This is a genomic window from Sagittula salina (genome assembly GCF_017813235.1).
Classification (GTDB): Bacteria; Pseudomonadota; Alphaproteobacteria; order Rhodobacterales; family Rhodobacteraceae; genus Sagittula; species Sagittula salina.
Genome location: NZ_JAGISH010000020.1, coordinates 1 through 55,098, shown reverse-complemented (window position 1 = coordinate 55,098; position 55,098 = coordinate 1). Strand labels below are relative to the sequence as shown.

The 55,098-nt window shown below is 65.4% G+C and carries 36 protein-coding genes and 1 pseudogene; 21 read left to right on the top strand and 16 right to left on the bottom strand.

Features of this window, described 5'->3' with window-relative positions:
- Window positions 1-7,489: pseudogene (locus J5474_RS21245) on the bottom strand (S-layer family protein); the annotation flags it as partial.
- Between the two features lie 628 nt (window positions 7,490-8,117).
- On the opposite strand from J5474_RS21245, the gene repA reads away from it, so the two are divergent.
- From repA to repC, 3 genes are all read left to right on the top strand, one after another.
- Window positions 8,118-9,323, top strand: a complete 1,206-nt coding sequence (gene repA, locus J5474_RS21240) for a plasmid partitioning protein RepA (protein ID WP_209363861.1) — start codon at window positions 8,118-8,120, stop codon at window positions 9,321-9,323.
- 11 nt (window positions 9,324-9,334) lie between these two features.
- Window positions 9,335-10,309: a plasmid partitioning protein RepB gene (gene repB / locus J5474_RS21235; protein WP_209363860.1), complete on the top strand. Its 975-nt coding sequence runs from the start codon at window positions 9,335-9,337 to the stop codon at window positions 10,307-10,309.
- A 217-nt stretch (window positions 10,310-10,526) separates the two neighbouring features.
- Window positions 10,527-11,747, top strand: coding sequence for a plasmid replication protein RepC (gene repC / locus J5474_RS21230; RefSeq protein ID WP_209363859.1), 1,221 nt, complete (start codon window positions 10,527-10,529; stop codon window positions 11,745-11,747).
- A 38-nt stretch (window positions 11,748-11,785) separates the two neighbouring features.
- Here the strand turns inward: repC and J5474_RS21225 are convergent, their stop codons facing one another.
- From J5474_RS21225 to J5474_RS21210, 4 genes are all read right to left on the bottom strand, one after another.
- Window positions 11,786-12,307 (bottom strand): invasion associated locus B family protein, encoded by a 522-nt coding sequence (locus tag J5474_RS21225; RefSeq protein WP_280842543.1) that lies wholly within the window; start codon window positions 12,305-12,307, stop codon window positions 11,786-11,788.
- Window positions 12,308-12,412: 105 nt separating this feature from the next.
- Window positions 12,413-12,757, bottom strand: coding sequence for a PAAR domain-containing protein (locus tag J5474_RS21220; protein ID WP_209363857.1), 345 nt, complete (start codon window positions 12,755-12,757; stop codon window positions 12,413-12,415).
- A 15-nt stretch (window positions 12,758-12,772) separates the two neighbouring features.
- Complete coding sequence (locus tag J5474_RS21215) at window positions 12,773-13,360, bottom strand: DUF4123 domain-containing protein (protein ID WP_209363855.1); 588 nt, start codon at window positions 13,358-13,360, stop codon at window positions 12,773-12,775.
- Entirely contained in the window at window positions 13,357-15,585 is a 2,229-nt protein-coding gene (locus J5474_RS21210) for a type VI secretion system Vgr family protein (RefSeq protein ID WP_209363852.1), read from the bottom strand. The genes J5474_RS21215 and J5474_RS21210 overlap by 4 nt, the downstream gene beginning before the upstream one ends.
- A 630-nt stretch (window positions 15,586-16,215) precedes the next feature.
- On the opposite strand from J5474_RS21210, the gene J5474_RS21205 reads away from it, so the two are divergent.
- The 12 genes from J5474_RS21205 (at window position 16,216) to J5474_RS21150 (ending at window position 31,559) form a co-directional block, all read left to right on the top strand.
- Window positions 16,216-16,809, top strand: coding sequence for a DUF6931 family protein (locus J5474_RS21205; RefSeq protein ID WP_209363850.1), 594 nt, complete (start codon window positions 16,216-16,218; stop codon window positions 16,807-16,809).
- Window positions 16,810-16,864: 55 nt separating this feature from the next.
- Window positions 16,865-18,583, top strand: coding sequence for a type VI secretion system-associated FHA domain protein TagH (gene tagH / locus J5474_RS21200; RefSeq protein ID WP_245216635.1), 1,719 nt, complete (start codon window positions 16,865-16,867; stop codon window positions 18,581-18,583).
- A gap of 55 nt (window positions 18,584-18,638) precedes the next feature.
- Window positions 18,639-19,979, top strand: a complete 1,341-nt coding sequence (locus J5474_RS21195; RefSeq protein ID WP_209363846.1) for a type VI secretion system protein TssA — start codon at window positions 18,639-18,641, stop codon at window positions 19,977-19,979.
- A 133-nt stretch (window positions 19,980-20,112) separates the two neighbouring features.
- A complete protein-coding gene (gene tssB / locus J5474_RS21190; RefSeq protein WP_209363843.1) occupies window positions 20,113-20,622 on the top strand; it encodes a type VI secretion system contractile sheath small subunit in 510 nt (169 codons plus the stop codon).
- Between the two features lie 23 nt (window positions 20,623-20,645).
- Window positions 20,646-22,148, top strand: a complete 1,503-nt coding sequence (tssC, locus tag J5474_RS21185) for a type VI secretion system contractile sheath large subunit (protein WP_209363841.1) — start codon at window positions 20,646-20,648, stop codon at window positions 22,146-22,148.
- 63 nt (window positions 22,149-22,211) lie between these two features.
- On the top strand, window positions 22,212-22,709 hold the full coding sequence (locus tag J5474_RS21180; protein ID WP_209363839.1) for an Hcp family type VI secretion system effector: 498 nt from the start codon (window positions 22,212-22,214) through the stop codon (window positions 22,707-22,709).
- A gap of 158 nt (window positions 22,710-22,867) precedes the next feature.
- Window positions 22,868-23,473 carry a type VI secretion system baseplate subunit TssE gene (gene tssE / locus J5474_RS21175; RefSeq protein WP_245216632.1) on the top strand — a complete coding sequence of 202 codons (606 nt, stop codon included), beginning with the start codon at window positions 22,868-22,870 and terminating at the stop codon, window positions 23,471-23,473.
- Window positions 23,470-25,398 (top strand): type VI secretion system baseplate subunit TssF, encoded by a 1,929-nt coding sequence (gene tssF / locus J5474_RS21170; protein ID WP_209363837.1) that lies wholly within the window; start codon window positions 23,470-23,472, stop codon window positions 25,396-25,398. Before tssE ends, tssF begins: the two co-directional genes overlap by 4 nt.
- A complete protein-coding gene (gene tssG / locus J5474_RS23200; protein WP_209363834.1) occupies window positions 25,395-27,518 on the top strand; it encodes a type VI secretion system baseplate subunit TssG in 2,124 nt (707 codons plus the stop codon). Before tssF ends, tssG begins: the two co-directional genes overlap by 4 nt.
- Before the next feature lie 73 nt (window positions 27,519-27,591).
- Complete coding sequence (gene tssH / locus J5474_RS21160) at window positions 27,592-30,315, top strand: type VI secretion system ATPase TssH (RefSeq protein WP_209363832.1); 2,724 nt, start codon at window positions 27,592-27,594, stop codon at window positions 30,313-30,315.
- A gap of 99 nt (window positions 30,316-30,414) precedes the next feature.
- The gene (locus J5474_RS21155; RefSeq protein ID WP_209363830.1) at window positions 30,415-31,179 is read left to right on the top strand and encodes a hypothetical protein; all 765 of its coding nucleotides are present in this window, start codon (window positions 30,415-30,417) and stop codon (window positions 31,177-31,179) included.
- Complete coding sequence (locus J5474_RS21150; protein ID WP_209363828.1) at window positions 31,176-31,559, top strand: hypothetical protein; 384 nt, start codon at window positions 31,176-31,178, stop codon at window positions 31,557-31,559. The genes J5474_RS21155 and J5474_RS21150 overlap by 4 nt, the downstream gene beginning before the upstream one ends.
- 52 nt (window positions 31,560-31,611) lie before the next feature.
- Here J5474_RS21150 and J5474_RS21145 read toward each other — a convergent pair whose 3' ends face one another.
- The 3 genes from J5474_RS21145 to J5474_RS21135 all read right to left on the bottom strand — a co-directional run bounded on the left by J5474_RS21145 (window position 31,612) and on the right by J5474_RS21135 (window position 36,325).
- On the bottom strand, window positions 31,612-34,137 hold the full coding sequence (locus tag J5474_RS21145) for a peptidoglycan DD-metalloendopeptidase family protein (RefSeq protein WP_209363825.1): 2,526 nt from the start codon (window positions 34,135-34,137) through the stop codon (window positions 31,612-31,614).
- A 93-nt stretch (window positions 34,138-34,230) separates the two neighbouring features.
- Window positions 34,231-35,745, bottom strand: a complete 1,515-nt coding sequence (locus J5474_RS21140; RefSeq protein WP_209363823.1) for a hypothetical protein — start codon at window positions 35,743-35,745, stop codon at window positions 34,231-34,233.
- A gap of 112 nt (window positions 35,746-35,857) precedes the next feature.
- A complete protein-coding gene (locus J5474_RS21135) occupies window positions 35,858-36,325 on the bottom strand; it encodes a DUF1036 domain-containing protein (RefSeq protein WP_245216631.1) in 468 nt (155 codons plus the stop codon).
- Between the two features lie 121 nt (window positions 36,326-36,446).
- On the opposite strand from J5474_RS21135, the gene J5474_RS21130 reads away from it, so the two are divergent.
- The 6 genes from J5474_RS21130 to J5474_RS21105 all read left to right on the top strand — a co-directional run bounded on the left by J5474_RS21130 (window position 36,447) and on the right by J5474_RS21105 (window position 41,372).
- Window positions 36,447-36,977 carry a hypothetical protein gene (locus J5474_RS21130; protein ID WP_209363821.1) on the top strand — a complete coding sequence of 177 codons (531 nt, stop codon included), beginning with the start codon at window positions 36,447-36,449 and terminating at the stop codon, window positions 36,975-36,977.
- A gap of 190 nt (window positions 36,978-37,167) precedes the next feature.
- Window positions 37,168-37,623: a hypothetical protein gene (locus J5474_RS21125; RefSeq protein ID WP_245216630.1), complete on the top strand. Its 456-nt coding sequence runs from the start codon at window positions 37,168-37,170 to the stop codon at window positions 37,621-37,623.
- A gap of 62 nt (window positions 37,624-37,685) precedes the next feature.
- A complete protein-coding gene (locus tag J5474_RS21120) occupies window positions 37,686-38,327 on the top strand; it encodes a MotA/TolQ/ExbB proton channel family protein (protein ID WP_209363819.1) in 642 nt (213 codons plus the stop codon).
- Between the two features lie 27 nt (window positions 38,328-38,354).
- Window positions 38,355-38,804, top strand: a complete 450-nt coding sequence (locus tag J5474_RS21115; RefSeq protein WP_209363816.1) for an ExbD/TolR family protein — start codon at window positions 38,355-38,357, stop codon at window positions 38,802-38,804.
- 1 nt (window position 38,805) lies between these two features.
- Entirely contained in the window at window positions 38,806-39,213 is a 408-nt protein-coding gene (locus J5474_RS21110) for an ExbD/TolR family protein (RefSeq protein WP_209363814.1), read from the top strand.
- Window positions 39,210-41,372: a hypothetical protein gene (locus J5474_RS21105; protein ID WP_209363812.1), complete on the top strand. Its 2,163-nt coding sequence runs from the start codon at window positions 39,210-39,212 to the stop codon at window positions 41,370-41,372. Before J5474_RS21110 ends, J5474_RS21105 begins: the two co-directional genes overlap by 4 nt.
- 156 nt (window positions 41,373-41,528) lie before the next feature.
- Here the strand turns inward: J5474_RS21105 and J5474_RS21100 are convergent, their stop codons facing one another.
- The 8 genes from J5474_RS21100 to J5474_RS21065 all read right to left on the bottom strand — a co-directional run.
- Entirely contained in the window at window positions 41,529-42,071 is a 543-nt protein-coding gene (locus J5474_RS21100; protein ID WP_209363810.1) for a GNAT family N-acetyltransferase, read from the bottom strand.
- Window positions 42,072-42,126: 55 nt separating this feature from the next.
- Window positions 42,127-44,442: a serine/threonine-protein kinase gene (locus tag J5474_RS21095; RefSeq protein WP_209363808.1), complete on the bottom strand. Its 2,316-nt coding sequence runs from the start codon at window positions 44,440-44,442 to the stop codon at window positions 42,127-42,129.
- Window positions 44,439-45,248 (bottom strand): PP2C family protein-serine/threonine phosphatase, encoded by an 810-nt coding sequence (locus J5474_RS21090; protein WP_209363806.1) that lies wholly within the window; start codon window positions 45,246-45,248, stop codon window positions 44,439-44,441. Before J5474_RS21090 ends, J5474_RS21095 begins: the two co-directional genes overlap by 4 nt.
- A 13-nt stretch (window positions 45,249-45,261) precedes the next feature.
- Complete coding sequence (gene tagF / locus J5474_RS21085) at window positions 45,262-45,948, bottom strand: type VI secretion system-associated protein TagF (protein ID WP_342454077.1); 687 nt, start codon at window positions 45,946-45,948, stop codon at window positions 45,262-45,264.
- Between the two features lie 4 nt (window positions 45,949-45,952).
- A complete protein-coding gene (gene tssM / locus J5474_RS21080; RefSeq protein ID WP_209363804.1) occupies window positions 45,953-49,597 on the bottom strand; it encodes a type VI secretion system membrane subunit TssM in 3,645 nt (1,214 codons plus the stop codon).
- A gap of 4 nt (window positions 49,598-49,601) precedes the next feature.
- The gene (icmH, locus tag J5474_RS21075; protein ID WP_209363802.1) at window positions 49,602-51,449 is read right to left on the bottom strand and encodes a type IVB secretion system protein IcmH/DotU; all 1,848 of its coding nucleotides are present in this window, start codon (window positions 51,447-51,449) and stop codon (window positions 49,602-49,604) included.
- On the bottom strand, window positions 51,449-52,783 hold the full coding sequence (gene tssK / locus J5474_RS21070; protein ID WP_209363799.1) for a type VI secretion system baseplate subunit TssK: 1,335 nt from the start codon (window positions 52,781-52,783) through the stop codon (window positions 51,449-51,451). Before tssK ends, icmH begins: the two co-directional genes overlap by 1 nt.
- Window positions 52,784-52,947: 164 nt before the next feature.
- Window positions 52,948-55,098, bottom strand: a 2,151-nt coding sequence (locus J5474_RS21065) for a beta strand repeat-containing protein (protein WP_425342908.1), incomplete at its 5' end; no start/stop codon positions are given.

The window sequence follows — 55,098 nt, the reverse complement described above, 5'->3', positions numbered from 1 at the left end:
CCGACGTTGCGCCGTTCTGCGTCACGGTGCCGGTGATGTTGGCGCCGATGTCCGCGTTGGTCGAGGCCGTCACGAGGTTGCCGGTCAGCGCCGCGTTCTGGTCATAGACCCCAGCCGCCGCCACGGTCACATCCGACGACAGCGCCGCATTGATGGTCAGCGTACCCGCGTCGATGGTCGTGCCACCGGAAACGGAGGACGCGCCGTCCACCGTCAGCGTCGCGCCGGCGTTGGTGTTCTGCACGAGGCTGCCGGTCACCGCTCCGGCCAGCGTCGCCGTGCCGGTGTTGGTGATCGTCTGCCCGCCCAGCACGGCGGCGTTGATATCCAGCGTGCCCGCGTTGCTCGAAGCCGCGCCCAGTGTCGTGGCCGCGTTGATCTCAAGCTCGCCGCCCGCGACGGCAAAGCCCGACGTCATCGTCGTCGCCGCCCCGGTCCGGAAGATCCCGTCGTTGATCGTCACCAGCCCCGAAATGGTGGAGGCGCCATCGACATCCGTCACCGACGTTGCGCCGTTCTGCGTCACGGTGCCGGTGATGTTGGCGCCGATATCCGCGTTGGTCGAGGCCGTCACGAGGTTGCCGGTCAGCGCCGCGTTCTGGTCATAGACCCCAGCCGCCGCCACGGTCACATCCGACGACAGCGCCGCATTGATGGTCAGCGTACCCACGTCGATGGTCGTGCCACCGGAAACGGAGGACGCGCCGTCCACGGTGATCGTGCCCGCCGCAGTCTGGCCCAACGTACCGCCGATGTCGCCCGCCAGCGTGTTCAGGGCGCTGGTGCCGCCCTGGGTCACGTTGCCGGTGACTTCGGCCGTGCCGCCGAGACCGCCGTTGATGTCGAAGAAATCCGTGCCGGCGATCGTGACATTGCCCGCCACCTGCCCGTCGATCTCAAGCTCTCCGCCCGCGCCGGTCATCGCCACCGTCGCCGCCGTCAGCACCGCGCCGGACGCGATATCCACCGCCGGGGTCGCGCCATTCGCGGTGGAGGTCGAGGTCAGCGTACCGCCGTTCAGACTCAGCGAGCCAGCGTTGACGATCACCTGCCCCGCGCCGGTGTTGCTCAGGTCGTCGTTGCCCACGGCCGCGACTGTCCCCGCCGTCACGGTGATGGTGCCGGAGTTGGTGATCTGCGGGCTCGCCCCGCCGCCGTCCAGCGTGCCGCCATCGGCAAAGGTCACGCTGCCGGTGTTGTCCAGCGTTCCCGCCGCCTGCAGCGTACCTCCGGTGCCGAAGCTGACCGTTCCGCTGTTCGCCAGTCCCGCCGCGGAGGACAGCGTGCCCCCGGTGCCGAAGGCCAGCGTCGTGGCGTTCGACAACGCGCCCGTGTCGGAGGAGATCGTCACCCCGTTGCCCAGCACCGCCGTGGCGCCCGCGTCGATCTGCATCGTGCCCGCGTTGAAGGTCGTGCCATCCGCCATGTCAAGCGTCGCCGCGGCAAATACCTGCGCCCCGTTCGTCACGTCGAGACCCGCGTTCAGGTCCAGCGTGCCGTCCGCGACGCTCGCCGTGTTGCCGATCACACTGGTGCCGTCCACGGTCAGTGTCGCGCTGGTACCTGCCGCCATCGACAGCGTCCCGCCGACGTCGCCCGCCAGCGTCGAGGTCCCGGTAGCGGAGGCATCCAGCGTCAGGTTGCCGGTGATCTCCACCGAGGCATCGCCGGAGGTGCCGTTGATATCCATCGTGCCGTCGTTCGACAGCAGCACGTCTCCGACGACGCTGCCGCTGTCGGCAACCGTCAGCGTACCGCCGGTGCCTGCGTTGCCCACGGTCACGGCCCCGCCCGTCGCGGTGTAGCTCGCGCCCGCCAGGACGTTCAGCGCGCCGCCCGCGTCGACAAAGGTCGTCCCCGTCGATTGCGCCGCGCCGTCGACGTTCACCGCACCTGCACCGGTCATTGCCAGACCGCCGACGGTGCCCGCCAGCGTCGAGGTGCCCGTCCCGGCAGCCGTCACGGCCCCCGTGGCGCCGCCCGCGTTGATATCGAAGCTCGCCGTGCCATTCGTGGTCAGCCCGCCGGTCAGCGTGCCGTCAACCACGACCGCGCCGCCGCCGGTGCTGCCGGCCTCCACGTCGCTGGTCAGGTTCCCCGCCGCCGCGATGGTCAGCGTGCCGCCGTCCACGGTCGCGGGACCTCCGCCCACCGTCACCGCGCCATCCACGGTCACGCCACCGGCGTTGATGTCGAGCGCGCCGACATTGCCCGCGAGCGTCGAGGTCGTGGCGGTCGAGTCGTGGGTCAGCGTGCCGGTGATCGCCCCGCCTGCGTTCAGGTCGATCACGCCATTTCCCGCGCCGGTGGAGACCATGTTGACGTTACCGTCAAGCGTACCCGAAGACACGATCGTGCCGGCGGAGGAGTTCAGTGTCACGAAGTCGAGCGTCGATCCCGCGCCGACACTGATCGCCGTGGCCGAAGCGCTTTCGTTTGTCAGCGTGGCGATGCCGTTGACCGTGGTGGCGTTCACCAACAGAAGCTGGCCGTCGTCGAAACCGCTGGTCGTCGCGCTGAGGTTGTCGAAATCGTCGTCGCCGCCGGGCGTGCCGTCGCCCATGGTCACGGTGCCGCCGCCATCGGCGGTGATCGCGCCCGCGTTGAGGATTGTGCCGACGCCGTTTTCATCGTCATCGGCGTCGAACTCGATCGCGCCGCCGCCGGTGTTGAACGTCACAGTCGCGCCAGAGGCACCCAGGCCGACTTCGATGTTGCCGTTGTCGTTCAGCGTGTCGCCGTTGTTGTAGATCGCTGCGCCATTGATGACCGTGGTGTTGGTCGTTCCGACGATGGCATGACCGGTCACGCCGTCGGTCTGGAACACGCCGCCCGACTGCACGGTCAGGCTGTTGTAGCTCAGGTCCCCGGTCACCGTTACCGTCTGACCGGCATCGACGGTCAGGGTCCCGGATACCGTACCCTGCACGCTGCCGCCCGATCCGCCGAAGGCCACGTTGCTGTTCAGCTGCTGCCCCGAGGCGACGTTCAGCCCGCCGTCGTTGATCGTGGTCGTGCCCGAAATCGTCGAGGTCGTATTGACGTTCAGCGTGCCACCCGTGTTCTGGGTAAAGTTGGCGCTGACCGTCGCCCCCGACAGGTTCACCGTGCCCGCGCTGACGATCGTACCCATCGTCGGCGTGCCGGTGGTGTCCTGCTGCACGGTCAGCGTGGTACCGGTGACGTTCAGCGTCCCACCCGCAACCGACACGACGCCCGCGCCGCCGGTGTTCAACGCCACCGCGCTGCCACTCACGTCCAGCGTGCCGCCGGTGTTGATGGTGATGCCCTCGTCGCCGGAACCGTCGGAATCCGCCGTCAGCGTACCACCGGCCGAAAAGGTCAGCGATCCGCCGTTGTTGACGTTGATCGCGCCCGCATCTGTGATCGAGAAGCCCCCCGGTGCGTTCAGGGCGAACCCGAGGTTGAAGGTATTGCCCGTGCCGACAAACCCCGACCCTGTTCCCAGCGTGAAGGAGCCGCCATTCAGGTTGAAGGTCCCGGCCTGCAAGGTCGCGCCCGCGCCCAGCGTCAGCGCCCCTGCGTTGATCTCGAAGGTGTCCGTCACAATACCGGTGGTGCCCGCCCCGACCGTGACCCCGACCGCGCCCGCGTTTTGGGTAAAGCTTCCGTCCACCGTCGCGGCGGAGATATCGGCGCTTCCGGTGTTGGTGACATTGCCCGCGATGGTGCCATTCAGATCCAGCGTGCCACTGTTCGCCAGCCCGCCCGAGGCCGTCAGCGTCGTGCCGCTGGCAACCGTCAGCGTGCCTGCGCTGCTGGATGCATTGGTCAGTACGTGGCTGCCATCACCGGTATAGGCGATGGTCCCCGCCGTGTTGGTCAGCGTGCCGATCTGCGTGCCGAAGGTGCCGCTGGTGGCGGTGATCGTCGTCACCGCGGCGCCGTTGTTCTGGGACAGGGTACCGCTCACCCCATCGGTGCCGGTGCCGCCGCCGATGGTGTTGCCCGTGGCCGAGCTGGTGATGGCAACATCGCCCGTCACCATCCCGTTCAGGGCCAATTGCCCGGTGCCCGAGATCGTGGCACCGCTGGTCGCCGTCAGGGTCGCGCCGTCATCAACCTGCAGGCTGCCGCCGGAAACCGCGATCGCATGGTCCACCGTCGAAGCAGACTGCACCTGCGTCAGGCCCGCCGTCTGGTCGATCCCTGCCAAGAGCCGCCCGTTCAGGTTCACCGTGCCGCTGTTGTTGATGTCGTATGCTGTGACAGAGTTGCCGAAATCGGCCCCCACGTTCAATGTGCCGCTGTTCGTCACGTCCGCCCCGATGGAGGTGACCCCGTTGACGTTCACGGTGCCGCCGCTCGCGTTGGTCAGCGTGCCCAGGCTGGCGAAGTTCGCCGTCCCCGCCCCGGTGACGGTCACCGTGCCGCCCTGGTTGTTCATGCCATTGACGAAACCGCCGCGGTTCAACTCGACCGTGGCATTGACGTTGGTAACCGTCATGTTGTCGACATAGGCCGCGTTCGTGCCGTCGCCGACGCTGTGGGTGACCGTGTTCGTCCCGCCCAGCGAAACCCCGCCCAAAAGCTGTCCGTCCACGCCAAGCACCGCGCCGCCCGAAACGCTCAGGCCGCCGGTCGCGGTCAGGCTGCCGCCTGTCGCAACATCAAGGGTGCCAGCCGTCACGCTGGCCGCGTTGGTCACGCCGACGCTGCCGCCCACGGTCGTCGCGCCGCCGCTCTGGCCAAAGGTCGTGACGGTACCGCCGTTCAGCGCCGCCTCGCCCGCGGTCACACTCAGCGAGGACATGGTTCCGCCGCTCATCGTCACGTCGGTGCCGCCGCCGGTCACCCCGTTCAGTGCGACGGTCGCCATCTCGCCGCTGGTCAGCACCAGCGCGCCGCCACCCGAAACTGTTGTCGTGCCGCCGATCTCCGTGCCGCCGCCGTTGGCCCCGGCCACTTGCAGCGTACCACCGGTCACTGTCGTGCCGCCGGTGTATCCCATGACCGAGGTGACGGTGGTCGTACCTGTCCCCGACCGCGTCAATCCGCCGGTCCCGGTCACGGCCCCCGCGATTGTCCCGGAGGCGCTGCCACCGATGGTCACCCCGTTCGCACCCAGCGACACGGCTCCAAGGCCGCCGAGCGACAGGCTGCCCACCGTCTCGTTCGCTCCGAGGTTCAGACGCCCGTTGCCAACCGACACGCTGGCCGTATCGGAAATGGCGCTGCCTCCGTTCGCATTCACGACGCCGTCCATGTTCAGCGTCAGATCTCCCGCGGTCGATCCGTTGATGGTCAACGTGGCGGTGGACGTCGTGATACCGTCCCCGACGGTGAATCCGCCAGTGGTGGCGGTCAGTGTCTGCCCGGCGTTCACCGTCATCGTGCCGGCATCCAGCTGGACCGTTCCGGCGTTGGTCGACCCGCTGACCGTGGTGGTGCCCATGGACTGGCGGTATGTCCCGGTCACCGACCCACTCAGGTCCGTGGACCCGCTGGAAATAACCGCTCCGTCGACGGTCCCGTTGATCGTCGCCGTGCCGCTGGAGTTCACATCGCCGGTGACCGTGCCGTCCACCGTCAGCGTGCCGGTGTTGATCAGGTCCTGCCCGCCCGCCGTATTCAGCGCGGAGACATCCAGCGTATAGCCCGATGCCACTGTCACCGTGCCGTTCGTTGTGTTGCGCAAAGCGTTCGCGGTGCCACCGGTCGTTACCGTCACGGTGCCGCCCGCGCCGCCCGACAGGTTGAAACCGCCGTCGTTCGTCAGATCGTCGCCCGATCCGTCGCTGTCGACGGTCAGCGTGGCACTACCGGCAAAGCCCATGCTGCCACCGGTTTCGGTCTCGATGGCGTCGATGGCCGAAAGCGTGGCGCCGTCACCGAAGCTTACCGTGCCGGAGTTCAGGAAACTGTTGTGGTCGGCAAAGGTCCCGTCGGTGCCCGGCACGTTCAGCGCCAGCGTGGCGCCGTCAGCCAGATTCAGCGCGGCGTTGTTGTCAAAGGAGGACGCATTCAGCGTCTGGCCCGCGGCAATGTTGACGGTGCCGTTGTTCTCTACGTCGAAGACAGCGTTCGACGGATCGCCCGCCGTCGATGTGGTGCCGACCGCCATGATTCCCGAGGCTTCGACCAGCACATCAAGCGACGTCGTGGCCGAGGTGAAGTTCGTGGTACCGCCGGTGATGGTGAACCGCGTGGACGGCAGGCCGGTGACCGTCCCCGTCACGGTGCCGCCGCTCGACACGTAGTTGTCCAGGGCCAGATTCAGTACCCGCGTGCCCGCGCCGCCGTTCAGATCGCCGGAATGGGTGAAGGTACCCGTGGTGTTTGTCAGCGTCACGGTGGTGCCGTCCACGCTGGCGGTATTGGTGATGGCCCCGGACTGCGCCACGTTGCCATCGACAGAGATATCGCCCGTCAGGTTCAGTTCGCCGGTCAGCGTCATGTTGCCGCTCACGGCCGCCCCGCCGCCCATGGTCAGCGTTCCGCCGGCATTCACCGTAACGTCGCCGGTCACCGTGCCGCCGAGGATCTGGCTCGTGGTGCCGGAGATATCGAGGTTGGCGTTGACGGCACCCGCGCTCAGCAACGAGGCGGTCGAAGCAACAGTCAGTGTCCCCGCCGGGGTCGGCAGGATCGGCAGTCCGGTGGACACAGTCAGCGTGCCGCCGGACTTCACGTCCAGAACGGAACTCCCGGACACACCCATCGTTGCGGCGTTCCACCCCAGCGTGCCACCGTTCGACACCTCCAGCGTTCCGGTGGTGTGCGCGATGGATGTGGTGATCAGCGTCTGCCCCACGGCTGTGGTGCCGCCCTGCACGTTGATCGTGCCGCTGTAGCTGCCGCCAGCAAGTTCGGTCCGCCCGGCGGTGGTGGTTACATCACCAAAGGTTCCCCCGGCCAGCCGCAGGAGGCCAAGTCCCGCGTTGGTGGTGCTGCCAGTGTTGCCACTGTTCAGGATGATCGTGCCACCGTTATCGGAGGCCGGCGCACCGGCTGTGCGCGTCCCTCCCATGGTCCCCACGGTCAGGTTTGCGCTGATGCTGCTGTTTATGGTTGCCGTGGCTCCGGTGTCCGCCGTCATGCCGTTGGCCACCTGGAAGGCATCGCCGAGGACGGTGAAATCGTTACTGAACAGCACCGTGTTGGCGTTGGGTGTGCCGTTGACATTGTCGACCGTCACCGTACCTGTCGCGCCCTCGAAAGTAACGTCGTCCAGATTCGCGAAAATATCGTCGGCAAGGGGAATTGTCACATTCAGGAAATTGAACGGTGCTTGATTAACGGCCCAGACCCCGCTGCCCCCGTTGCCCGCGGTGTCGGTCGTGTTGTTGATCGTGCCGGGATCCCAACGCAGGTCGAAGCTCTGCGCCCCCGCCCCGCTGCCAATTACCAGTGCCGTACCGCAGGCCAGTACAAAGATCAGTTCCGTGGCGCGCCCCAGCCGGCAATGACCGGTGAGCGACCGCTGGCGAATTCCAACCTGGTGGCGAGAGGTGACGGTATCAAACATGGCGTCAGACTTTCCTTGTTCGGCGAGGAGTTGCGGACCCGCTCGGTGTAATGCATGCGACAGGGGCGTTCGGCGAAACAGGCACTCGGGCAACACCGACCCAAAGGTCGTATTGCTGCGAGGACTGCTTCCGGCTGCAGGCGCGTTCCGGCAAAATTGGACACCCGTTGCATTGGTAAATATATCTTTTGAAGGTATGCGGGTCCGGACCTGCTGCTGTCAAAAACTTTCGAAAGAGTTAATGGAATAAACGCAGGTTGGGTGTGGCCCTTTGGCCGATCCTGCACGGTGCCTGCCCTGGCGGCCTGCCGGATCCGCAGATGTCGCGGTCGGGGGCGTCCAGATGACGACATGTGGAGGACACCTGGACCACATCTGAACGGCATTGGGAAAAAATGCTTGTGCGAATCCGGGGTTGCGGGCATTTACTTACGAAATTGAGCGAAAAATACGCCGCGCGGCGTAACTAACGCTTCGGAACCGGCGCAACAGACCGCCGGACGGGGCGCTGGGTTCTGGAGCTGAATGCGCAGGTGGCTATCATGGCGGTTATCATGGCAGCCTCGGAGCTTCCGGCAACAAAGCATCCAGCCAGATGGCGGCGCGGCACGAATGAGGGCAGAGGGCGGTGGCACACGTCAAGCAGAGGATCGACCTTCTGGTCGGCGATCACGCACAGAAGCTGTCGGAACGGCTTCAGGCGCATCGGGAACAGCTGTTCCCGCCGCACGCGCGCAAGTCGCTGCGCAAGTTCACCTCCGGTGAGGTCGCCAAGCTGCTGGGCGTAAAGGACGCCTACCTCCGTAAACTCAGCCTCGACGGCAAGGGCCCGCAGCCCGAGACCGGCCCGGGCGGGCGCAGGCTGTATTCCCCGCAGGAAATCCTCGATCTGCGGCACCTGCTGGAAAAAGGCGCCAAGGCACCGGGAACCTATCTGCCGGGGCGCAGGGTCTCCGCCACCGGAAGCCGGGAAGGGTCCCCCGACCACCTTCAGGTAATCTCTGTCATCAATTTCAAGGGCGGCTCGGGCAAGACCACCACCGCCGCACACCTGGCGCAGAAACTGGCGCTGGACGGCTACCGCACGCTGGTGGTGGACCTTGACCCGCAGGCATCGCTGTCGGCGTTACACGGTTACCAGCCGGAGTTCGACCTGCTCGATGGTGGCACGCTGTATGACGCAATCCGCTACGACGACCCGGTGCCGTTGAGCGCGGTGATCCAGAAGACGTATTTCCCCAACCTCGATATCGTGCCGGGCAACCTCGACCTCATGGAGTTCGAGCACGAAACCCCGCGCGCACTGGTCGGTGGCGGCGGCGAGATGTTCTTTACCCGTGTCGGCAACAAGCTGGCGGAAGTGGCGGACGATTACGACGTCGTGGTCTTTGACTGCCCGCCGCAGCTGGGCTTCCTAACCATGTCGGCGCTGTCTGCGGCAACGGCGGTTCTGGTGACGGTGCATCCGCAGATGCTCGATGTCATGTCCATGTGCCAGTTCCTGCTGATGACCTCGAACCTGCTGGGCGTGGTGGCCGAGGCGGGCGGCGACATGTCCTACGACTGGCTGCGCTACGTGGTGACCCGCTACGAACCCGGCGACGGGCCGCAGAACCAGATGGTCAGCTTCATGCGCGCCATGTTCGGGGAGCACGTTCTGAACCACCCGGTGCTGAAATCCACCGCAATTTCCGACGCGGGGCTGACGAAACAGACGCTGTACGAGGTCGAGCGCAGCCAGTTCACGCGGGCGACCTACGACCGGGCAATGGAAAGCCTGAACCTGGTCAACGAGGAGATCGAAGGGCTGATTCAGGCGGCCTGGGGTCGCTGAAGGAGGGGACGATGGCACGCAAGAACCTTTTGGCCGGGCTGATGGACGAAGCCAAGGCAGCGTCTTCGGAGGAAAAGCCCCGCGCGGAGCCGCGCTATTCCAAGGGCGCCATCGGTGCGGTCAGCCAGCAGATCGCGGAATTGAAGGCGCGCTCTGTCATGGAACTGGCCGCCGATGCGATCCGGGCAGGCGGCCTGGAAGACCGGCTGGAACAGGACGAGGCCTCGCACCGTGCGCTGATGGCCTCGCTCAGCGAATACGGTCAACAGGTGCCGGTTCTGGTACGCCCCGACCCGGAAGAGGAAGGCACCTACCAGATCGTCTACGGGCGGCGGCGCGTGGCCGCGCTGCGCGACCTCGGCCTGCCGGTAAAGGCGCTGATCCGCGATCTCGACGACGCGGCGGCGATCATGGCGCAGGGGCAGGAGAACTCTGCCCGGCGCGATCTTTCCTTTATCGAGCGGGTGAATTTCGCGCGCCAGATGGTCGCGGCGGGCTACGAACGGAAGGCAATCGCGGATGCTCTGTCTACCGACAAGACATTGATTTCCCGGATGCTTTCTGTGGCGGATACGGTCCCCGTCTCGGTCATCGAACGCATCGGAGCGGCACCGGGCATCGGGCGCGACCGCTGGCTGGCCTTCGCCAGGGCCTGGGAGGCGACTGGCTGGGACGAGGTGACCGGCGTGCGCATGGTGGAATCGATGGACGCGCCCACCTCTGACGCGCGGTTCGACGCCCTGATGGCCTGGATGGAAAAGCACCATACCGGCCGCGTCACCGCCGCGCCGAAGGCCGTGAAGCCGCTGCAGACATTCCATCAGGCTGCGCCGGGGAAGCTTCTGGCAAAGGTGACCCGCGGCAAGGAGCGCATGAAGATCGAGGTTCAGGTGAAGAACGCGGAGGGGTTCGACCTCTGGCTTGAGCAGAACCTCGAAGAAATTTTTCGCGACTACAAGTCCCGCAAGGACGATAGCGCGGAGTGAGCGAGGCCCCTGCCCCAGCGGTGGAGGTCTGACAGGAAGAGCAGTGGAAAAGGAGGCACGCGAAGGCAGACAGTAAAAGAAAAGCCCCCCAAGACGCAGTCCCGGAAGGCTTCCCTCTGATGTAGCAATCTCAGGATAGCCGGGCAAGTTGACAGCTGTCAACAGCTGCCGATTCGGCGGGCGGGAAATCTTTTGCGATTTGTCCCGTGACAGGATCATGGAAAGATTGACAGTGACGCCCTTTGGGCGGCAGGCGATGACGGCTGGGCTGCTGGCATCGCAAGCGGCGGCCTGTGCGCCCGCCGAGTGGAAAAGCGTAGGTAAGTGGGAAATCTTCCGCGCACTCCGTACCGGACGGCTGGCCTGGGGCGTGAGCGACCGCGATTTGACCGTGCTGAACGCGCTACTCACGTTTCTGCCGGCGGATCGGCTGGAGGATGACGCCGCGCTCGTGGTCTACCCATCGAACCGCGTGCTTGCCGAAAGGGCGCATGGCATGGCAGAAAGCACGCTACGCCGACATCTGGCTGCGCTGGTGAAGACCGGGCTGATCTGCCGCCATGACAGCCCGAACGGCAAGCGCTACGCGCGGCGGAACCGGGCAGGCGAGGTCATTTCCGCCTTTGGCTTTGACCTCCGGCCGCTACTGGTCCGCGCGCCTGAAATCGTTACCGCAGCGGAAAGCGCGCAAGCGGAGGCCGAGACATTACGCCTTTTGCGGGAGCGTGTGGTTCTCGCCTGCCGCGATGCGGTGAAGCTTCTCCTCCATGGGCGCGACGCGGGGCTGCCGGGAACATGGGACGCTTGGGACGATGCCCTGCGACTGATCCAGCGTGCCCTCCGGCGCAAGCTCGACAGGAATAACCTCGCGGCACTGGAAACCGCGACCCGCGACGTTCTGGAAGCGGTCACAAGCGCCCTTACGTCAGCAGACGAAACGGTGGAAAACGCAGTGAGACCACAGATTGACACGGTGAAAGTGAGCGGCAGGGACGCCGAAAATGAGCGGCACCTACAGAATTCAGATAAAGATAACCTTGAATCTGAACCCGGCTGTGAACACCACGTGCAAGAGCACGTGATTGACAAGCCCAGAGCCAAGATACCACCGGTCCCCCTGCCTCTCATCCTGACAGCCTGCCCCGATATAGCGTCTTTCAGTCCGGGCTCCATCAAGGACTGGCCCGACCTGATTGCCGCCGGAGAACGGCTGCACCGAATGCTCGGCATCGACGGGACGGTGTGGCGCAGCGCTCTCCGGGTGATGGGAGCCTGTGACGCAGCCGTTACGTTGGCCTGCATGGTACAGCGGGCCGGGCAGATCCAATCCCCCGGCGCCTATCTCCGTAGCCTGACGCTCAAGGCCGCGAACGGGGCGTTTTCCACTGGCCCGATGGTGATGGCGTTGTTGAATACAAAGGCGGGGCAGGCGGCTTGATCCTGCCCGCTGTCACCTGCGGGACACGCCATAGGAGATCACTCAGACGGGTGCAGGGCCGCAAGCCCTTCACGCAAGCCCTCCATGGAGAAACGGAACACGATCGGATCCATTCCCAGCCGGGGGCGGAAGCTGCCGAGAACCGCACCGTTGTCGAGTTCAAGTTCGTCCAGCATCTCGCTGTCGACCTCACGCATGGCCTCGCAGATCTTGCCCTGACAGGACTGCCATACGAAGGGCACGGCCTCGTCCTTTGCCTCGGCACGAATGGCGAAACCGGAGGGGAGGTAGGCGCCCATGGGCACCCGCGCGGCGAGGTACATCTTTTGCCCGTCCGCTGACCAGAAAGCCATCATCTGCGCAATGAATGCCTGATCGGTGTCACGGCTCAGGGTCTGGTTCAACACGCACGCGGTGCGGTTCATGCCAAGCGCCTCACAAGCCACGGTCCAGGCGCCGAAGCTCTGTCGGTTGCTCACATCCTGCGCAAGGGCAGGGGAGCCGGCAACAGCAAGCCAGGCGGGCAGGGCGGTGACTAGGGCAAGCGCTCGATGAAACATGATCCGGACCTCAATGCATTGAAACGCCGCCCAAAGCAGGCGGCGATGACAGGGTGACCCGCGAGGTTGACAGCTGTCAACTCTGAGGCTGGTTTCAATGTCCGGCTACAAGGCGATCTTCACGAGGGGGTTGCCGGTCTGCATCTGTCCACCATGAGAACACAGGTCGGTAATCCGCATGACGGGCAGACCATTGATCCGCACGATCATCGAGCCCTTCACCATCGGGTCCGGCATCGGCACTGGCGGGGCGGCAGGCGGCAGGACCTGAACCATGCAGGTAGTCAGGCCAGAAACCACCGCGACAGGGCGCCCCATGATGCGCACATGGAACTGGCCGGGCACGACCACTGGGCCGCCAAAATGCTTCATCCCCGGACTCACCGGCGTCGGTGGCACGGTCATGTTGCACAGGTGCATGTCGCCAAGGCAGCAGACGGGTTGTCCCATGTTATCGCCCTCCGTTCAGACGTCTTCGACCAGTTTCAGCGTCAGGTCCGCGCGCCGAAGGGACGACCCGCGAACGGCGTAGCGATGGATCAGGGCAGGGTCCTTTTCATCCTCCGTCCAGACCTGCGCGAGATTCTGCATGACTTGCGTCACCTGCAGCGGATCCATCGCCGGCATGTACAGATTGAACACGCTCGGGCGGTAAAACTTGAAGAACAGTTCACGCCCGTCTTCGGTGTTCACGCGGAGCGACCGCCGGAGGGAGGCTTTCACCCGCACTGGGTCCGCGTCCGAAATCAGGAACAGGCCCCAATCCTTGCCCCACCCCTTTTTCATGAACCATTTGAACACGTCGGAGCCCGCCCCCGACAGGGGCACCAGCCAGGGGGCGTAGGCGGACAACTCCTCGAAGACCTCCCCGTCGAACAGGCACAGCGCGTCGTCGGTAAGTCCCTCGATCATGTACTGTATTTCATGCGATTTGCTGGCGTCGATCAGGAGGTAGCATTCCTGACCCGTCGCGCAGGCCTTTGCCAGCGCCCCCATCAGGGCGTCGTTTACGCTCCGGGCCGGATCCGATTCATGTGTCACGATCTCGTTCATACTTGCGGCCCCAGTAGTGCGCTGGCACCGGCAACAAAGGCCGAAGTGCCTTTCAATTGCGCCGCCTGGCCACCCGCGCCCATGTTGAAATCCACCGAGGCGCTCTGAACCTTCACCGTCATCGCGGAGATCGTCAGCCCCGTCGGTCCCAGCTCGAGCTTTGCGCCCGGGGTCGCGATGGTGAACTTCGTCGCGGATACCATCGTGTGTGACATGGCATTGCTGATGAAATTACCCATCGCGTTGATATCGACCTTGCGGTTGGTGACCAGTTCGACGTCGCCACCGACCTCGTGCACCATATCACCGCCGATTGCGGCCAGCTTGTCCCTGCCGACGACCTCGTGGGAATCCATGCCGGTGACGTCCTGCCGATAATTGACCGCCAGAAGTTCAAGCATCCCCGCCTCCGACAGGTCTTGTGCCGCGTCGCCGTATTCCTTGCCCGCGTTGCGCATGGCGTGGTTCGCATCCGCGCCGGTCTCGTCCGCTTTCAAAAGGCCGGTCCGCCCGAAACCACCATGCACCGCAAGGGGGTGCGTCCCGGCGATCCCGCGCAACCCGCTGGTTCGCGCCATCGCCGAACTGACGTCCGGCCCGACCTGTCCCGCGGTGATGGTGACGGATTTGCCCGCGTCCAGCGCAAAGGAATTGCGCACCTCGAAAAGCTTGTTGCGGCCAACGTTCTCGATATCGTCGTTCTTTACTCGGCTGATGGAGTTGTTGAGCACCAGCCGCGACATATCCTTCTGCGCCTTGAAGGCGATGTGTTCATCGGGGGACTCGTCTTCGAAGACCAATTCGTTGAAACCCTTTGCCTTGTGGCTGTCGGTGCGGAACACGGACTTGGTCTTGTTGGCGGGCAGGGGGTAGGCTGGCATGTTCTTGCCGTTGTAGACGCAGCCGGTGACCAGCGGTTTGTCCGGATCGCCGTCGAGGAATTCAACCAGCACTTCCATGCCGATGCGCGGGATGATCATGCCGCCCCATGTGCCGCCGCTCCAGTTCTGTGCCACGCGGCACCGCATGGAACGCGCGTCGGAAAGGTCCCAGTGGAACTGCACGAGGATGCGGCCGTATTCGTCGCAGTCGATCTCCTCGCGGTCGGCCCCCACGACCTTCGCCGTCATCGGTCCGCGCACGTCGGCCCGGGGGGTTTTCTTCTCCGGGATCATGGGCGCCTCGACGGGCAGGAACGTATAGCGCCCGGTATAGGCGAAATCGTCCCCCGAGGACCCGCCCGACCCGTAGTTGTCCGATGTATAGCTGTGCTGCGACACAAGGCAGAGGTATTCTGCGCCTTTGCCCGGCACCGGGTCGCTGTCGCCCGAGACGGTCATCTTCTTGCCGGACACGAGGTTGGAGATGTCGCCCATCCCCTGATACCGCTTGTCGCGGCCGCCCTCGCGCTTCAGCCCAAGCTGAACCATTTCGATCCCGCGTCCGGGGTCGAGGTAGTCGCCCGGCCAGTCAAAGCTCTCGACCTGGCCGTGTTCGTAGCTGGCGGTGCCGGTCTGATCCTTCTCCATGACCACGGTGGGCGTCTTGAAGTTGTAATCCGTCATGCGGATCGCGCCCGTCGCCATGCGCCGGCCCGGCCGCCATTCCCACAGGTGTTCCGTGTCCTCCTGATGATGGCCGACGTAGGGCTTCACCGGGAAACTGCCGACGTTCTCATGCGCCTCGACACCATCGGTCAGCACCATGTCGTGGCCGCCCTCGCTGAAGGCGAAGTGATAGCTGATCCCGTGCCGCTCCATCATCCGGCAGCAGAAGTTGAAATCGCTCTCATTGTACTGAACGGTATATTCCAGCGTCGGGTATTGGCCGCTGGTGTCGACCTGCAGCGTACCCGCCGCGGCGTAGGCGGCCAACACCTCGTTGAGGATGTCGATCACGTTTTTTTCGTGAAAAATCCGCTGGTTGCGCCGCATAGTTGCCAGCCAGAACCAAGGTTGAAGCCGCAGTTCGAAACGCTGCCCGTTGTCGCCTGATCCCAGCCAGCGACCCTCGGTCACCAGCCCGTCGAAATGCCGGTCGGAGCCGTCCTGCCCCTTCAGCGTAACCGTGGCGTGCGTGCCCATCAGCTGATCGAAATCGACATCCGAGTCCTGCGCCGCAAGGCAGGACACCCGGTAGTCGAACAGCCCGTTCATGCGGTCGGTGCCTTCGAACCGCTGCAGGACAAGGACATCCTTGCCCAGCACGGTCGACAACTTCCCCATGCGGAGATCTTGTTTCAAAGCCATCGTTCGAACCTGATCAAATCCAAAGTGAAACTACCGCAGTCCGCCCTTAACGCAACGTCAAACCCGCAGCGTTCAGACGACCCGATGCAAAATAGCGTCGATATGGGGCAGCATAGGACCAGGCGCCGCCGCATAGGAAGTCATTATTTCCGTGCCTTTCCCCCTGCGGGCGGCGTCGCCGCGCGCGGGCCGAGGCGCAGACGATCCCGCGCGATGGGGCAGGGGGCACCGCCCCCCGGCCCTGCGGGCCTCCCCCCGGAGTATTTGAGACACGGAGAAACGAAGGGGCGGATTGCCTCTCCCGGCGTGTCGGGGAGCCGTCCGACCGGGCAGGCGGAATAGCTGCCTTCGCCACGGCACGGGGGTACGTCCTTTTGCAATTGCCGATGGACCCTGACGCCTGATGAAGGAATCCGGCAGAAAACGGTCGGGGAATTCGCGGGCGTTTTCGGTCGTTTTATGGCGGCCGAGGCGGCATGGCCGCCGAGTCTTACCATAAATCGCATTACGCGTGTCATGTGTCCTGCACGATGCGGGTTGCCCCTGCGGCAGCAATGGCGCATCTCCCCACTTGACCGCACGTCGCCCAAGGGGAAAAGTCGAATCATGGCAAACGACGTGCAGGATATCACCGAGGACAAGACGCAGCCGCCGATGTCGGCGCTGCGCTACGAAACACCCTTCGAATTGTACTCGGAGATGCCGCAGGTCAAGCAGATGACCCAGCATCGCCCCCGCGACGACGAGGACAACATCGAATATCTCGACCGGCTGGCAGGATCGACCACGCCGGAGGAGGCCGTGACCTTCACCGCCTTTGCCGCCGTCCCGGCCATGGCGATCTGGTGGGCCTACGAATGCCTGCGGGTGGCATCGGATGACATGACGGCCTCTGACCGGGAACTGATGGAGATGGTGGCGAACTGGTGCAGCTACTCCGACAACGAGAACCGCTATCGGGTGATGAACCGCGCACTCTATGCGCCGGTGCGCACGCCGGCGGTGTTCCTCGGGTTGGCGGTGGGCTGGTCCGGCGGGCCGATCGCACCCAACGACAGCGCCGCCGTGCCGGTACACCGGGCACCGCGGGCGATCAACTCGGCGGTGCTCTCCAGCCTCGCCCGCGCCGAGCTGAGCCAGCGGCCGGTGCGGCTGGCGCGGTTCATCGACCAGGCCGCCGCGCTGTTCCGCCCTTTCTGAAATTTTACCGAAACCCCGCTGGTTCGGGGCAGGCAAGACTGGTTTATTGAGCGCGATGACACTTCTATTGCGAATCGAGAACTTCGATCAGCTGGAAAATGGCGGTCCCACTTCGCTGCAGCTGGACGGCCGTAGCGCAAGCGTCGGTCGCCGGGCGTCGATGGACTGGTCGCTGCCCGATCCGTCCAAGATGATCTCGGGGCATCACTTCGACATCACCTTTGAAGACGGTGAATATTATCTGACCGACGTTTCGATGAATGGCACCTTTGTCGATGGCCAGCGCCACCGGCTTGAGGGGCGGCTGCATCTGAAGGGCGGCGAGCGGCTGATCGTCGGGCATTACATTGTCGGTGTCACGCTGCAGCGCGTCGGGGCTGCGTCGCAGCCGCCGGTGGCCCAGGATGACCCCTGGGGGGCCTTTGATCCGACGGGGATGCAGCCGGTGTCCGGTGGGCGCGGGGGCGCCGGGCTGGACGCGCTGAACGACGGTTTCGTGCAGGTGCAGCGCCCCGCTGGCGGCATGAAGACGGAGACCTCGCTGCAATTGCCGATGGCTGGCGCAGGGAGTGGGACAGGCGGTATCCAGACGCCCACCGGTTGGGGCCAGCCCCTGCCGCCGCAACCGCAGCAGCAGGTGCCGGGGCCGAGCGAAGAACCTTTTGTTGCCTACGTGCCTACGCTGGGGCAGGAGCCGGATGAGACGCCGCCCGCCACGCCCTTGCCGGAGGCGTCGCGCCCCGCGCCGCAGCCGCGCCCGTCCGCGCCGCCGTCGGCGGAGGTGCCCTATACCCCGACGCTGGGGCAGGACGAAGCCGAGGCCCCGGTGTCCTACGCACCCGACCCTGTCGCGCCCGAAGCGGTGCCTGCGCCATCGTCTGGGCCGCCTGCCGGGGCGGGTTCAGGCGTGGGCACCGGAGTCGTCCCCGGCATGGGGCACGATCCGGGCGCGATGCCGGGGACGGGCGGTTCGGGGCCTGATCCGCAGGGTTTCGCGCCCGCTTTCGGCGCGCCGGAGAACCCCGAGGGTCGGGTGGCCCCGCCCCCCGCGCCGCAGCCCAATGCGATTCCGATGCCGCGCCCGGTTCCGCCGGGGCCGCCGCCCGCCCCGCCCCAGCCGCCACAGCTGCCACAGTATCAGCCCGAGGCGGCGCCGCAGGCTCCGGTGGGTGCCCCGGCGGATGGGCCGCGCGGCGGTGACGTGGGTCCGGCCCTGCGCGCCTTTTGCGAGGGTGCCGGGCTCGACCCGAAATCGGTGAAGCCGGAGCAGGCGGTGCAGCTGATGCACATGCTGGGCCGTTGCGTGCGCGTTGCCACCGAAGAATCCATGCATATGCTGAAGGCCCGCGCCGATGTGAAGAATTTCACCCGTGGCGGCGTGCGCACCATGCTGTCGGCCAACGCCAACAACCCGATGAAGTTCATGCCCGACAGCCAGCAGGCGCTTGAGCTGATGTTCGTCAGCCCGCGCGATGGCTTCATGACCGGATCGGAGGCGTTCAAGGACGCGCTCGGCGACATTCGCCAGCATCAGGAGGCAGTGTTCCGGGCGCTGCAACCCGCGCTGGCGGAGGTCTTTCGCGGCCTGTCTCCCGAAGAGATCGAGGCCGCCTGCGAAAGCACCGGGTCGAACCTTCTGGGCAAGCGGTCGGGCAAGCAGTGGCCGACCTATGTGGAGCGCTGGGACCAGAAGGCGCAGGCAGGGGAGCATGGTATTCTCGATGCTTTCCTGCAGGCCTTCGCCCGCGCTTATGCGGAGGCAAACAAGAGCTGATTTCGACGACGCGCCCCGGCATTGCCCGGGGCGTTCTTTTTGACGGAGCACATTGATGGATCTTGAAAAGCTGCTGACGCCGGTTTCGGAGGAGGAGCCCTGCGGCCCCGATCTCGAACCGGCGGGCGATCCGGCCTATGACGAAGCCTATTTCGACCGCATGGGCGAGCTGCCGGAATGGTTTTTCCGCCCCGGCGTGGAAAAGCCGGACGGGTCGATGACGCCCGACCAGTTCTTTGACGCCAAGACGGTGAATTTCCGCGAGGAATGCGGTCTGCTCGATCCGTTGCTGGAGCGGTCGCGAGACCTGCGGCTGGTGGTGCTGCGGGCACAATGGGCGCTGCTGTCCGGCAGCATGCCGAAGTTTGTCGAGTGCATCCAGTGGATCGCGGGTTTGCTGGAGAGTTTCGATGCGGAGGTGCACCCCACCGACAGCGGCGACCGGCGCGGCACGATCAACGATCTCAATGACATCAACACGGTGATCCAACCGCTGTACTTCACGCCGCTGACGCCGACCGGGGACGCCAGCCTGCGCAAGCTGAAGGTGGCGCGGGGAGAACTGTCGCCGCTGCAATCGGAAGACGATCTGCAACAGGCGCAGATCCTGGACGCGCTAGCCTCTGCCTCAAACGCCAAGCCGGTCGAGAAGATGCTGGACCAGTTGCTGGCGTTGCGCGAGGCGCAGGGACGGATCAAGGCGGCCTGCGAGAAAAGCGCGGTGGCGAAGTTCTCGCCGGATTTCTCTCGCTTTGGCCCGGTGGTGGAGGAGATGATTGCCGCGATCACGGACGCCCGGTCGGACCTGATGTCGGCGGCAAGCGTGGCGGAGGAGGCGGTCGGGGAGGACGAGGGCGAGGAGGCCGCGGAGGGCGGCGGCGCGGGTCCGTCTGCCGCCGCCCTGGCGGCAAAGGCGGGCGGCGGCACGGAGGTCGTCAGCCATCTGCACGCGCGCCGCCTGCTGGAGGGCTGTGAAAGCTACTACCGACGTTACGAGCCGTCCTCCGCGACGCTGCTCATGGTGACACAGGCGCGCAGCCTGATCGGCAAGCCGCTGCTGGAGGCGCTGGAAACCCTGCTGCCCGAACACGTGGAGGAAGCGCAGGTCAAATTCAGCCCTGCGACAGGGTTTCTTTTGGGAATCGCCCGGCTCAGGGCACTGACGGAGGACGTCGGAGACGAACCCGAGGAGGCGCTGCCCGATCCTGACCCCGGTCCCGAGGTCAGGATTACCGGACCCGGCGAGGCGGCCGTCGCCATCCGTTCGGTGGAGGAATATTTCAGAAAAGTCGAACGGTCTTCCCCGATTCCGACGCTGCTTGCCCGTGCAAGGAGCTATCTTGACAGGGATTTTCAGTCTATCATCGAAGAACTCATCCCGAAGGAAGAGGACTAGGTAGGGATACCCGTCCGGTTGTTCAAGTAGGGTTTCTCGGTACACCTAGATTATTGACTTTACGTCATCCGGGCGGCTTTATTTTCCTCAGAAATTTGCTGCGCGGCACAATGAGCTCAGGGAGTATTTTCAAATGTCCGATTCAGGTTCCGGTTATATCAAACGCAATCGCCCGCCCCGGGTTTCGATCCAGTATCAGGATCCCTACGACAGCGAGAAGATGGTCGAACTGCCCTTTGTCATGGGCATGATGTCCGATCTCTCCGGCAACAACCCGGGTGTCGAAAAGGAGGACGTCACCGAACGCACCTTCACCGGCGTCACCAAGGACACGCTTGACGATTACATGGCGTCGATCGAGCCCGGCATGTCATTCATGGTGGACAATACGCTTGACCCCGACGGGGGCAAGATGGGCGTGGATCTGAAGTTCCACTCCATGGACGACCTGGAGCCGGCGGCCATCGCCCGGCAGGTTCCGGCAATGAAGAAGCTGCTGGAGGCGCGCGAACAGCTGGCTTCGCTGCAGCGCTACATGGCGTCCAAGCCGAAGGCGCAGGAGCACATCAAGAAGCTCCTGTCCGACCCCGAACTGCTGGCCGCACTGGGCCAGCAGGCCGGATCCGACAAGAACGATGATTAAGCGCGGCGCACGGGGACAAAATCATGGCTAACGATGCACAACTCGAACAGCAGGGCGCCGGCGCGGTCGCCGAGTCTGTCAACGAACTGTCGGAATTCTCCGACATCCTGAAGCAGACCATCAAACCGCGCACCGACGTGGCGGAGCGGGAGGTCGACAACGCGCTGGTGACGCTGGTGCGCGAGGCGCTGGACGATCAGACCGTCATCGAAGATGACGTGATCGACACGCTGGACGCGATGCTGGCCAAGCTCGACAAGAAGCTGTCGGACCAGATGAACGCGATCCTCCACCAGGAGGAATTCCAGCAGTTCGAAAGCCAGTGGCGCGGTCTGGCCTACACGCTGAACAACGCCGAAACCGACGCCTCGCTGCAGGTGAAGGTACTCAACATCTCCAAGAGCGAACTGGCGGCGATGACCCGGCGCTATCCCAAGAACAAGTGGGAACAGTCGCCGATCTTCCAGATGGTCTACGAACAGCAGCTGGGCACGCTGGGCGGCAAGCCCTTTGGCTGCCTCGTGGGGGACTATCACTTCGACCATTCTTCATCGGACGTGAACATCCTGCGTTTCATGGGCCGCATTGCGGAGGCGTCGCTGGCGCCCTTCATTTCCGGTGCGTCGCCCAACCTGCTGGGCATGGACAACTGGAACGAAATCGCCGTGCCGCCGGACCTGTCGGAGATGTTCGAAAATGCGGAATACGCGCAGTGGAACAGCCTGCGGGATTCCGAGGTCTCGCGCTTCATCGCGCTGACCCTGCCGCGCGCGCTGGCGCGGGAACCCTACGGGCCGGGCTCCACCTCCGTGGTGGAAGAGTTCGATTTCCGCGAGGAGACCGACGGCCATGGCGGTCAGATGTATTCGTGGATGAACGCGGCGCATGCCATGGCCACGAACATCAACCGCGCGTTCAAGGAGCACGGCTGGACGGTGCGCATCCGTGGCGTGACGTCGGGTGGCGAGGTGACCAACCTGCCGACCCATGTCTTTGACACCGGCGACGGTGACAAGCAGATGAAGTGCCCGACGGAGGTGTCGATCACCGACCGCCGCGAAGGCGAACTGTCGAAGGCGGGCCTGATCGGCCTGATCCACCGGCAGAATACCGACAAGGCCGCCTTCATCGGGGCGCAGTCTCTCTACAAGCCCAAGAAATACGTGGATGACCTGGCTACGGCCTCGGACAACATGTCCTCGCGCATCCCCTACATCTTCGCCGTGTCGCGTTTCTCCCATTACCTGAAGGTGATGGTGCGCGACAAGATTGGTACGAGCCCGACGCGGGCTCAATTGGAGACCGAACTGCAGACCTGGATCAACAAATACGTGACGGGTAACCCTGACACCGCGACGGAATTGGAAAAGGCGAAGCGTCCGCTGGCAGGGGCAAAGGTCGAGGTGGTCGAGGACGAACTGAACCCCGGATATTACACCGGCAAGTTCTTCCTCAAGCCGCATTTTCAGATGGAAGGCATGGATATCGGCATGAGCCTCGTGTCGAAACTGCCGGCCGCGAAGTGATTGCGGCCCGCGCGATGCGGGCTGCGCAAGACGACTAGATTGAGAGCCTGAAGGAGAGAAACCATGGCAATTGATTGCTTTTTGAAACTTGGTAACGGCATCAAGGGCGAGTGTCAGGACACCGAACACAAGGACTGGATCGACATCCTGTCCTGGTCCTGGGCGATGACCCAGTCCGGCACGACCCACATGGGCGGTGGCGGCGGCGGCGGCAAGGTCGACGTGGCGGACATCGCCTTTACCAAATACGTTGACGCGTCATCGCATGACCTGATCAAGCGCTGCTGTTCGGGCGAACACATCGACGAAGGTCACCTCGTGGTCCGCAAGGCCGGCGGCAGCAAGCCGATCAGCTACATGCAGATCAAGTTCAAGGACATCATGATCACGTCCTACAACACGGGTGGCATGAAGGACGGTCTGGATCGCGTGCAGGAAAGCGGCACCCTGAACTTCCGCAAGTTCGAGGTGACCTACACCAAGCAGAACCAGAAGGGTGCGCCGGACGGCGAATTCTCCGCCGGTTGGGAGATCGCCGAGAACAAGGAATGGAGCGCCTGATCCGACGCTTCGAGCACTGACAAACGCGGGGGGCGGCGACGCCCTCCGCGAGATGTTTCTATCATTATCCGGGAGATGGCCGTTACGTTTCGTCGAAGGGGTCGCATCGCCCGTCCTGTTGAGCCAATTATTTTCGAACCCCATATCGAGAGCGTGACATGACTTCCGAAGATCCGGATCTGACGACGCAGGTGACCCGCGTCTGGCGCAAGGAGGACCGCGCCAAGGTCTCGATCATGCAGATCTTCCGCAGCCACCACCACGACCGCCGCCGCCGACAGCACGCGGCCCCGACGCAGGATGCGAAGAAGGAGGACGGTGAGACCACCGTCACCCGCCGTATCGATTTCCGCGAGGGCGTGAACGAACAGCAGCTGCGCCACCACATCGAGGCGGACCTGAACGCGCTTATGAACACCATCCGGCTGGACGCGATCAACCCTCTGCACAAGGCCCCGCATGTGGCAAAGTCGATCCTGAACTACGGCTTTCGCGATCTGTCCAGCGTCACCCTGCGCGAGCTGAACTCCGATGCCATCCGGGAATCCATCCGGCAATCGCTGATCGACTACGAACCGCGGCTTGTACCCGGTTCCATCGAGGTGTCGGTCAAACGCGGGGAGGGCGGCAAGGATCAGCGCATGGAGCTTTATGTCTCCGCCGACCTGATGGGCGATCCCGTCGATATCCCGATGGATTTCGACGCGGAAGTCGACCTCGGCGCGGGCAAGATGCGCATGTCCAAGCTTCGGGTGCAGATGTGAAACAGGCCTTCAGAGACGCCTACAACCGCGAACTGGGCCTTCTGAAGGAACGGGCCCGGGAATTCGCACAGGAATATCCTGGGCTTGCCGACCGGCTGGGTGGCCTGCTCGAGGAAAACATGGACCCCACGGCGCAGGCGCTGCTGGAAGGCTCCGCCTTTCTGGCCGCCAAGGTGCAGCTGAAGATGCAAGAGGAATTCCGGGGTTTCACCCGCGAGCTTCTCGATCAGCTGATGCCCGGCGTGCTGGAGCCGACGCCTTCGGTCATGATGGTGCGCGCCGCTGCCCCCTTCGAGGATCCGAAGGTCGCGGCGGGGCTGCATTTCCGCCCGGGCGACTACATGGAGGCGCGCTACGTCGACGCCGAAAAACGCGTCTCCTGCCGGTTCGCGCTGGCGGCGCCCCTGTCGCTGTGGCCGGTGGCAGTGGCGGAGGTGCGGTATCTGTCGCGTACCGGGCAGGTGGGCGCGGTGCTCCCGGAACCGGCAAAGGGTGTGCAGGCGGGCATGTTGCTGGACATCGCGCGGCTCGGCGTGACGGGCAAGACCGACGACAGCGAAACCATCGGGGAATTGCATGCGGATGCGCTGGAATTCCACCTTGCCGCACCGATGGACGAGGCCATCGCGCTTTACGAACAGATTTTCTGCGATCGGGTGAAACTGACCCTGCGCTGGCAGAATTCGCTGGGCGACGACGTTTACCAGACGCTGGCCCCGCATCAGGTGGAACAGGTGGGTTTCGACCGTGACGAACGGTTGTTTCCGCATGACGACCGCCTGTTCGAGGGTTTTGCCCTGCTGCGGGAGGCCTTCATCTACCCGCGCAAGTTCCTCGGTTTCCGCATCACGGGGCTGCGCGACATCTGGCAGCGGATGCCGGGTTCACGCGCGCAGCTGATCTTTGAATTCGACACGTCGAGCCAGAAACTGGCCGCACAGCTGTCCCAGGACGATATCCGCCTGCATTGCGCGCCTGCCGTGAACCTGTTCGAGGAACGCGCGGCACCCATCCGGCTCGACGATAAAGCGCATGAACACGTGGTGCAGCCGCTGTCGACTCCGGTGACGCATTATGAATTCCATCGCATCACCGAGGTTTACGCCCATTACCAGGGCGTGCAGGGCAAGACGCGGGTCTACCCGCTATATGCCCTGCCCGGTGACAAGGTCGCGCCGCGCCACGCGATCTATTTCTCTACCCGCAAGAAGAAGCGCCGCATCACCGCGCAGGAGCGCAAGCAGGGCATTTCGCGCTCGCGCTATCGCGGGACGGAAACCTTTCTTACGCTTTACGAGCCGCCCGACGACGCCCGTGTGCAGCGTCTTCAGGTCAAGGGACTGTGTTCCAACCGGCACCTCGCGGGGGAACTGCCGATCAAGCAGGGGGAGGAGGATTTCTACTTCTGCGACGAATCGAGCATCCGGCTGGCCTGTATCGACGGCCCGACGCCGCCGCGCGATTCGCTTGCGGATCTGGAAAACAACGCGGCGCACCGGACGACCTCCGGCGATGTATACTGGCGGCTGATCTCGCATCTGACGCTGAACAGTTATGGTATCCTCGGGCGCACCGGTACGGATGCGGCGGACGCCCTGCGCGAGATGATGCGACTTTTCGCGGACCTCTCCGACAGCTTTGTCGAAGGGCAGGTGGACGGGCTGGTAAAGGTCGAGACCCGGCAGGTCCCGGCTTCCATTCCGCACCCGGAGGGCTTTCACACCGCGCGCGGGCTGGAGGTGACGCTGACCTTCGACGAGGACGCCTTTGAAGGGTCGGGGGTGATGCTGCTGGCGGCGGTACTGGACCGGTTCCTGGCGGAATACGCGAGCGTGAATTCCTTTACCAAGACAGTCGTGCGCACGCTGCAGCGCGGCCATCTGAAAACCTGGCCGCCACGGCTGGGCGGGGGCCGGGTGCTGTGAGTTCCGACGGCTGGGATGACGACGAAAAGACCGTCCTGTCCTGGCTGGACAGCGACCCCGGCGAACCCGCGCCGAAGGCGAAGGAGACAGGCAAGGACGGCGGCGCAGCCCTCCCACCGGAACCGCAGGCGGAGGCATCGTCGGAAACCAAGCCGGAGAACCCGGATGCGGAGGACGGCGAGCGCACCGTTTTCGGGGCGGCCCTGCCGGTGACGGCGCCTCCGCCGGCAATGGAGGCCTCAAAAGCCGCGCCCGCCGAGAGGGTCGATGAATGGACCATGAGCGCGCCCCTGCCGATGCCCGGGTCAACAACCGCCCCGCCAAGCGGCGCAGGCGACACCGCCGCGCCCCGCCGCGGGGCAGAGCCCGTGGCGGAGGAACCCGAGGAACGCACCGTCCTGCAGCCCTTGCCGATGCCCGGCGCGACCCCGTCGCACGATGTGCGGGAGCCACCCGCGACGCCGGAGGAAAACGCGATCCAGCGCGCCCCGGTGCCGAAGGCCGCAGCGACCCGGGAGACATCCCCGGAGACGCAGCCCGAAGCGCAGGCCGGGTCTCAGACTGAGGCGGACGAGAACGACCGGACCGTGATCGGTGCGCCGCTCGACTGGTTCGACCCACCGACGATGCCGCCCCAAGCGGTGGAGAAAGCCGCCGCCGACTGGTTTGACGAGAACCCGGCACCAGCCCCCGCACCGGCCCCCGCACCGGCCCCCGCACCGGCGCCGCAGGAGGATGAAGACAAGACCGTCATCGCCCCCCTGCCCTCCTTTGCGGCCATGCCGGACTCGCTCAGGCCCAAGACCGCCACCGCGATCCAGCGTTTCGTACCGCGCGACCTTTGGTCACCGCAGGAGAAGACCGAGCAGGCGTTGCTGGGCCACGGGCTTGAACAGGCCCTGCGCCGCGCCACGCGCCGCGCGCCGAAGGGCCTGACCCCCGCCGCCCGCGACGCGCTTTTGCGCGATGCCACCGAACGGCTGCGCCATCCCACCGACGCCTTCCTTGATGATGCGCTGCTTGAGACGTTCCGCGAGCTGGTCGTCACGCGGGTCGACGACCTCGCCATGGAGGAACTGGACTTCGAACCGGAGATGCCGCCCGGTCTCGATCCGCTGGAGCAGCAGGAATGGCGGGCATTGGGGAAAGGGCTGTTCGTGCTCCTGCGCGAACTCGAACGCCGTGCCGGGGGCAAGCCTCGCATCGGCAGGAACACCCGACTGCACGATCGGGTGGTGAAGCTGGGACAGGACCCGTTCCTTGGTATGCCGCATGCGGAGGTGGCGCGCTACGACCCGAGCCAGAGCATCCCCGTGGTGCGCGCGCAGTTCATGGGGTTCTTCGGCCCGCACGGGGCCTTTCCGCTGAACTGGACGGAGGAGGTGCATCGCTGGTTCCGCGCTGGCGATGCGAGCTTTGTCGCCTTTGTCGACATTTTCACCGCGCGCTTTCAGGAGCTGTTTTTTCGCGCGTGGTCGGATGCCCGCGCGATCACGCAGTTCGACCATGCGGAGGGCGACCGTTTCGAGGCCTACATGCTGTCCTTTACCGGTAACGGCACCCCGGCGATGCAGGGGCGGGACGCGCTTTCCGACACGGTGAAGGCACGTTACGCCGGTTTGTCCGGCGGGCGGGTGAAATCGCCCACGCGGTTGCGCCAGATGCTGCAACTGCACTTCGACGGCAAGCTGCGCGTGGAGATCGAGGAACTGGTGCCCACCTGGCTTGATTTCGAGCCGGACACACTGTCAAAACTGGGAATGCAGGCCTGCGGCATGGGGATGAACATGCACCTTGGCTCCCGTGTGCGCTCGGTTGGCGAAAAGATCCGTGTGCATCTCTATGTGCATTCCATCACGCATTATTTCGACCTTCTGCCGGGCGGGCACGACCACGGCCACCTGCGCGACCTCGTGCACTGGTACCTCGGCGAAGCCTACGAGACCGAGGTGGTGATCTGGCTGCCTCAGACCGAGATCCAGCCCGCGGTGATGGGCGTGTCCGCCCAACTGGGGTGGATGGCCTGCCTCAGCCCGCCGAAGGGCGACCCGGACGTGATGGTGCAAGTGACGGTATTCAAGCTTCTACCCCCGAAGGGGGACCAGAGGGAGGCCGCGTGACGGCCTTCGCAACAGGGGGGCCCGAACGGGCAGGATAAGCCCGGGGGACGATTTTTCAGAAGGGACGATTGGAATGTCAGGGATTGAGATCGAGAGCTACGCTCTCAAGATGAACCAGGCGGGGTACAACGCCTTTATCCAGGGGATGCGGCAGGCGCGGGGTGACCGTAACCGGCAGATCGACCTTGTGCACTGGCTCTGGCCCGTGGTGTCGAACAAGAATTCCGACATCTCGGTGACGCTGAACGCGCTGGGGCTGAACCGGGGGCAGGTGCTGAAGGACCTGCAAACCGCGTTGGGGCGGCTCGACAAGAACGTGACGGAGGCGCCCGGCATTTCGGAGCAGTTCATCGACGCGCTGAAGCACGCCTGGACCTATGCGACGCTGCTGTTCGGAGAAAGCCAGATCCGAACCGGCCACGTGCTGGCGGGCATCCTGCAGGACGATCACCTGCGGCGTCACATCATGCGTTTCTCGTCGGTCTTCGGTGACATCTCCGCGGACATTCTCGCCAAGGAGAGCCGCCGGTTGTGGAAGGACTCCGAAGAGGAGTCCATGCGCCCGATGGACGGGTCGGGCCTGTCCAGCCCTTCCGCAGGGGAACCGGGCGAGGAGGACGAGGGCCGCGCCGGGGCGTCGACCGCGCTGGGACGGTTCTCCGTCGACATGACCGCCGAGGCGAAGTCCGGCAAGATGGACAAGATCGTCGGCCGCGACGACGAGATCCGCCAGATCGTCGACGTGCTGCTGCGCCGCCGTCAGAACAACCCGATCCTCACGGGCGAGGCCGGGGTGGGCAAGACGGCGGTCGTCGAGGGCTTTGCCCAGCGGCTGGCAGCGGGCGACGTGCCGCCGAACCTGCGCGGCACGCGGCTCCATATGCTGGACATTCAGGCGATGCAGGCGGGCGCCTCCATGAAGGGCGAATTCGAGCAGCGGTTGAAGTCCGTGATCGACGAGGTGCAGTCCTCGCCCACGCCGATCATCCTGTTCATCGACGAGGCGCACACGCTGATCGGCGCGGGCGGTCAGGCAGGCACCGGCGACGCCGCGAACCTGCTGAAACCGGCGCTGGCACGCGGCACCTTGCGCACCATCGCCGCGACCACCTGGTCGGAATATGCCAAGTACTTCGAGAAGGACCCCGCGCTGACCCGCCGTTTCCAGCCCGTGAACGTGGAGGAGCCGAGCGTCGAGAAATGCTGCTACATGCTGCGCGGTATCCTCGCGCCGATGGAGGCGCACCACGGCGTCCGCATCTCCGACGAGGCGATCGTGTCGGCGGTCTCGCTGTCGCACCGCTACATCCCGGCGCGGCAATTGCCGGACAAGGCGGTGTCGCTGCTCGATACCGCCTGCGCGCGTGTCGCGGTCAGCCAGGCTGCCGTGCCCGCCCGCATTCAGGACCTGCGCGAAAAGATCGCCGCGCTGGAGGTGGAAATCGCGGGCAAGGTATCAGAGCGTGATCTCGGCGAGACAAACGAGGAGCGCATTGCGGAAGCCGAAGCCGAGAAGGAGACGCTGACCGCGGACCTGGCGGAGTACGAGGAGAAGTACACCGCCGAAAAGGCGCTGGTGGACAAGATCCTGCTGCTTCGGAAGGAGATCGCTGTGGCCGAGGGGCGCGACCCCGACGAGGTCATGGACAACCGCCCCGAGGCGGAGGACGAGGCCAGCGATGCAGAGGCCGAACGCGTCCAGATCGACCCGGAGGAAGCGCGCCGCCAGATGCGCGAGGTCATGGGCCAGCTCGACGAGGGCGAGGCCGACGACCGCATGGTCTACGCGCATGTGGACAGTCAGGCGGTGGCCTCCGTCATCTCCGACTGGACCGGCATTCCGGCGGGCCGCATGGTGCAGGATGAGCTGGAGGCCGTGCTGCATCTGGCGGAGCACCTGCAAGAGCGGGTCATCGGCCAGGACCACGGGCTGAAGGCCATCGCCAAGCGGATCGAGACCAACCGGGCCGGTCTGTCGAACCCGAACAAGCCCATCGGGGTCTTCATGCTCTGCGGCCCCTCCGGCGTCGGCAAGACGGAGACCGCTCTGGCGTTGGCCGAAGCGATCTACGGCGGTGAGGACAACATCATCACCATCAACATGAGCGAGTATCAGGAAGCGCATACCGTGTCCCTGCTGAAGGGCGCGCCTCCGGGGTATGTCGGCCACGGCGAGGGCGGGCGGCTGACCGAAGCCGTTCGGCGCAAACCCTATTCCGTCGTGCTGCTGGACGAGGTCGAAAAGGCGCATCCCGACGTGCACGAGCTGTTCTTCCAGGTCTTCGACAAGGGCATCATGGAGGACGGTAACGGGCGGCGGATCGACTTCAAGAACACGCTGATCCTGCTGACGTCGAACGTCGGCACCGATGTCATCATGGAGATGGCCGAGGGCGGCAACACCACGCCGGATGTCGACGAACTGGAAAGCGCGCTGAAACCCTTCCAGCTTGAAGTCTTCCCGCCCGCTCTGCTGGGCCGGATCGTTTCGATCCCCTATTTCCCGCTCGGGCCGCAGGTTCTGGCGGGCATCACGAAGCTGAAGATCGGATCGGTCGCAAAGCGCCTGAAAGGCGCGCATGGGGCTACGCTGACCTATGGCGACGCGGTGATCGACCACATCGTCGAACAATGCCGCGACCCGGATTCGGGCGGCCGCATGATCGACAACATCATCACCAATTCCATTCTTCCGGACCTGTCGCGTCAGGTGCTGAACCGCATGGTTTCGGGCGAGGGCATGAAGGAGGTCACGGTGAAGGTGAACGACGGCAAATTCGAGTACGAGTTCGCATGATTTTGCCTCTGCCGGTTCGCTCCGGCAGGGGCACTCCCCTCCCGGGTCATCCGGCCCGAGGGACATCCCTGAACCATCCTGCATCGGAGCATCGGAGCCATGGGCGAGAAGGAACTTCAGACCGGCAGCTATGTCATCAAGACGGATTCCCGGGAAGTGACGGTCCAGCAGACGATGCTGGTGATCCTCGAAATCAATTCGGCGCTGGCGGAGGCGACCGGCATCGACCTGACCGGCGCCGTTTCGGCAATGAACGACGCCAAGACCATCGAAAAGGTCACGCGCGAACTCGGGCTTGCGGGGCGCGGGTACATCAAGCAGGTGAACGGCAAGGCCTATTTCATCCTCAAGGGCAATCCCGGTCTGCGCCCGACCCTGCAGGGCACCCGCTATCTGGCGACCAACCCGAAGATCACCCAGCTGATCGTCAGCCCCAAGACCATGGCCGCCGGCGCCGCCAAGGCGACAGGGATCGCCATCATCGCCTACTGCGCGCTGCATGTCGTCGAATACGTCCTCGCGGACGAGGACAGATCGCTTGCGCGGTTGCTGGGCACGGTCGGGGCCGATGTGATCAAGTTTGGCGTCGCGGCTGCGGCGGGGTGGCTGGCGGGGGCGATCGTCGGATCGGCCACAACGGTCGTCGCGGGGCCGCTGATCGCCGCCTTTGTGGTGGGGGTGACGGTTGGTATCGTTCTCGACCGGGTGGACCGCGCTTACGGGCTGACTGAACTGTTGGTGCGCGGGATCGAACAGGTGGGCGATGGGCTCATGGCACCGTTCCGATACCTCGGGAGGCAGATCGCGCAGTGGGAGGAATACCTCAAGAATCAGGCCATCAACAACGCAACGAGGTACCGATGAAGCTCCGTCTCGGCGTTCTGCTCGGGCTGGCCGCGTTCGGTATCGCGGGTCTGGCTGTCGTCTTCTGGGGGCTGTCGGACCTGCGCGCCCTGTCGCGGGGGGCGGCCACCTGTGTCGCGCCGCTTACCGGGGATTCCTCTGCCTTCTGGTTTCTCGGGGCCGCGGCGCTGGTGGCGCTGCCCGCATTGATCGCGCTCCCCGACCGGTATCACGGCAAACTTTTCGTCGTGATGCTGGCGGTGTTCCTCGGACTCCCCGCGCTTGGCTATACGCTGGTGCGCAACGACGTCGCAGCGCGAGGCTACGACATGGCCGGGTTCCCGCCGCTGTTCTCGCTCAAGGCATTTTCCGTCGATCCGACAGAGGCCTGCACACCCTGATCACCCCGACTGCCGCGCGGGCATACCGGGGTCCATGGCAACGTGGCGTGCGTCAGTCCGCGTTTTCGTCTCCGCTATCGTTCGCGTTGTCGGCGGGGTCTTCGGGCGCGGCGGCAACTGCGGGTTTCGCCGCCTCCTCGAGGATCTTGTCCACGGTCTCCTGAAAGACCTTCACCGCCTTTGGTACAACGGCCGGCACCGGCGCCGCGCTGCTGACCGATGGGGCGGAGCCCCTCACCCGCATCTTGCGGTCGGACCAAGCGACCAGATCGCCGATGCTCTTGCCGCGCAGAAAGGGATTCGCGCCCACCACGCCCGCGCCCATGACGTCGAGCACCTGCGCCTCGCGGGGCGCGCTCAGCGCCTTGGCCGCGCCTGCCGCGCCGAGGAAGTGGCACAGGTACAGGTTCCCGGCGGTGATCGTGTGCCCGCGCGACCGCAGGTAAGCCTCTCCCTCGCGGGCGAGGTTGCGCACCATTTCGCGGCTCAGCGCGGGGTCGAACCGCAGGTTCAGCAACTCGGCCCGGCCCATGCTGCGCGCAAGGTCGGGGCGGTAGTCGCGCATCATCCGCAGCCATGTGCTTTCGATGAACTGGCCGAGGCCGGTGGCGGTGGACAGCGGGTTCTTCGCCCTTGCGTTGCCGGCGCTCTCGACCTTGATGATCTTGTTGACCAGCGCCTCCACCGCCTCCGACCCCGGTTGCCCGCCGGTGGAGACCACCGCCTGCCCTTCTGTCTGGCCCGCCACCTGCACGGAGGCGCGGAAGGTTAGCGGGTCGACAGGCCTGCCATTGAGGCGCAGTTCGAAATGCAGGTGCGGGCCGGTCGACCGCCCGGTTGTGCCGACGTAGCCGATGACGTCACCCGCATTCACCCGGTCGCCCTGCTTGAAAGCGCCGTATTTCGACATGTGGGCATAGCGCGTTTCCTGACCCGCGCCGTGGTCGACGTAGATGACATTGCCGTAGCCGCCACCGGGGCCCGCGTATTTCACCCGCCCGTCCATTGCGGTCATGATCGGGGTGCCGGTGGGCGCGGCCCAGTCGACGCCGTCGTGGTTACGCACCTGCTTCAGGATCGGGTGGTGGCGGGGGCCGAAGCCCGAGGTCTTTACTCCTTTCACCGGCACCACCAGCCCGCCGCCGCCGATACCGCCTCCGCCGCGGGCCAGCGCCTTGGTGTCAAAGCAGGCAAAGCCCGCGTCGTTGTCGCTTTCGGTGACGTAGCATTTCAGCGTGCCCGACGGGCCGTCGATGCCGACAAACAGCACACGCCCCAGCCCGTCACCGGCGGGCCCCGGCTGGTTGGCGTAGAGCACGGTAAAGCGGTCCTTGTCCGATGCGAAACGGTCGAGGTCGAAATCCTTTGACAGGATCAGGATCAGCTGGCCCACCAGAGTCTGGCTCAGCCCGTTGGCAATGGCGGTGGAATAGACTGCGTCGATCAGGCGGACTTCTTTCGCCTGTTCCGCCTTTGCTGCCAGATCGCCGGAGCGGTCCATGAGGTTTTCCGAGAACCACGGATCGGCGCCGCTGTCGTAGCGCCCGGCGCCCAGACGAACCAGCGTGCCGACGTAGCCCCCCGGCCCGTAGACGGACATCTGGATCAGCTCCGGGCCTGTGTCGCGCGGGCGAAAACGGATAGCGACGATGCTACCGCCGGGCAGGGTCTCCGGCACCGACAGCCGGGATTGCGCGGCGCGGGTGATGGCCTCAGCCTCGGGCTTCGGGAACTTTGCGGACGTCAGAATGGACAGCAGCGGCCGGTCCGTCTGCAGCACGGTGACCGTGTCATCATAAAGCGCGATACGCTCGCTTTCGCGCAGGGCCAGCACGGTTGAGGTGGTGTTCTCGATCCGGGTCTCGACGTAGACGGCGGCACCTTCCTGCGCGCCCTCGGCCTGAAGCGCGTCCTCGTCGGTGGCGATCAGGTCGCCCCAGCTGCTGGCCTCGTCGACCGCCACGACCTCGCCCGCCTCTACCGGGGCCTGCGGCGGCGCCACCGGGTCCGGGGCGGGGGGCGGGGTGTTGCCTGCCGCGCGCTGTGCCTGAAACAGGGCGAAATCATCGGCAGAGGACGGCAGAACGAGATTCAGCCGCGCCTCCGCCTTGACCAGCGCCTCTTCGAGGTAAACCAGCCGTTGCGCTCCGGGCGGGCCGATGCGTTCGGGGAGGAAGTCGGACGGCCCGGCGATATAGGTCAGATGCTCCGATCCTTCGGCGGCGATACGCAGGATCATAGGGTCCACCTGCAAATCGGCGGGCAGCACGGGGGTAAAGCTGGTGGCGGCGAAATCGGCCTCCGCGCCGTCGCTCTGGACCAGCGTGAAATCGTCGTCGCCCGTGTCCTCGGCCAGATCCGGTTCGAAATGGTCGTGGCTGTCCCCGGGCGCGAGGATCAGCCACGCAGTAGCGGCCATGGCGAGCAGGGCAAGGCTCCCGCCCCCGGCCAGAATCATCCGCCGCTGCTTGCGCTTGCGCTGCCTCTGGCGGGCGTGCTCGCCGGTGGTGCGCCACATCTCCCGCGCCCGTGCGCTGTCGCCGGTCTTCTTGAAGGCTGGGTCGACGTCGATCGGCATGGCGGGAGATGGCCCGGAAATCGTCTTGGGTTCAAATGCAGGGCGCGCGGTGCAAAGGCGGGACGCGCGCCCCGGTGACGGGCTTTGCCCGCCTCAGCGGAACACGCCGCCGAAGTTGCTGCCGCCGAAACCGCCGCTGCTGCCACCGCTGCTGCGCGTGGGTGCGGATGTCGTCGGCGTGGATCGCGTGCTGGTGGTCGAGGAACCGGAGCTGCGCGAGGAGGATGAACTGGACGCGCGGCCCGAAGTCGAGGTCGATTTGGCGCGGGGTGCCGAAGAAACCACCGGCTTCGGGCAATCGACCGCGTCGTTCCCGAGGATCAACCGGAAGAGGTCGATGGAAGCCTCCGGACTGTCTAGCGCGGCTGTGTCACGCTTCTTCAGTTCCTCGTAATAAAGGCTGGAGCCACGCTGCGACCCGCGCCCGTAATCGCCGTCGATGCGGCCGAGGTAGCAGTTCATGCGCTGCAGTTCCGTCTGGATGACCTTGGCGAGAATGCGGCCATCGGGCGGGTCGAAACTGCCAGCCGTCAGCATCGCGGCGTACATTTCCGGGTTATCCTCGCGCAACTTGCGCAGGGTAACGAGAGAGGCGGCGATATCGTCGTTGTCATCCACAAAGGATGCGAGCGCCCTGCTTTCGCTGTCGGTCTCCGTGCTGAGCGCGGCATCGGTGACGCCCTCGATCAGGCCGACGAGGATCGACGGTTTGGGGAGGCCCGCAGCGATGGGCGCGGCGGCGATCTGCGTTTGTGGCAGGGCGGCGAAGGTGACGACCGGCTCCGCCTTTGCGATCTCTTCGGGCACAGAGGGCAACTGCGCGGGCAGCAGGATCTCGATCACGTCGTCCTCGATCGGTTCGGGATCGCCGGTAAGGGAAAAATCGCCGTCCAGAACCGCGATCTGCACCACGTCGTCGGGCAGGAATTCGACGATTTCCTCAACAGGTTCGGGATTCTCTATGGGGCCGGTCAGCGTTACTTGAACCGCCGCCCCGGTTACGGCAACGCCGTGCAGCATGGCCATCAGATCGCCGGTCAGGGCTGGTTCTTCGGCGAGGTTGCGCAATTCGTCCGACAGGCGCGCGCCCCAGGTGCAGGACTCGCCCTGCGTGACGGAGGTCACAACGGTCATGGTCAGACCGTTGGGCGCGTCGGGTACGATCACCTGACCGGGTCCGGCCTGCGGGTCGGTGCAGTTCTCGACCATCAGCAGGACGCCCCGGGTGCCCGCCTGCGCCGCCGCGTCCAGAACTGTTGCCAGTGGCATGGAGCCATCCTGCATGGAGATGCTGCCGGAGTTCATCCGCCCGGAATAGTAGAGCAAGAGATTCGGCACGCCCTCCAGCCGGGTCAGCGTATCGGTCAGGCGCGCGCGAGGCAGGTCGCGGATCATGTCCAGCACAACCACCCCGCCGCGTTCAAAGGCGCGGGAGGCAAAGAAGGCATCGGCAAAGCTGCCGTGCGCGCCCGGCCCCGGCTGGCCCACGACGATGGCCTGCCAGTCCGACCCAGACTGAGAGCCGGAGTCACGACCCTGCTGCGCCGCCAGCGCGGCGGGTAGGGACAGCGTCGTCAGAAGGGTCGTCAAAAGGGCAAGTCCGCGCATGGGTCATCACCTGAAAGGTCTGTTTCTCAATGGCCTCGCCAGTCTACACCTTTTCGTGTTCATAAAACGAGTCCCCCTGCGTAAACGTGATCGCGCAAATTGCATCCGTGTGTCAGCCCGGCGGGTAGACGAACAGGGTCCAGCGCTCGCTCTTGAAGGTATCGACCTCCTTGAAACGCGCCTCCAGATAGCCGCGCACTAGGCAATCCTCCTCGCCCACGATGTCGAATCGTTTTGTGTCGATGCACATTGGAGTGGCGCCGTTCATGATCTCCTTGCCAAAGACATCCTGAGCAAAGACATAGACGTAACGGGCGTTCAGAACCTCGTCGATGACGTTGGCGCAGCGGTTGGGACCCACGGTCCACCAGCCGGAGGTTGTGAAATTCTCGTAGTCGTAACGCCCCACGGCGACGTTCATGACGTTCAGCGTCTGATTGCAGACGGCGAATTGCGCCTGTGCCGGGGCGACGAAGCAAGGGATGAGATACAGGCCTAACCCGAGGGCGCGGCCTGCGGCGGAAAAACGCCGAGCGTTTGACAACCCGTGGAATTTTACGAAAATGCGACCAAATTCCATTGATACAGGGGGCATCCCGCGCCTCGGTTCGCTGTGTACTCTGAGCAACGTAGGGAACCATTCAAGGTGCTGCCACATTTTAAACACGAAAAAGCCAGAATTTGACGGTATGATACTAACCATGATGAAGCTTGTCCTTTACACCTTCGGCCTGATGGGTCTTTCCGCCGCTGCGGGTGCCGCGCTTTTTGCCAGCCACTCCGCGCTGGCAGCAGGGCCCCGCTTGCCGGATCAGGTGATCCGGGCGCATGCCGTCGCCGCGGCGGAAACGGTTGCCCCGGCAAAGGTGATGAGCGATGCCGTCATCGTGCCCGCACATTGGGACCCGCTTCCCGCGCCGGAACCTGAAGGCAGCTTTTTCGCCGAGCCGATGATCTCCACCCAATCCTCGGACTTTGCCGGTCTTGCGCCGGTGCGCGCGCTGCGCCCGGTGGCCCGGCCCGGTGCCTACGAAGCCGTTGCCCAGGCAAGCGCGCAAAGACGTGAAGCGCAGCCCGCCGTGTCGATGAACCGGCGCGCACCGCTCGCCGTCGCGGCAGAGCCCGCGTCACGCAGGGTAAATGTCGTGCGCGAGGTGGTTCGCACACGCCCCGCCGCGCAGCACGCAACCGGTCGTATCAACCCGGGCTACCTGCACGGCGTCTTCCGCTGAAATCCCCATCCGGGACCCGAAGAACGGCTCGCCTCGCGGGCCTTTTTTCTGCCTGCAACACAGGCGGGATGATCCGGGCGCGCGGGCATTCCCGCCTTGACATGAACCTGCCCTTCCCCGCTCAATGACCGCGATAGACAGCCGGGCCGCCCGCGTCCCGCGCAATATTGATTTCATGGGAGGAACAGACATGACGAAGCATTTTGCACCCCTGTGCCTTGCCGCCCTTCTGACACTGCCGGGTCTGACATTTCCGGGACTGGCCGGGGCGCAGGAAGCGGAGGCGCCCGGCAGGTTCGGGATCGAGCTGAACAACGCGAGCGAAACCGAGGGCGGCAATTGTCGCCTGACCTATGTGGCGGAAAACCACTCGGGTCACGCGCTCGACCAGACCGAATATCAGGTCGCCGTCTTCGACGCCGAGGGCATCGTGTCACGCCTGCTGGTGCTCAAATTCGGCAAACTGATCGACGGCAAGACCCGCATCCTGCAGTTCGAGCTTCCCGGCACCCCCTGTTCCGGTATCTCGCGCATCGTCATCAACGACAATTCCGCCTGCATCGATGCGGAAACGGGCAAGGAGACGGATATCTGCATGTCCGCGCTCGACGCCACCTCGCGCACCGACATCCGCTTCGGTATCTGAAAAAACAATGCACCGACCGGTGACAGGCCCCCGCCGCCTGTCACACCTCCATGGAGTGACCGATGGCTTCCTTCCTGCCCGAGAGCTACAATCTCGCATCTCTCGTCGTGTTCGGCGCGCTGGCCCTTCTGTCGTTGCTGGCCATCACCGTCGCCATCTACAAATGGGTCCAGTTCATGGCTCTCGGTGTCGGGCGGCGCCGCCGGGCGGAGGAGATTCTCGACAACTGGCTGTCGGGCAAGGCCGACCTCGCCTTTCAGCAGGCGCAGCAGCGCAAATCGGTGCTGGCACGCATCCTGCAGGCGGTGTTTTCCGGCGTGCAGGCGAAACCGGGCGACGCCACCTATGCGGAGGAGCTGGGCCGCCAGACCGCCATCATCGAGCTGGCCACCATGACCGACCGGATGCGAACACTGGAAATGGTCGTTCAGGCCGCGCCCATGCTGGGCCTTCTGGGGACCGTGATCGGCATGATCGACGCCTTTTCCGCTCTGGCGCTGTCAGAGGGGGCGGTCGATCCCACCGTGCTGGCCGCCGGTATTTATACCGCGCTGACCACCACCGCCGCCGGTCTGGCCATCGCGCTGGTTGCTTTCTTTGTCGCCAATTACTTCGAGTCCCGCATCGAGCGCGAACGCAACATGATCGAGACGGTGATCTCCGCCGCGATCCACGGTCGCCTCGATCCCACCAGGAAATCCTGATCCGGCCCTCGCCCGCCAGAGAGCGTCATGTCCCAGTCCAAGCTGAAGCTGCCCACCCGCCCCCGGAGTTATCGTTTCGCGATGACGCCGCTGGCGGACGCCATGTTCCAGCTGCTCATCTTCTTCATGCTGACCTCTTCGCTGACGCCCTATTCGCTGCTGACGTTGCAGACCCCGGCAGAGGCCCCGCAGGAGGATCAGGCGGGGCTAGGCCCCTCGCCCGCGCCTCAGGCCCCCTCAACCCCGCCAGATACCGCGATCTGGACACTGGACGCCGAGACGATCGTCGTCGGCGGACAGGACTTCACCTTTGACGATCTTGACGCGCTCGCCGATGCGCTGGGAACGGAGGCCGCGCCCGGCAACGTAGTCATCCTGATCCGCGACACTGCCCGCGTGCAGGACGTGACTACCGTATTGGCGCGCCTTTCGGGGGCGAATGTCGGGTCCGTCCGCGTGGCGCAGGGGGCGCAGTGACATGAAGCTCCGCCACCTCCCCAGCATCCACAAGAGCCAGCAGCCGGATATTTCCCTCGCGATCGTCAACATTGTTCTGCTGCTGATCTTCTTCTTTCTTATCACCGGACGCATGGCGAACGCGCCGACCTTCGCTGTCGAGATATCGGAAACCACAGTCCTGCCGGTAGAGAACCTGCCGAAGCCGATCCTCGAACTGGAATCCGGCGGTGCGATGATGCTGGACGGGGAGCCGGTGGACGAGGTGCAATTGTCCAACGCCGTCATCGACATGCAGGTTCTGCACCTCCTCATCGACCGCAACGAAAGCGCGCAACTTCTGATCGACGTGCTGGCGCGGCCGGAGTTCGCCCACCTGATGATCCGTCTTGTGACCGTGCACCGCAGCGGCGGGGGTTCGGGGTCATGAGCTTCCTGCCCTATGGTCGTGGCACACCGGGGGGCTGGATCCTGTCCGGCCTCGTTTCCGTGGCGCTGCACGTGGGCGCGATCGCGGCACTGGGCCTGTCGGTCTCGCAGTGGTTCCTTGAACGACCTCTGCCGCTGGCAAGACCGGAGTTCCAGATCACGTTGGAGCAACTCGAATCCGACACGCTGGCGGGGATCGTGGAACAGCTGGGCGACGCGGCGGGCAGCGACACGTCGGAGGATCTGACCGCCGCCGATCCGGAGGGCGACCTGAGCCCGGAGATCCCCGACGACATCCTGCCGGAGGATATCACTGCCGAGACCGGCGAAGAGCTTTTGGCCAGTGAGGGCGAAGACCTCGCCGCCGAGCCGCTGGACGCCACCGCGCCGGAGGACTTCGCTCCCGACGAAATCACCCCTGATGAAGTGGCCGCCGATGAACTCGTCGCGGAGGAACTGACCGGAGAGGACATTGCGGCAGACGAGCCCCCTGCCCCGGACCTGGCCCAGGTCGAACCCGAAGACCTGGCCCCGGAAGACCTGTCCCCGGAGGAGATCGCTCCTCAGCCGGAGGCGGAGGCGCTGACGGCGGACGCAGAGCCGGAAGATATCGCACCGCAGACGGAGCCCGAAGAGCTTGTCTCCGATCTTCAGACGGAGGAGATCGCGCCCGAAATTCCACCCGAAACTCCCGCCGAACCCTCGCCGGCTGAACTCATCGTGGAGGAAATCCAGCCCGAAACCGCGGTGGAGCCGTTGGTGCCGGAGGCGGTTCAGACCGTCGAAGCGCCCGAAGACCTGACGCCGGAGTCCGCCCCGGCGGAACCCGCTCCGCTTGACAGCGTGGAGGCTCTGGAGCCGTCTGCCGTGACGCCCGATCTCATCGACCCGGAAGTCACCGAACTCGCCCCCCTCGAAGAAACACTGCCCGCCCCGGTCGAGGACTTCGCAGCACTCGATCCGGGCGAACCGCTGGTGGGAGTGCCGACACCTTCGGATGATCCTTTGATCGTGGAGGACGGCGCCGGCCTTGTCCTTGGCGGGGCGCCGCCGCCCGCGGAGGCCGACAGCCTGAACCCGATCATTGCCGAAGAGGCCCCGCCGGTGTCACCCCCGGCAGAGGAAACGGCAGGCGTCGAGCCGGACGCGCTGGTGCCCGAAGACCTCGCCGCGCTGGCCCCATTGCAGCCGCAACTCCCCGCCAGCGGCGTGCCCGACACGATCGAGCCGACGGTTCTGCCGCTGGAACCGCAGGTCATCACGCCGGAGGATCCAGTTCCTGATGTCCCGGCCCCTGATGTTCCGGTCCAGGAGACCCCCGTTCCGGAGGTCATCGCGCCGACCGAGGTCTTGCCGGATACGGTGGCGCCGGAGGTGGTCGAACCGGATGTTGTGGAGCCGACCGAGGTCCCGGCTCAGCAGGTCCCGGCGGATGCCACCGCAAGCGAGATCACCGGGACGGAAATCACCGGTACCGAACCGCGCCGTCGCGCCCTGCCGCCGCGCGTGGTCCGCCGCCCGCGTGCGGCCCCATCGGAGCGTGACCTTGCCATCGGCGATCTGATCCAGCGTATCCGGGCGCGAACCGAGGACAACTGCGTCATTGCCCTGCCCCGCCGCGACGGCGCCGACGGTATCGGCCTTGCCCTTCTGGCCGCCGAGGACGGCGCCATGGTCGATTTCGCCGACAAGGTTCTGGTGCGGCCCGAGGACAAGGACATCCTCCAGACCCGCACCCTGCTGGACGAGCGCCAGTGCCCGGCGCTGTCCTATATCGCGAAGAACCGCGACTACCCCGCAACGCGGATCGGCATGCGGCTGGACAATGCCGAGGTGCCTTCGGGCAACCGTGCCTCTGGTGTGATGCGGGGTGTCGGCGACCGTAACCTCGGGCTGTTCCTCGTGGACAACAACGGCGTGGTGCAGGACCTCGCGCGGTTCACCACGGAATCGGATGGCTTCGTACGCTTTGACGTGCCGGTAACCCGCGTCGGCCCCCTGCGCGATACCAAGCAGCTCCTGCTGGCCATCGCCACGACCGAGCCGCTGGACGTGCTGAAGGCGCGGTCGGGCCAGCGGGCGGAAACCTTCTTTGCCGATCTGCCGATCGAGCTGGGCCGGCAGGCGGCTCTGGCGCTTGTGGCCTTTGACGTGCGGTAGGTGCGCCGGCGCTGCGCGCAGTCGCCCGGCGCGGGGTGCATCCGGGGAAACGATATTTGCGGACTGCGTCCGCAGGGGGGCTCTGCCCCCCACCCCCGAAAGTATTCTTGACCAAGGAGAAGCAAGCCGGGGCGCGGCATCCGGTCCCCTCCGCCCCTAGCGCGTTCGGGCGAAAAACAGGCAGTCGCGCGGGTCCGGCGAAAGATTGGGGTGGATGAACCAGCGGCGGAGGCGTGCTTCGCATGTCATGCCGGCCTTTTCCATCACCCGGGCGGACGCGGGGTTTTCCGCGTCACAGAAAGCCTCGGCCCGGAAGATGGCGGGGTGAGCAAGCACGGCGTCGGTGAGCGCGCGCAACGCCTCTGCCGCGATGCCGTTTCCCCAGGCGCTGCGGCGCAGGACGTAACCCGTGCGCACCACATGGCCGCGCCGTCGGGGGTGGATCATGCCGAGAGGCCGGGCCGCGTCCGTGTGGGCGAAGATCAGCAGCGCCGCGCCAGACCCGCGTTGCCATTCGGCCTCGACTCCGCGGAGGAAGACCCGTGTTTCAGCCACCGTCCGATGCGGGCGCCATGCGAGGAAACGCGTCGTCTCAGGGTCCGCTGTCCAACCGTCGAACATCGCCTGCGCGTCCTCCGGCCGCGGGCGGCGGAGCGAGAGGCGGCTGGTTCCGAGCTGTTCCGGAAGGGCGTCGTGCATGGCGGGCATTGCGCCGCGAAATGGTAAAGATCAGGTGCACGCGTGCCCCGGGGTCTCAGGGGTCGGGCGGCATGAGTTTCAGGTAGGACACAGCGGCGCTGGCAGCCCCTCCCCTGTCGCGGATCTCCTCTAGGATCAGCGGCAGCGCGGCGGCGGCCTGATCGCGATTCTTTGCAAGCGCGGCGCGGGCCAGCGGGCTGTCTGCTTCCACCGCGAGCAGCAGTTGCGGCGCGGGTTCGGCGCCAGCCGGAAGCTGCAGTGCGAAGGTCATTGTCCGCTGGTTCCCGGCGGGCGGTGAGAGACGTTCGGTCACATTGATGATCCCGCCTGTGGGGGTCACCAGGACCAGCCACACGGCCTGTCCTGGGGGCACGCTAAGCTGCGCCGTCACCGGTGTCTTGCTGGCGACTTCGTTGGCGGAGAGGAACATCTCGACCCCGCTGCGGCCACGTCCTTGCAGGGCCTTGGCGAAATCCAGCACGGCGCATTGCTGCGGTGTGATTTCGCGCGGGACGACCTCCGGCCTCGCGCCGAATTTCTCCTCGTAGGCGGTGGGCAACCCGGTAAAGGCTTCGCGTGTCGCGGAATAGCCTTCGATCACCCCGGCATTGGCGCCCTGGCTGACGCGGGTCACAAAGGTGCAGGGGCCGGTCTCGAAGGCGGCAAGAAAGCCTTCGCGCGTGTCGGCCTGCGGGCCGGGGATGCCGGTGGTCTGCTCGGGCGGCGCTGCCGCGTCGGGAGTATCGCCGCCATCGGTGCTCTGCGTGCCGATGAGCCCGTCCAGCAACCCGGTGGTCCAGGCGTAGTAGCCGCCGCCGCCGAGCCCGGCCAGCAAAAGCAGGATCAGCACGGCGACCAGTCCTCCGCCCCGGGACTTTTCCTCCGGCAGGGGGGTAGGCCCCAGCGAGGTGTTCAGTGTTACGTTCTGCGTCGCTCCCGGCAGTTGCAGCCCCGGCGCCATGGTGGCGGCCATGGACTGCGCGCCGGTGTCCGGACCGGGATCGTGCAGCGGCGGCGGTGCAGGGGGCACCCAGCCGCCGAGATACCGTTCCGGGATCAGTCGCGGGTCTTCGACCAGCGTTTTTACCGTGCGCATGTCTTCGGGGCGGTCCGCCGGGTTCGGCTCCAGCATGTAGGACAGGATGGGCCGCAGATCCTCCGGCGCGTAGGAGAGGTCAGGGATCGATTGCCGTGACTGTACCGCCTCCACGATGGAGGATCCCATATCGAGCGGCTTGCCGATCGCCGCCGCCGCCGTCAACAGCGCCAGACCGTAGATGTCGGTGGCAGGAGAGATTTCCCCTCCGTAATGGCCCAGCTGTTCCGGCGCCACGTATTTGAACTTTCCGGCGAAGCGACCAGCCATGGTCGCCTCTTTGACCACGCTCGACTGCGCGATGCCAAAATCGATCAGGCGGGCATTTTCCACGCGGCCGCCTTCGAGCATGACATTGTCGGGTGACAGGTCGCGGTGGATGACCTCCGCATCATGGGCGGTGGCAAGCCCCCCCGCCAGCCGTGCCAGCAGGGTGCGGCATTCGTCCACGGACAGAGGACCGTTCTGCGCCACGTGGTCCTTCAGCGGCACGCCCTCGATGAATTCCATCACCATGAAGTAGCGCTGCAGGTCCGGGTCGGGCACGTAGTTGTAGTAGCGCACGATGGTTTCGTCGGTCAGTCGGCGCAGGGTCTTCGCCTCGCGCAGGAACAGCAGGCCCGCCTCCGCGTCGTCAGCCTTTTCCTGCAGGATCGCCTTGATCGCCACCGGGTCGCCGGTGTGGATCTCGATGCCGCGATAGACTTCGCCCATGCCGCCGGACTTCAGCACTTCTTCGATACGGTAGTTGTTGTTGATCAGCGTACCGATGGGGAGCTTGCCGTCCGTGCGCGCGATCTCTGCCGCGGTCTGGGTGCCTGGTGGCGCGGCGGGGGCTGCCGGGTCGTGCGGGTAGGAAGACGGGTCGGGCGGGGGGACCGAGCCGGCATAGGTCTCTGCCTGCCGCGCGGCTTCTTCCGGGTGATAGGAGGGATCGGTGCTCGTGGCCGTGGGTTGCGGCGCCTCGCCGGGGTGCATGCCGGGATGGGTCGACGCGCCCTGCGGCGGGTATGCGGTCTGATACGTACCGCCTGCCCGCGGCTCCGACCGGGCCGGGTCTGTATCGCCGTTCGGGCCTGCAACTTTGGCGTCTGTTTCGGTCGGACCAGCCTGAGCGGAGCCGGTCTGTGTCGTCGCGCCCCGCGGTGGCCAGCCCTGCGGGTCCGGCGGCGCGAACTGGGTGCGCTCGTCGTCCTCCGCGGCGGGCGTTGTCCCCGGCTGCGGCGTGAACACCGTCCGTTCGTCGTCTTCCGGGGTGTCGTTCCCGCCGCTCATGCCCGGTCCTCACCGTTGGTCTGGTCCAGTTCAAGCACGTCGTCCATAAGGTCGTCTTCTTCTTCCAGTTCCGGCGGTGGCAGGCACCGCATGGCGACCACCGTGACGTTGTCCTTCGCGCCGCGCTCCAGCGTCAGCCGGATCATTCGCTCGCAAGCCTCCTTTGGCGCATAGCTGCGCGCGTGGTCGGCGATGTCGGCGTCGCTCAGATGTTCCGTCAACCCGTCGGAACACAGAATGAACGTATCGTCCAGTGCGAGCTTGCCCGAGATGACGTCGCAATGCGGTTCCTCGGTCACGCCGATAGCGCGGGTGATGACGTTCTTGCGTGGCCAGTTCTCCGCCTCTTCGGCGGTGATCGCGCCGGAATCGAGCAACATCCGCAGTTCGGTATGGTCGCGGGTCTGCTGCACCAGCTGGCCGTCGCGCAACAGGTAGATGCGGCTGTCGCCCGACCAGATGCAGGCGTAGTCCTCGCCATGTACCAGAAGCGCCACCAGCGTCGCGCCGATTGTGCCGCGCTGCATTTTCAGCGCGTGCTCGTAAATGTCGTGGTTGGCGCGGTGGATGCGCTCCATGAACCGCGCCTGCAGGTCGTCGGGAGAGCCCGACATGCCGATGGAATTCAGCGCCTGCACGATTGTGTAGCTGGCATAATCGCCCGCCGCATGGCCGCCCATGCCGTCCGACACCACCCAGAGTCCGCAGTCGGGACGCGACAGGAAGTTATCTTCGTTCACCGTCCGCTTGCAGCCCACGTCGGTGGCCTGCCCGGTTTCGAAGGTGAAGAATTCGTTGTGATCCATGCCTGTCCCTGTCTCAGTCTTCCGCCACCGTCGCCGGTTCGATGCGGGGTTGTCCAGCCAGAAGCCAGCCGAGCGCGCCCGCGTCGGGCAATCCGTGGCACCCCAGCCAGACCGGCAGGCGGTTGGCGTCGCCCGGTGCCCACCAGTACGACCGCCTGAGCGCGGCCCGTGACAGGTCGGCCCGTCCGGCGGCGCGCAGCAGCGCTTCGAGGTCGCCCTCCGGGTGATGTGCCCAGAGGCAATGACCCAGGGAGCGCTCCGCCTCCGTTTCCGCCGGCAGTTCCAGCGTCAGCCCGTCAAGCAGGCTGGCCGCACCCTGCCCCGGCTGCATCCGGGGCACATGCGTTTCCAGCGCCTCCCACGGGGTCTGGTCGGTGGCCCCTCCGTCGCCCGGCACCGCGAGGTGTACGTTCTCGGCGGCGAGGATCAGCGGATAGACCCGCCCCACCTTATCGCGCGAGGGCTGCAGAATACCGGCCAGCGGCACCCCCAGCACGTCGCGCCCGATCCAGAACCGCAGGGACTGGGCCTCCGCCCACCAGCCTTTCCAGTCACTCCCTGCGTCCTCCTGCACGCGGCTCAGGGTCTTGTCGAGCCAGCGCATCAGCGCGTCGTGCACGTCCTTCGACAAACCCGCCTGGACGAAGTCGCCAAAGCCCGGATGCTTTCCCATCACGCCGATCCGGGCGACCGCCTCCACCAGCCTACTCCAGCGATGTCGGGCAGCTGAAATCGCGCAGCTCCCGCATCAGGAAGGGCACTGTCGAACTGTCGAACTCGATCCGGTAGGTGATCGACTGGCCCCGGATCGTGTAGCGCACGGTGACCACATTGCCCTGCACCTTCGGCGATCCGTCCGACAGCCATTTCGCGATATCCCACCGCCCCTGACTGAAGCTGAACGAAGCCGCATCCCCGATCCGCGTCGGGATCAGGTCGATCTGCACGCCCGCCGTTTCCCCCGGCCAGGAAAAGCCCGCCGGGGTCGAATCCGGTTGCGTCGGGATCGACTTGCCGTGGATCGTCAGCGTCGCCAGCCCGACGCCGGGCGAAGAGGTCACGTGCTTGATCGACATGTTGACCTCTGGCGTGGAAGACCCGGAGGCAAAGAACGCGCGCTGGATCTTCTGCGCGCGGTCGAACTGGCGCAGCGCATTGGCCGACAGGCGCTGCCCCACCGCCGTGCCCGGATCGGCGCGGAGCCCGTCGGTTTCGCGGATCACGTAGGGCGCGAGGTGCTGGGAATAGAACTGGTCCATCTTGCCGCCAGGGCCAAAGAACTGGCCGAAGATCGACGGGCTCAGGTGCCGGGCCGACCCGGTGGAGAACGGGTAGAAGGGCGCGATCTCGTTCTTGCAGAACTGCGTCACCTCGTCGTTCAGCGCCCGGTTCAGGTCGGCCAGCGTGGCGTTTTCGGCGGCTGTGCGGAACTCCGTCGCGACGGCGCTGTTCATCGTGGCGATCGCCTCCGGCGCGCCCGCGTTGGTCCGGGTGAGCGCAGTCAGTGCCTGACTCAGCATCTGGTCGTCGGCGGGCGTCGGCGCAAAGACCGCGTTCGACCGGTTTTCCTGCACCGATGCGTAGGCCTTCAGCATGAAGTCGATGGGGCGGTTGCCGAAATCGCCCTTCACGAGGCTTTGCCAGTCCTTGAAGTCATCCGTGATCCGCTGCACCCGGCGGCGGTCCACGTCCTCCGCCAACCCGCCCGACCCGGCGCGGGTCTGGATCTTTGCCCGGTTGCCGAGGTTTTCGAGGATCACCCGCGTGAACACCCCGGAGCGGGAGTAGATCCGGTCGAACGCCGCATCCCCGAGCGCGCCGCCCAGATCGCCGCCACCGCCACCGCCCGCGATCAGCCGGGCGGCATCCGCCTCCGATATGCCGCCGATCTGGTCATAAAGCCGCATCAAGTCGGTTTCCTCGTTCACCGCCTCCGCCAGTTCGAGGATCGGCGAATTGGTCGGCGAGGCGGCATAGCTCAGCAGCGTGAAGTTCGGCGCATCCGCTGACATCTTCGCCACCGTCAGCTGGTCGAACATACCGTTCCACGCCAGCGTGAATTCCCGCCGGTAGCGCGAGAAAAGCTCGTTTTCGAGGTTCGCAAGCTGCGTGTCGAAGTTCACCCGGTCGCCGGTTTCCCCCAGCACCCACTGTTCCTCTGCCAGTCGCTTCTTGGCGTCGGCCATCTCGTCGACGAAATAGCCCCAGTAGCCTTCGAAGGTATAAAGCCCCGGCACACCGAGCTGATCCAGCGGCGACCCGTCGGTGGTGCGAAAGACCTCGCCGACGTTGCCCGACACCCGCTCCACCAGATTGAAATCCGCCACGCCGGAGACGATCGCCCCCTCCTTGATCGCGGCATAGGCCTGATCCGCCAGTGGCAGGTTCACGATACTCTCGCGGGCGCGGGTCTTGATGGTCTCGTCCGTCTTGACCATCGTGTCCTTGGCGTCGTCCAGCTGCAGCATTGCCTCAAGGTGATCAAAGAGCGCCTGCCGTTCGTCGAACCGCGTCGCACCGGGCATCATACGGTCCCATGCATCGCGGAAATAGGTGCGTATCGCCTCGTCGCCGTCGCCCTTCGCTTCCGGGTCCTTGGCCAGCAGCATGTAGACCTTCAGCGCGCGATAGGTGCCCTCTGTATCGTCGTCGATGATCATCTGCGGGATCTCGTTTTCGAGGTGCAGCATCATGCGCGGGCGCAGCATCCGTTCCAGACCGTCGGAATAGGCCGCACGGGCGGAGGTCGCGATCTCGCGCGAGCGGTTCAGGCCGAAGCCCTCCCACAAGGTCGGTTCGTGCGGGTTGCCGTAGCCCGCGGGCATGTTCCGCAAGCCGTCCAGATGCGGGATCACCGGGGTCGGGTCCGGATCGTCGATCACCGCCCGGTCGAGTTCGTTGCGGGCTGAATCGAGGTAGACCGCCGCGTGCGCCTCGGCATCGCTGACCAGGTTGGCGTTCTGCCAGAAGCTGTAGCCAAAGGCCGTCATGGCCGCCACCGTACCCAGCCCGATCACCGCGAACCCCAGTGTTCGCAGGATCGCCATGCGCCGCACCGCGCGACGGTCGAAGTTCACCCAGTCACGTTCCTCGAAGATCACCTTTGCCAGCACGTCGTGCAGGAAATAGCTTTTGCCCTTGCCGGACATGAAAGCGGGCTGGAACCCCTCCCCCTCATCGCGCGCCATGGCGCCCAGAACCTGATCGATGGGCGTGCCTTCTTGTGTGCCGCTGGAGAAATAGAAGCCCCGCAGAATGGCGTTGGTGTCGTAGCGGGTCGGTTCAAAGACACGACGGAGGAACTCAACCACATTATCGCGCAGCATCGCCATCTGCCCCGGCAGGCCAAAGATCGCGATGCGGGAGGTATCGTCCGGCTCCTCCACCATGCGGTCCACGACCTCGTCCGAGAGCCGCGTCAGGAGCGCGTCGAATTCCTCGCCCACATGGGCGTGCGTGGCCTCGCGCCGGTCGCGGGTCTGGAAGGTCGTGCCCCAGACCATCTTGCGCCGCGACTGGCTGAAAGAGTTGAAATACTCCCGAAAGCCCGAGATCAGGTCCGCCTTGGTGAACAGGACGTAGACCGGGAAGTCGATGCGGAGGGTCTGGTGGATCTCCCCCAGCCGTTCGCGCACCACGGCAGCGTGGCTGGCCAGCGTTTCCGGCGTGCCAGTAAGGATGTCCTCGATGGAAAACGCCAGCACGACGCCGTTGATGGGTTGGTCGGGGCGGCCCTTCTTCAACAGGTCGAGGAAGGCCGACCACGACGCCTGATCGGCCTCCGCGTCGCTTTCCTGCATGGTATAGCGCCCGGCGGTATCGATCAGCACCGCGTCCTCCGCGAACCACCAATCGACGTTCTTTGTCCCGCCAAAGCCCTGCGCGTTGTCGGCCAGCACCTCCTGACCGGGGAACTCGATACCGGAATATTTCAGCGCCGTGGTCTTGCCCGCGCCGGGCGGGCCGATGATGACGTACCACGGCAGATCGTAGAGGTAATTCTTGCCGCCCGATTTCTTCAGCTTGTCCAGAGCTTCGGCAAAGCGTTCATTCAGCACCTCGCCATCGCCCGCCGGCGCCTCGACCAGGCTTTCCTCCAGGGCCCTTGCCTGCTTGCGGCGACGCAGGAACCTGAACAGGTAAAGTCCGAGGATTGGCGACAGGATCAGCAGGATGATCGCGATCCGCACCCAGAGTTTCGAAAAGAACTCCGATCCGGTCATCGGCAGCCCGAAGAAGATTGCGAGGAAGACGCAGATCACGCCCACGACGATCCAGAACCGCAGGAAGGCGCGGCTGGTCAGCACCCTCCAGATGACATGCGCGACCCTGTAGATCAGAAATTCCATGGTTTCACTCCGCTTCGCGCCGGATCATGATCTCCACGCGCCGGTTGCGGGCGCGGCCCTCCTTCGAGGCGTTGTCCGCGATGGGTTCGACGGGGCCCTTGCCTTCGATCTGGACGCGATCCTTGTCGGTCAGACTGTCGGTGACCAACGCCGCCACGGTTGTGGCCCGCGCCTCTGACAGCGCCTCGTTGGTCTTGAACTGGCCCCGGCCCGAGGGCGGCACCGAATCCGTGTGGCCGACGATGCGGATGGGGCCGCTCTGCGTTTCGAGCACCGCGCCGATGGCGGTGGCAAGCTGGCTCAGGTCGTTGGTCAGGTCCGCCTTGCCGGAGGCAAAACGCAGGGCGTCGCCTAGGCGGATCAGAACCCAGTCGCCCTTGAGTTCCACCTCCACGTCCTGCCCCTCCAGCGCGGCCTTCACCTCGTCTAGGCGGTCGACGGTGGCGGGCGGCACCACGACCACGCGTTCCACCGGAGCAGAACGTTCGATGGCCACCGGCGGCAGGTTGAAGTGCATCATGGCGATGCCGTTCTGCGTTTCACCGGCATCGCGTGACAGGAGCGTGGCCAACGTGGCAAACAGCGCGACCACCATCAGACCGCCAATGGCCGCCGCCACCCAGACCGGCAAACCGCCGCGCCGACGCTTGCCATTCACGATCACCGGCGCCCATTTGACCGATATATCGTCGTCGGGACGTTTCACGACCTTGCGCAGGGTTTCGTAGATCGCCTTGCGGATGCGGGCCAGTTCGTTCGGACCATTCGGCATCGCGCGGTACTGGCCCTCGAACCCGAGGCTGAGACACGTCAGCATCAGGTCCAACAGGTGGAACTTCTGTCCCGGCGCCTTCATCGCCTTGTCCATGCGTTGAAAGAACCCCACACCCGCGTTGCGTTCCCCGAAGAACCGCGCGCCCATGGAGTATTCCAGCCACATACCCCGATCCGCGCCGGGCAGGTTCTGCACGATGTCGTCGGCGGTGGCCGAAAGCGCGTATTTCGCGTCCGTCACGTCCTCTGGCGGCACACCGGCCTCCAGCGCATTGGATTCGAAGATGTCGATTTCACGCGCGACGTGTTCCAGCAGCGGTGCGGACTGCATTTCGACCATGCCGGTGCGCAGGCGGCCCAGCAGGATCAGCAGGTTGGCGGCGGCGGCGACCAGCGGATTGTTCGGCCCGCCCGCGCCGAGACCGGTGGCCCGCAGCGCATCCTCCAGCGAAATCTTGCGCTGCATCGCCTGCATGGCGGGCGTCTCGCGGCGCTTCACCTCGGGGAACAGCTCCGGCGAGGAGGGTCGCCCCGTATCGGTATCGTAGAGCCGCCCGGAGTAATGGTTGCTGCCGGGGTTGCCACGGTAATCCTGCATCGGCCTTGGTTCCGGCTGGCTGGGCGGAACCGGCGCGCGGGGCTGGGCCTGCGGGGCCATCGGCATCGGAGAGGGGCGCGGCGGGGCCGGTTGTGGCGGTGGCGGCGCGGGTTGCTGGTATTGCTGCGGCGGTGGCGGGCCGGGCTGCGGCGTGATCTTTCCGCCGAGCCAAGTGTCGTCGCCCTCGCCCCAGGCGGCCTGCGGCGGCTTCTGGATCGGCGCCTGCGGAAACTGCGAGGGCGGTTTCTGCCCCTGCGGTGCGACCCGTGGCGGCTGGCCCTGCGGGGTGATCGGCGTGCCAAAGACCGTGCGGTCCGGTTCGCTCGGGTTGACGTTCGGAACATGTCCCGGGACATGGCCGGACGGGGTGGGCGACGGGGGTGGAGGCGCTGCCGGTCGCGGGGGGGCCGCTCCCGGTCGCGGCGCCTGCGGGATCGCCTGGCCGAATACCGTCTTTTCGTCGTCGTCTTCGCTTGCCATCACCCTTGCTCCGGAATGGCCCAAAGCTCCAGCTTCAGGTCTGGCCAGTTACCGGCGAAATGCATCCCGATGGCCGGAGCCTGCGAGAATTCGCGCCAGAGGTCGGTCGACTTGTCCAAGAGGAAATACACGTTCGAAGCGATCACCCGGATTTGTCGTGGCGGGTTCGGCATGTGCACGAGCCCGATGCCGGGCAGGTTCGCGTTGATGATCTGCCGCATGGCGGTGGACGGTCCCACCTTGCACAGTTGCGGGAATTGCGTCTGCACCTGCGTCAGCGGCAGCCCGCTCGACACCTCGACGACAAAGGCCGCGTTGGCGAACAGATGCCGGTCATTGACCTTCGCGAGGTAGGAATTGGCGCGCACTTCCTCCAGCGGCAGGCGCACGGCACGACCCACCTCCTGCGCCAGAAGGCTCTGGATGTCGTAGACGATGGGGGTGAACGACTCCTTCGGGCTATCGTGCCGGTAGCCGCCGTAATCCTTTGCCTTGCGGTCCGCCTGATCGAAAGTGGTCAGCTCGCCAGCCAGCGAAACCAGCTTTTCGTACAGCCGTTCCGGGTGAACTGCCCCCTGCCCTCTCAGGTGCCGCAACACCGGCAGTTCGCGGTTGATGACCATCAGCATCAGGTAATCCGTGGCCTGCATCCCGCCACCCGACGACGGGTCGGAGGCATAGCGCGCCAGCATCGACAGCTTTGCCTCCATCCAGCCGATCACGCGGGACAGATACCCCTCGTAGGCCGGATGCACGGCGAGGATCACCCCCGTCGGCGGCACCGTTTCGTCCAATGTGACCACCCCGTCGCGCATATCCGCGATCCGCCCGAGGTAGACGTTCTGATGGCCGGGCTTGGGCGAGTTCCGCAAGGACAGTTCCAGCCGCGGCGTGGCGATTTCGATCACCTGTTCGGAGCGCGCCGACGACGAATTGTCCACCACCGTCTCCGACCCCAGCAGATAGCGCGTCGCGGTATCCGCCGTCGCCGCCGCCACGTCCTGTGCGTTGACCTCGATGTCGGGCAGCGTCAGCCAGATCCCCAGCCCGCTTGCCTCCTCCTCCGGCACCGGCACCGGGGTCGGCAGCGGCGTTGCATTCGGCGCGTCAAAGGGCAGTCCGTCCGGCATGATCCCCACCACCGATCGCAGCCCGATCCGCCCCTGCTGCGCAAGGTCGCGGTCAAAGGTAAGGTTGGCGATGCCCCAGGGATAGGGCGTGATCTGCGCGGTACGGACACGCAGCATGTGCTCCATGTACCGGTCGGCCTGTTGCAGGTGATGCGGTTGGAGGAAAAGCCCCTCCTTCCACGCAACTTTGCTGTACCACGACATGACGTGAAATCGGCTCCCGGTCTTAATTCAGTCTCAATCCAGTCAGTATGCGGCCCGAAACGGCCAAATCCTCAAACCGCGGCATCCCGAAACATGGGGCCACGTGCAAAAAAGAGTTTGGAACGGGTCCGGGGCGCGGTCAAGCGCCCCGGGCTGTCAAGTCATTAGAACTGCAACCGTACCTGCGCCGTCAAGCCCCAGCTGTCCAGCTGTTCGGAGAAGCGCGTGTCGGCCCGGATCGAGGCATCCATCTGCCGCGGTGCCATCGCGCCGCCGCCATCCATGATCCGGGTGTAGTTCATCCCCAGGCTCAGCTCTCCGAAACCGCCGAGGTTATCGGAGGTCAGCGACTGGCTCGCCCCGGTGGACTTGACCGTGAAGGTGGAGGTCAGATCGTCCCCGAAGTCGTTGAAATACGTCCCCGTGGCGAAATAGGTCACCGCCGCCTTGCCGCTCGGGCGGATGCTGGTCTTGGCCAGCGTCGCCCCGACGAAGCCGATCTTCTGATCGATGTCGCCGATCTTCAGTTCCGCGTCATCAGTCGGGTCCGTCGGATCGTTGTCGATCTGGATCGTATCCGTTTCGATATGCGACAGCGAGAAGCCCACCGTCGGCACCAGCCGGATTCCCCGTTCCTGATCGAGCGTGTGGGAATAGCTCAGCGAACCCGACAGTGTCTTGCCACGGCTGTCGAACTCCTGATCCGGCAGGCCAAGGCCTCCCGACCCGAAGGTGCTTGTTTCACGCAGATCATAGGTGGTCCGGTCGGCCCGCAGGTTCAGGTCGCCGAACCAGTTGCCCTTGGCCGCGCTCAGGTAGACACCGCCGAACAACTGGTCGAAGTCCGACTTTACCGTGGTCGAAACGCCGCCCAGGGTCACCGGCAGGCTCGACCGGCCCATGTTGGTACCCAGCATGACGCCGTAAGCCAGATCCCAGCCGTTGTAGTAGCCGCCCGAGCAGGAGTTGTCGAAGCCCGCCTGAATGCCGCCGTAGCTCAGCGCGATGTCGTTGATCGCGCTCACGCCGGTGGTCTGCGATGTCGTGCCCAGCTTGGCATTGGCCTTGCCTCCGGTCAGGCGCGCCCATTCGCCGATGGCGCAGGGGTCGTCGCCGGGATCCACCAGCGGTGTGACCAGCGCCGAGGACGGCCTGTTGACCACGGTGGAAATCAGGCTCTGCGTCGCCGCCACGCCCGAAACCACGCCGCCGAAGGCCAGGTTCGGAGAGGCGGTCAGCTGGATCGCGGTGCCGGTGTTCTGCAGGCTGTAGGTATAGGCCCCCGTCTGCAGCCCGGAGAAGGAGGCGCTCAGCCCGCCGGTGCCACCCGCCGCCTTGATGAGGTCGATGGGCGTCGCGATGTTGGAGAAGTTGCCGCCCACGTTGTTCAGCAACAGCGCCGTCGACCCGGTCGCCGTGCCCGAGACGTTCACCAGATCGCCCCGTGTGCCTGCGGCCGTGTTCGATACATCCACGTCGGCCATGATCGTCCCGTTCAGCACCGCGTTACCGGTAATGTCCACAACGTCCACGGTGTCGGTGTCGCTCATGTTGATCGTGCCGGTGTCAGTAAAGGTGCCGGTTGTGACGCTCAGCGTCTGGACACCCGCGACCTGATTGACCAGCAGCGTGCCGCTGTTGGTCACGCTGGTTCCGCCCGCCAGCGTCGCATCGCCGGCGAAGGTCAGCGTGCCGGAGTTCGACAGCGTCGCGGAGGAGGACAGGGTTGCGGCCGCGCCGAGGCCGAAGCTCGCCGCGTTCACGAAATTGCCGCCGGTCGCCGCAAGGGTCGATCCGGCCCCCACAAGGTTGCCCGCCGGTGCAGTGACCGCCGCCGCGAGGTCCGCACTGGTGGCGTTGAAGGTCACGCCATCCGCCACAAGGAAGGTGCCGTCGTTCAGATCCAGCAGACCGTTCACGGTCACCGTGCCCGCCGCCGTCGTCAGCGACCCGCCCGACTGGGTCAGGTCCCCGGTCAGGGTGGAACCGCCGTTCAGCGTCACCGCCCCCGCGTTGGCCACGTTGCCGGTGACCGTACCGCTGTTCACCAGCGCCCCCGCGGAGGCCACCACGAGGTCATCGGTCACCGTGCCGCCATTGTCGGCGGTCAGCGAGGCGGTCACCGTCAGCGTGCCTCCGTTCACAGTCACCTGGCCGGAGACGACCGATGCAGCGCTGACAAGAGTTGCCGACGTTGCGCCGTTCTGCGTCACGGTGCCGGTGATGTTGGCGCCGATGTCCGCGTTGGTCGAGGCCGTCACGAGGTTGCCGGTCAGCGCCGCGTTCTGGTCATAGACCCCAGCCGCCGCCACGGT

Bases quoted from the DNA above. Each gene is read 5' to 3' on its own strand.
- repB (WP_209363860.1), top strand. From the start codon at position 9,335: ATGGCACGCAAGAACCTTTTGGCCGGGCTGATGGACGAAGCCAAGGCA.
- repC (WP_209363859.1), top strand. From the start codon at position 10,527: ATGGAAAGATTGACAGTGACGCCCTTTGGGCGGCAGGCGATGACGGCT.
- J5474_RS21225 (WP_280842543.1), bottom strand. From the start codon at position 12,307: ATGTTTCATCGAGCGCTTGCCCTAGTCACCGCCCTGCCCGCCTGGCTT.
- J5474_RS21220 (WP_209363857.1), bottom strand. From the start codon at position 12,757: ATGGGACAACCCGTCTGCTGCCTTGGCGACATGCACCTGTGCAACATG.
- J5474_RS21215 (WP_209363855.1), bottom strand. From the start codon at position 13,360: ATGAACGAGATCGTGACACATGAATCGGATCCGGCCCGGAGCGTAAAC.
- J5474_RS21210 (WP_209363852.1), bottom strand. From the start codon at position 15,585: ATGGGGAAGTTGTCGACCGTGCTGGGCAAGGATGTCCTTGTCCTGCAG.
- J5474_RS21205 (WP_209363850.1), top strand. From the start codon at position 16,216: ATGGCAAACGACGTGCAGGATATCACCGAGGACAAGACGCAGCCGCCG.
- tagH (WP_245216635.1), top strand. From the start codon at position 16,865: ATGACACTTCTATTGCGAATCGAGAACTTCGATCAGCTGGAAAATGGC.
- J5474_RS21195 (WP_209363846.1), top strand. From the start codon at position 18,639: ATGGATCTTGAAAAGCTGCTGACGCCGGTTTCGGAGGAGGAGCCCTGC.
- tssB (WP_209363843.1), top strand. From the start codon at position 20,113: ATGTCCGATTCAGGTTCCGGTTATATCAAACGCAATCGCCCGCCCCGG.
- tssC (WP_209363841.1), top strand. From the start codon at position 20,646: ATGGCTAACGATGCACAACTCGAACAGCAGGGCGCCGGCGCGGTCGCC.
- J5474_RS21180 (WP_209363839.1), top strand. From the start codon at position 22,212: ATGGCAATTGATTGCTTTTTGAAACTTGGTAACGGCATCAAGGGCGAG.
- tssE (WP_245216632.1), top strand. From the start codon at position 22,868: ATGACTTCCGAAGATCCGGATCTGACGACGCAGGTGACCCGCGTCTGG.
- tssH (WP_209363832.1), top strand. From the start codon at position 27,592: ATGTCAGGGATTGAGATCGAGAGCTACGCTCTCAAGATGAACCAGGCG.
- J5474_RS21155 (WP_209363830.1), top strand. From the start codon at position 30,415: ATGGGCGAGAAGGAACTTCAGACCGGCAGCTATGTCATCAAGACGGAT.
- J5474_RS21150 (WP_209363828.1), top strand. From the start codon at position 31,176: ATGAAGCTCCGTCTCGGCGTTCTGCTCGGGCTGGCCGCGTTCGGTATC.
- J5474_RS21145 (WP_209363825.1), bottom strand. From the start codon at position 34,137: ATGCCGATCGACGTCGACCCAGCCTTCAAGAAGACCGGCGACAGCGCA.
- J5474_RS21140 (WP_209363823.1), bottom strand. From the start codon at position 35,745: ATGCGCGGACTTGCCCTTTTGACGACCCTTCTGACGACGCTGTCCCTA.
- J5474_RS21135 (WP_245216631.1), bottom strand. From the start codon at position 36,325: ATGGAATTTGGTCGCATTTTCGTAAAATTCCACGGGTTGTCAAACGCT.
- J5474_RS21130 (WP_209363821.1), top strand. From the start codon at position 36,447: ATGATGAAGCTTGTCCTTTACACCTTCGGCCTGATGGGTCTTTCCGCC.
- J5474_RS21125 (WP_245216630.1), top strand. From the start codon at position 37,168: ATGACGAAGCATTTTGCACCCCTGTGCCTTGCCGCCCTTCTGACACTG.
- J5474_RS21120 (WP_209363819.1), top strand. From the start codon at position 37,686: ATGGCTTCCTTCCTGCCCGAGAGCTACAATCTCGCATCTCTCGTCGTG.
- J5474_RS21115 (WP_209363816.1), top strand. From the start codon at position 38,355: ATGTCCCAGTCCAAGCTGAAGCTGCCCACCCGCCCCCGGAGTTATCGT.
- J5474_RS21110 (WP_209363814.1), top strand. From the start codon at position 38,806: ATGAAGCTCCGCCACCTCCCCAGCATCCACAAGAGCCAGCAGCCGGAT.
- J5474_RS21105 (WP_209363812.1), top strand. From the start codon at position 39,210: ATGAGCTTCCTGCCCTATGGTCGTGGCACACCGGGGGGCTGGATCCTG.
- J5474_RS21100 (WP_209363810.1), bottom strand. From the start codon at position 42,071: ATGCACGACGCCCTTCCGGAACAGCTCGGAACCAGCCGCCTCTCGCTC.
- J5474_RS21095 (WP_209363808.1), bottom strand. From the start codon at position 44,442: ATGAGCGGCGGGAACGACACCCCGGAAGACGACGAACGGACGGTGTTC.
- J5474_RS21090 (WP_209363806.1), bottom strand. From the start codon at position 45,248: ATGGATCACAACGAATTCTTCACCTTCGAAACCGGGCAGGCCACCGAC.
- tssM (WP_209363804.1), bottom strand. From the start codon at position 49,597: ATGGAATTTCTGATCTACAGGGTCGCGCATGTCATCTGGAGGGTGCTG.
- icmH (WP_209363802.1), bottom strand. From the start codon at position 51,449: ATGGCAAGCGAAGACGACGACGAAAAGACGGTATTCGGCCAGGCGATC.
- tssK (WP_209363799.1), bottom strand. From the start codon at position 52,783: ATGTCGTGGTACAGCAAAGTTGCGTGGAAGGAGGGGCTTTTCCTCCAA.